This window comes from Opitutia bacterium ISCC 52, assembly GCA_014529675.2.
In the GTDB taxonomy this organism is placed as follows: domain Bacteria; phylum Verrucomicrobiota; class Verrucomicrobiia; order Opitutales; family UBA2995; genus UBA2995.
Genome location: CP076040.1, coordinates 1268774 through 1326444, shown reverse-complemented (window position 1 = coordinate 1326444; position 57671 = coordinate 1268774). Strand labels below are relative to the sequence as shown.

The following is a 57671-nucleotide window of genomic DNA, read 5'->3' as shown; positions in this document are numbered from 1 at the left end:
ACCCAAGTCCACCGGCACCAACGACCAACACCTTCGAATTCTTTAACTTCAACTGTGCCTCTTCCCCAAACTGTGGAAGACTCAAATGCCTCTGATAATGCTCAATTTCCTGAAGGGTTAGTTCGCTCATTGTATCAACCTCCTAAACATTAGAAACTCTAAGAGATTCGTAGCCATCATAAGAGGCATCCCAATCCTTCCAGACGGGCTCATAGTCATTTTGTCGAAGCATAGCAGCAACCTCAGCAGGACTCCGCTCATCCGAAATCTCAAACTGCTCCAGCGTCTGCGGGTCCACGGTATACCCGCCGGGGTTTGTTTTCGACCCGGCACTCATCGTCGTAATCCCTAAACGGATTGCATGATCACGGAAGGACTCTCTCTCGCGTGTCGACAGTGAAAGTTCTAATTCCTGACTTAACAATCGATAGGCACAAATCACTTGAACCAAATTGCGATCGCTCATTATGGACCGAGGCTGAAACTCACCTTCATGGGGTCGAATTCTGGGAAAGGAAATACTGTACCTGGATTTCCAATACTTCCGTTCCATATAAGAAAGATGAAGGGCAACAAAGAATGTGTCGGTTCGCCAATCTTCCAATCCATACAAGGCCCCTAGCCCAATCTTTTTTACTCCCGCCTTTCCAAGTCGATCGGGTGTACCCAAACGATAGTCAAAGTCACACTTCATGCCTTTCAGATGATAATCTGCGTAGGCCGAGCGATGATAAGTTTCCTGATACACCAAAACAGAACTAAGCCCATAGGGCACCAATGCTTCATAAGCATCCTGCTCCAGTGGCTGCACTTCCATCGAGATACTCGAAAAGAATTCACGAGCCAATTGAAACGCCCGTTGCAAATAGGGAACTCCTACTCGCTGATTCGCTTCGCCAGTCACCAATAAGATGTGATCAAAACCCATCGCTTTAATCGCGCGGTATTCTTCTAGAATTTCCGCTTCATTAAGGATCTTTCTCGGAATTCGGTTGGTCGCGCTAAATCCACAATACGTGCAAATGTTGCTGCATACATTCGACAAATACATGGGAGCATACAACTGCTGGACACGTCCAAAACGTTCCACCGTATGCTGATGACTACGCTGGGCCATTTCTTCCAGGAAAGGGGCAGCTGCCGGAGAGATAAGAGCCTTAAAGTCCTCCAACCCAAGGCGGCCTTTTTCTTTCCCTAATGCCAACTCCACATCCGCCTTCGTCTTATCCAAGATGCTCTCTGAGACATCATCCCAGCGATACTGATTAAACTGTTCTAAAAAGCTCATGTTCCTGGGTTCGGCAGCAAGCTACCTCCTACATTTGAAAGAATGGAATCGCCATATTCGATCCGCTACAGCCGCGATCCATACACTCGGTGACGCAAAAGTCGCGAACAAGTTTGCTCCTACAGATGCGGGTCGAAATTCAATTGTAGGAGCAAACTTGTTCGCGACCTCACCATCTCTAATCGGTCGGTTAAGTCTTAGTATATAGTTCCCCATTGCCCTAGTCCTTCGCACTCAAAAAAGCGGTTAACGGTGATGAAGCAACCGCTTCGGAAGACACTCTACCTTTACCTGCTTCATAGGCGAGGCGACCGGCTTCAACACCCAGCTTAAAAGCGGCACCCATAGCTGTGGGATCTTTGGCGGCGGCAATAGCTGTATTTACCAAAACTGCATCGGCGCCCATTTCCAAAGCTTCAGCCACATGGGAAGGCGATCCTAATCCCGCATCGATGACCACCGGCACTTCACATTGCTCAATAATGATCTCAATAAACCGTCGCGATTCCAGCCCTTGATTGGTACCGATAGGAGCACCTAGAGGCATGACTGCTGCGGCTCCCACATCTTCCAGCTGTTTACACAAGACAGGATCGGCATGAACGTATGGCAATACTGTGAATCCTCGTTTTACCAACTCACGTGTGGCATTGAGTGTCTCCACAGGGTCGGGCATCAAGTATTTCGGATCTGGATGAATTTCCAGTTTAAGCCAGTGGGTTCCTAACGCCTCTCGGGCCAGCTCAGCTGCAAATATCGCTTCCTTGGCATCACGCACACCCGACGTATTGGGCAGCAGTTGGTAACGATCTTGATCCAAATAATCCATGATCGCATCTTCCTCTCCCTGTACGCGCACTCGACGCATCGCCATGGTCACCAGTTCGGTGCCACTGGCAGCTAAGCTTTCCGCCATCGCTTGACCCGATGCATATTTTCCCGTTCCCAAAAACAGACGGGAATGAAAGGTTCGATTAGCAATAATGAGTGGTTCTGTCATGCGACATCCAAGGTTAAGATTCAGCCTTCATCCGGCCATTGCTCCAAATAGTTGTTTAAATTTTCAGCCACCGATCCTTCTCCGAATAAACCCGAAGAGACAGCAACACCCTCAGCATCCATGGAAGAGATCGTTGGCAAATCCTCTGGCAGCACCCCTCCAATTACCACTTTGGGCAGGTCGCCTAGAAATTGTAGTAATTCAGCAAACGCTTTCTTCTCCAATACTGGGGCAAGGTTCTTCTTGGTGCTGGTATGCCGGAAGGGTCCGACACCGACATAGTCCAAACTCTTACTGGCTAATGCTTCGCGAGCATCACCCAATGAGTTAACAGTTCCACCAATGACCAAGTCCGGGCCTGCAAGGTTACGCGCGGCTTTCCAATTAGTATCCGAGGTCCCGAGATGCACCCCACCCGCTCCTACCTTGAGAGCGACGTCCAAATAATCGTTAATGATCAACAAGGCTCCATGTTCTTCGCAGATGTTCAATGCCTCCAGAGCGACCTTTTCTACGTCACTTTCGGTGGCTTCCTTCATCCGCAGCTGGATCCACTTTGCTCCGGCCTCGCAGAGAGCGCTGACCTGATCGCAATGCGACATTTCTATCCCATCCAAAGTTATGCACTGGAGAAGAAACTGGCTCATGTATGCTCGATCAGGTTCAATGTCTCTTGGACTTGCAGGAAAGATGCTAACGGATAGCGAGAAGTCCAGATTGCTCCCAATAAGGCCACACCATCGAATCCCATTTCACCCACGTTGGAGATGTGTGCATCATCAACTCCTCCCAAAGCATACACCTTGGTGCGGTATGCATCTTTGCAATATTGTAAGGCAGCACTCAATTGAGAGTATTCCCATTGGGGGCCATAATTTTGTTTAGATATAGACTGAAAAACCGGGCTTAGGAACACGTAGTCCCAGCCACTCAAATCCTCATTCAGATCATCCAGGCAATGAATGGAGCGACTCATCATCTGCCCTGCTTCGCGTGAGCTTCGCCATTGCCCAGCTTTAGATAGTTGCACCGGATCGTCCTTAAAATGCCAGCCGCCCAACTTCATAGGATCAACGAGTGCATGGCACTGGTGAGGCACAACAAAGGGCCTCCACACGCGGGGAATCGCCTGCAAGTAATCAAAGACTTCCTGATCTGTCATGCCAGGCTTGCGAAGGTGATATCGCTTCATGCCAGCCTCAAAAAGCTTTATGACCCAATCCAGTTCATTGGGGTAATCAGCTTCCGGAGATATGACAATAGGATCCAACATTTAGCCGCCCTGCGTCGCTTGAATAATGGTCACCCGATCACTGTCGCTTAAAGCGCATTCAGACCAGGCAGTTCGAGTCACAACGCTCTCGTTGACCGCAACAGCAATGCCAGTTTTTTCAACCAACGCCATTGATTGCAACAGATCATGCAGGGAGGAAATATCCTCCAGCGATTGAATTTCATCGTTAACCGTAATGGTCATCGTAGTGCCCTCCTATGAATTGGAGATGTAAACCTCTCCTCCACTCTGCTTAAATTCTTCCGATTTCTCAGCCATTCCCTGAGCAAGCGCTTCGTCTTCGGAAACTCCCTGCTCTTCGGCGTACTTCCGAACATCTTCGGTAATTTTCATAGAACAGAAATTGGGGCCACACATGGAGCAAAAGTGCGATGACTTGGCACCTTCCTGCGGAAGCGTTTCGTCGTGAAACGAACGTGCCTTCTCAGGATCTAATGATAGATTAAACTGGTCTTCCCATCGGAACTCGAAGCGTGCTTTGGATAAGGCGTTGTCCCTGTATTGAGACGCCGGATGGCCCTTCGCCAAATCCGCGGCATGAGCAGCGATCTTGTAAGTAATCACACCTTCTCTGACGTCGTCTTTGTTCGGTAGACCGAGGTGCTCTTTCGGAGTTACATAACAAAGCATAGCTGTGCCATACCAACCAATCATGGCTGCCCCAATACCGCTTGTGATATGGTCATAACCTGGAGCCACATCGGTTGTCAGAGGCCCTAAAGTATAAAAGGGAGCCTCATCACACCACTCGAGCTGCTTCTCCATGTTTTCATGGATCATGTGGATCGGTACGTGCCCTGGTCCTTCATTCATTACCTGAACGCCATATTCCCAAGCCCGCCGTGTTAGATCACCTTGAGTTTTGAGCTCGGCGAACTGAGCCTCGTCATTGGCATCCGCAATGGAGCCAGGACGCAAGCCATCTCCGATAGAGAATGCCACATCGTAAGCAGCCATGATTTCGCAGATATCATCCCAGTGCGTATAGAGAAAATTCTCTTTGTGATGAGCCAGGCACCATTTGGCCATAATTGAACCACCCCGGCTAACGATGCCTGTCATACGTTTGGCCGTCATAGGAATGAATGGAAGCAACACACCAGCATGAATAGTGAAGTAATCGACACCTTGCTCAGCTTGCTCGATGAGGGTGTCAGCAAAGATTTCCCAAGTCAGGTCCTCTGCTTTTCCGTTTACTTTTTCGAGTGCTTGATAAATGGGTACGGTGCCCACTGGAACCGGACAGTTCCTCAAGATCCACTCACGTGTCTGATGAATATTTTTCCCAGTGGAAAGATCCATCAACGTGTCCCCACCCCACTTCACCGACCAACGCATTTTCTCCACTTCTTCCTCAATGGAGGAAGCCACTGCAGAGTTGCCAATGTTGGTATTAATTTTGACCAAGAAGTTGCGGCCAATGATCATTGGCTCTAACTCTAGGTGATTCACATTGGAAGGAATGATTGCACGTCCACGAGCTACTTCAGATCGTACGAACTCGGGGGTAATCTCCTCGGGAATCGAAGCGCCCCAAGGCTGCCCCGGATGCTGGATGTTCAAAGTGTTCCGTCCGGCGGACTCTGACATTTCCAGTCCTTCACGATAGGACTGCAACTTCATGTTCTCGCGAATGGCAATATACTCCATCTCAGGAGTGATGATGCCTTGTTTGGCATAGTAAAGCTGAGTTACGCCATGCCCAGGCTTTGCTTTGTAAACACGCGGGGAATCGCTCTCGAACTCGACAAACTGTCGTTTATCCTCCTTCAGTGCAGCAGAGGCTTTGTGCACATCCGAGAGGTAGCCATCGTCCTGAGGTTTTACCTTACGGCCTTCGTAGCTTTCTACATCGTCGCGCTCAAGTATCCAACCTTCACGAAGTTTTGGCAGGCCTTTGGTGCAATCGCCATGAAACTTATTATCTCCCCATGAACCGCTGGTGTCGTAGACTCGAATGGGATCGTTGCTTTGCAGTTCACCACTCGGCAATCGAGTATCCTGGAGGGCGATCTCTCGCATAGGAACCTGAACATCGGGGCGGCTACCTTGAACGTAAATACGTCTAGAATTTGGAAACAGACTGTGGTCGGTGGATTGGAGTTGATTGCTTTTTTCGGACATCGTAGATTGCGTGTTAGGACACGATCTCAACCCCCATTTAAAGTAATCCGGCTTAGAGCCTCTCTTCTGCACGGATTCCCTACGGCGGTCTTAATCGCATCAGGTTCAAAGGATTTAAAGGCCGTTCGCGCCTTTGTCTCAGCCCCCGCTGGAAGCTCTCCCATATGCTTTTCCACACCGTGATTTCAGCGTGTGAATCCTGCAATCAAAATCGATGTATGTTATACCCAAGTTGCTCACAAGTTACTCCCAACTACTATCTCTCGTTCAATTTCGATCTTTATCTTAGGCGCAGCCTCCCTCTTTATCCCTATTGTTATTGTGAATCCCTAAGACCATGAACCCAAAAGAAAACCATTTCGACGTTATTGTCCTTGGGGTAGGATCCATGGGCTCAGCTGCATGCTATCACTTGGCCAAGAGTGGAGCTAAAGTTGTTGGCGTAGAGCAGTTCGATGTTCCACATCGTCACGGATCCCATCATGGCAAGTCTCGGATGATTCGAAAGGCCTATAGCGAGCACCCCAATTACGTACCTTTGCTAGAACGCGCTTATGAGCTGTGGGAGGAACTTCAGGAGAAAGCTCAGGAACCTATTCTAAATAAAACAGGCGCGCTCTATCTCTGCGAATCAGATAACTCGGTAATAACAGGTTCAATGAAGTCCGCGAAAGAACATGGACTTCCCCACCGTCACCTAAATGGAGAAGCCATCAAATCCGACTATCCAGCCTTCCAAGTAAATGAAAGCTTTGAAGGTTTTTTCGAAACTGATGGCGGATACTTAAGACCGGAGGATGCGATCGTTGAGCATGCTTGGCAGGCTTCCGGTTTAGGCGCCATGATTCTGACGAATACACCCGCTCTCAATTGGAAGGCCACAAACGACGGTGTCGAAGTTCGCACCGCAGAAGGCACCCTTCACGCAGACCAACTCATTATTAGCACCGGTGCCTGGACGAATAAGATGCTAAAGAACCTTGGGGTAGAACTAACCGTTACTCGCCAAGTTCAAGCCTGGTTCGAACCTAAGATCGATCCCGAAGCATTCAGCCCCGACAACTTCCCTTGTTGGTTCATCGAAACGGACGCTCCTCACGGACATTATGGATTTCCCATCCTGCTTGGACAAAAAGGAGTCAAGATTGCCGAACACAGGCCCGGTGATACGGTTCCCCTAGAAGATATAAGCAGGGCCATTGCTAAACCCACGGACGTTGAACTCAAAGCACTTCAAAACACCTTAGCTCAATACATTCCTGATGCAGCCGGCCAACTTCTCAATTCTTGCACTTGCCTCTATACGAATAGCCCAGACCAACACTTCATTGTAGATAAAATCCCAGATAATGATAGAGTGACTATCGCAGCCGGCTTCAGCGGACATGGATACAAATTTAGCAGTGTCATGGGAGAAGTCCTTGCCAACTTAGCCACGAGCGGATCAACGCACCACCCGATTGGATTCTTGGGATTGGAGAGGTTTAGGTAGATCAATGACTCTCATATTTTGGATAGGAATTAGCGGAGTCATCCTCGCGCTACTATTGACCTTGATTGCAGGGATCGATGTCAGGAGCGACATTATGAGGCCGATTGGGATAATACTGATAAGCGGTATTCTGTCGATTCTGCCTAAGTTCTTTTTCCAGGGGATTCTGATGGATATCGTATCACTGATTATCTACCTGATGGCTGTGTATTACCTTCTAGGATTTTTTTATACTCTAGATCGAGATCATAAGAGAAAAGTGATGATCACTTTTTCTATTCTCAACATATTGTGGATCGCTTTTATTTACTCTCTGGCACTGTTCGTTGAGTAACCATTATTCGAACCGCGTTGTTTTGTTCCAACATTCGAAGTATTGGTTCTAAGCATACAAAAATGCAGAAAAACAGCCATACAGGTTGGCAATAGCTTAATCATTAACTTCCTCAATTCTCCTCTAAACAACTGAAAGACAAGGGAACACACCAGACTTTGGGATGGGGAAATGGCTAGGAGAAAAGAAAATCGCGCGCCTACTTTCCTCCTAATGGAATCCATTAAACTACACCCAGGCCAATCATTAAACCTTGTAACTTCGCTATTCTAAACGTTGGCTCAAAAACGGAATTAGAGGCTTGGCCTTTTCGCAATCAACTCGGCAAACCAGCATCGGATATCAGCCAAACCCGGTGTGTATTTGATTTTTCATTCAGACTGAAGGCGAGAATGCTTTAGACTCTAAGGAAAAGGTTAATCAGGTAATATGAGAAAAGCTGCAGTTATTGGTAACGCCGGAGGCGGAAAAACAGCGCTTTGCGAGACGCTACAACGTATCCACAATCTCCCTTACCATTCAATCGATCACATTCAATGGCGAGAAAACTGGACAAGGGTTCCTCGAGAGGAAGCGGTGGATACCATTACCGATATAATAGATGAAGATCAATGGATCATCGATGGCTGGGGGGCCATGGAAACCATTGAGGAACGCTTTAAACGCAGTGATACAATTGTATTAGTGGATCTCCCCCTCCACATCCATCTGTGGTGGGCTTTCAAAAGACAAATACTGGCTTGGATTCGTCCAGAGTTAGTTAAGATCCAAAAAAATTGTCCTCTTCGAGGCCAAACAATCAGCGTATTAAAAACGGTTTATCAGGTTAATGGGGACGCTCTCCCAAAACTCAGAAAACTCGTAAGCAAATACTCAGGTTCTACCCAGATCTATCACCTAAAAAGCAAAAGAGCGCTGAAGAAGTTTCTATTGGACCAGAAACTTAGCTGACTTACTAGTCAGTGGGAATAGATGGATTCCCATACGCTCTAAGTAATTTCTCCCAATCATTCTCGGTAAAACAGAACGCTTCATGTTTGCCTTTTAGCTTTTCGAGGGAGCGCTTCAACCGAGCGATCACCGCGGTTTTCCATCTGTCTCCTCCTTGAATCCGTCCGCGATCAAAATCAATCCAGTAGCAGGAAGAGTTAGTCAGTAGGATATTATTTGCGTTTAGGTCCGCATGAAATACCTGGCTCTCATGGAACTGCTTGATGGTCTCGCCCACAAGTTGCCACTCGTCGCTCGTAGCGGGCCTCTGCTTTAGGATTTCGGAAAACGACTCAGCTTCTTTAATTTCTTCGGTCACAATATCCGAGCGATAGCAAAGCCCGGTCCGCTTAATCTGCAAAGCAACGGGGCGAGGGGTCGGCAGTCCAAGCTCCGCCATCCGTTCTAACAGCTTCCACTCTCTGTACGACCGTGTCTTCGACAAACCAGTCCAAACGTATGCATCTTTAGACACATTTTGCATAAAACCTCCACGCCAATAGTGACGTAAAACCACCGACTGTTGTTCTAGATGGTAAAAATAGGTGGTTCCGCGTCCTTTCAACTCTCGGAATATCAACCCGGCTTTTTGAAGTGCCTCCGGATCAAACATGATATCCTTCAGCTCTTCACTCAAATCGGCATACCTCGGATGAAAGAAAACACTCTCAGTAGAATCAGCCATGACCTGGGTAGAAGACTATTGGAAAAAGCCCCGCTGTTTTTCAGAAATCGGCAGACCTATATTTTCCATTGCCAAGAGCATGTCTTCCCAAACCAAACGCTTGGTCTTCATCGTAGCGTAGCGCAACAAGTAGGACGGATGGTAGGTGACCAGTAGCGGTAAATCTTGGAATTCGAAAAACTGTCCCCGAATGGCTCCCATACGACGTGCTGGGTCAGGACCTAATAACCCATTCACCGCCGTCATTCCGAGCGCCACAATGATCTTTGGCTTTACCACCTCGATCTGCGCACGCAGGTATGGCAAACAGTAAGCCATTTCTTCAGGCGTAGGAGGACGATTCCCCACCGGGGTTGGCATCTCAGGTCGCCAGTTCATGATGTTCCCAATGTAGACCTGCTCACGACTGAGTCCCATCGCAGTAATGATTTTAGTAAGTAATGCCCCGGCCTTTCCGACAAACGGTTCTCCCTGCTTTTCTTCATCACCTCCGGGTGCTTCTCCGCAAAAAAAGATGTCTGCGTCGACACTACCAACTCCAAAAACAACTTGCGCACCGGGATTCAAATGCTCCTGACAAACAGGGTCATTCAACACTTGCTCCTTTAAAGCTTCCCATTGGGCTTGCTTATCTCCTTCGTGAAAATTCACTTCAGGCGGCGTGTCAGGTATGGCAGCAACGGGATTGCCATGTTGATTGAGGGCAGCTTTAGCCGTCGCTTTTTTAGCAGCCGTCTCCATCGGTCCTTTCTTGACCAAAGATTCTAATGACTCTCCCATCTGTGCCCGTTTTTTGGGTACCGCCTGTGTCGCAGATGATTCAGCGGTCGGGTTGCTTGGTGCTGCAGAAGCACTTCCAGTCCCCACGGATGCCCTTAACCCTGCCATCGTTGAGTCGCTCACATATATACCTTCAACACCTTCTTGTTTAAGGCGCTTTAGTTCGTTTACGACTGACTCGATCTTAGACCGCATTCCTTTTTCCCATCGTTAGTGACTCAACATACTTACCCAAAACATCAAATTCAAGATTCATGGGATCACCCACCTTCTTTTCTTTTAGGTTAGTAATATCCATCGTAGTCGGAATCAACCACACAGCAAGGCTCGTGGGATTCGCTTCAGCAACGGTCAGTGAAATACCATCCAGCGAGATAGAACCTTTCCAAACGACATATTTGGATTGTTCCTCAGGTATGGATACACGGAGGTAAAAATCATTTCCACGCTTTTCAATGACTTCGACATCACCGGTCGCATCAATGTGGCCCGTGACAAAGTGACCGCCCACTTTGCCATTAAAGGACAGACTTCGTTCCAAATTCACTAGGTTACCCTGAGCAAGGTTGGCCAGAGAGGTCAGACGTTTCGTCTCTTCAAGGACATCGAACTGAATCTCACCGGTTTCAGCGTTGAATTGAGTGACTGACAAACAGCAACCATTCACTGCTATGCTATCCCCATAAGCTATGCCTTCGAGGACCTTTTCGGCCTTTATCTTGAGTACATAGGCCTCCTCCTCCTGATCAAAACTCAGGATGGTACCAGTTTCTTCAACGATGCCCGTAAACATTTACTTCAATTGTGCCCGGATAAAAGAGGTTTCATTATTCCGCTCGACGAGCAATACGAACTCAGATTTTTCTTCGTCTTGCTCAACAAGATCAAGTAGACCAAGCACATCATCAAAAGAGGAAACCTCTTCCCCTTCGACTTGTTTAATCCAATCTCCCATTCGCAGACCAGCTGTTTCAACAGCGGAGCTTCGAGTCACAAAATTCACAATCGCCCCATTCATGTCTGACTTGGGCAGTCTTCGGCGGATACCATCCGTTAGGAGAAACTCACGAACCGTAAACCCGAGTTTCTGGAAGTAACGATAATCAGCCTCTCGGACCACTTTTGGACCATCACCAACAACCACATCGAATGACTTCCTTTCTTCTCCTCGAATCACCTCGGCAGTCATGGTCTCTCCAGGTGCTTTTTGGCGAATGAGTTTTTGGAAGTAAGGAGTTACCGAATAGTCAGGACGAAATCGAGGAAGGATCTCCCCGTCGACGGTGATCAGAATGTCATTGTTCTCCAAACCAGCACGACTCGATGGGCTATCGTCGAGTATCTCACTCAAAACAATGCCTGATTGGTTTTTGATCCCCAGGAATTCTGCCACATCAGGATCAATCGGCTGCATACCAGAAACTCCGATCCAGGGTCGTGGCCCTTCCACATTAGCGGGATCAATATCTTCCAAGTAGGCAAAGAAGTCATCACTACTGAGCGCAACCGATGTTTCTTCAGGATTGCTCAAAGTTACGGTGAGGGTTTCGCGCCCTACATTCATCGTGCGACGATAGGATTGCGGATCCGTTGCCCAAGCTACAAAGGCCCCTTCCACATTGAAAATGGGGCAACCGGGATTGGCGATGTCATCACGCATGATAACTTGGCGATCAGGCATCTTCTTCGTAAGAGCCACGCGAGCAGTCAGAACAAAAGGATCAAAACCCATATCCTTTCCGACGGCTCCAATACCGAATACCGGATCCCCCATACTAGCAATGCCTCGATCGAAAGCAGAGATGGGAGTAAATTCCTCAGGCAATCCATTTTCAAATGAAAGAATATGCCACCCGGATGGGTAGTCTGTTCCAAGATACTTTAAATCATACTCTTTGTCATTATGAGGTAGCGTATAACCGATAAAGCTTTTCATCTTATCCACAGGAACCCAAGTGGGAATCAGACTTTCAAGGACCACTATGGTGCCCTTCTCATCGACAACGAGCCCATAGGCGAACCCCTGCTGGCGATCAATTTCGCGCTCTACTACAAATTCAAGAGCCACGACAGATTTGGAACGCTCTAATACCAGCTCATGAAGATTTGCCGGATAGGGATCGGCATTTAGGCCCGAAACTCCCAACAGAGAAACAGCCAAGGTTAACAATAATCGTTTCATGGTTTTAAGATAAAGAGGGAGGTTCGATAATTTCGAGTCACTTCAACAAATAAGGGTTCCGAATCGTCCGTAAATTCCTCATGGCGTTGCTTAAGCTCATCCATGGTCCCCACCGGAGCGCGGTTGATTTTGGAAATGATGTCTCCTGAACGGATGCCAGCCTTGGCAGCGGGGAATGCGGTTTTGGATCCGAGAACGAGGAAACCATCATCGGACTCCAGTTTATTTTCCCGGGCATACGCACGGCTTACTTCACGCAGGCTGAGGCCCCATTTATCGAATGCCCACTCTTCCCCCACTCGGCTTTCGAGCTTTTCGGTGGTTACCTTCTTAGTAATGCTTTGTCCCTGTCGATTTAGGTCCAAAACGATCTCGGATCCAACAGAGTAGTTTGCAATCGTATTTTGAATGGGAGGAAGTTGCTCAGGAAAACGTCCGTCCACCAGATCTTCATCCAATGATAAAAGAATATCACCTGGCTGAATGCCTTGATTGGCTGCCGGCGATCCAGGATCTACGCTCTCAATAAGCACTCCTTGGTTGGCTTGCAGATTGTAGAAGTTTTCCAGGTCCTGCATCGGGCCGAGTGTAATCCCAGAGTAACTACGTACGATCTCCTCACTCTCCAACAAGCCAGAGAGAACAAACTGAGCGGTCTTGCCAGGAACAGCAAAACCCAGGTTGTTAGAGCCCAAATAGGCCCGTGTATTAATTCCGATGATTTTACCATCCTCACGAACGAGTGGCCCCCCACTGTTTCCTGGATTGATGGCCGCATCGGTTTGAAGCCAGGTATTGAAGTAGCCGGTCTCATATCCGCGAACCCCATCCGCACCTTCGAAGAATCGGTTAGTATTGGAAATGATACCACGACTCACGGTCCTGGTTAATCCGTTGGGAGTTCCTACTGCAAATACTGTTAGCCCGGGATAAACTTCATCGGAGTCACCAAACTCAGCGATGGTAAAACTCAGTCCTCGCTCCTCGAGTTCATCCAAGTCCAGCTTGAGCAGAGCCAGATCCGTCCAGTGGTCCCAGCCAATCAGCTCGGCACTCACACGCTCCAGATTAGACAACGTGATCCGAATCTCCTCGGCGAAGGTCGACACTACATGAGCGTTGGTGAGGATGTGGCCTTCCTCAGAGATAATCACACCTGAGCCCACGCCGCTCACATTCTGCTTGGATCCTCCACGATAGGTCACTTCTCGAACATCGATGCGAACGACCGCCTCCAGCAAACGCTTGAAACCCACCTCAGCGGATTCATCCGTACTGCTTACAGATTGGGTGGTTTCACAAGCCGTGAAAAACAGGGCAATAAATAGTATAACGGGTAGATAATAGATCCGTTTGGGAATCATAGTCTGGGTTATTGACTGGGAATCGGAAACTATCAAGCTAGATCCTTTTCTTTCCACGAGGACCGCCCAATTGGTCCATATTATCTGACTTTTTGATGAATTCCTTTGATTACAATCCAAGTAAAATAGAAGCGCGCTGGCAAAAGTTTTGGGCCAAAGACAAGACCTTCACGGCCGAAGACTTTTCGGAAAAGCCGAAATACTACATTTTGTCGATGTATCCGTACCCATCCGGGGACGGTCTTCACATCGGTCATGCGATCAATTACGCGGCACCTGATATTCTGGCCCGCTATAAGAAATCAAATGGCTTTAACACGCTGCAGCCGATGGGATGGGATGCCTTCGGACTGCCGACTGAACAATTTGCTATCAAAACCGGCACTCACCCACGGATCGTAACCGAGCAGCGCGTGGAGATTTTTCGCCCACAATTACAAAAGCTGGGATTTGCAATCGATTGGGGCCGCGAGATCAACACGACGGATCCGGGCTACATGAAGTGGACCCAGTGGATCTTCCTCCAGCTGTTCAAACGTGGATTGGCCTATGTATCTGAACAACCTGTGTGGTGGTGCCCGGAACTAGGAACCGTTTTGGCCAATGAAGAGGTTGTGGATGGCAAATCAGAACGCGGAAACTTTCCGGTCGAGCGTCGCAAACTCCGCCAATGGGTTTTGAAAATTACGGCTTATGCGGAGAAACTTCTGGAAGGCCACAAGAACCTGCAATGGCCGGATTCTTCGATCCGTCTGCAAAAGAACTGGATAGGACGTTCCACAGGAGCCGAAGTCGAATTCGCGATCGATGGTCACGATGACAAACTACGCATTTATACCACTCGTCCGGATACGCTGCACGGAGCCACTTATATGGTGTTATCTCCAGAACACCCACTCGTCGATCAACTGACTTCCGAAGACCGGAAATCCGCAGTTGAGCAATACAGAGTAAACTCAGCTAAAAAGAGTGACCTCGAACGGACAGACCTGGCCAAAGACAAAACGGGAGAATTTACAGGAAGCTATGCCATCAACCCGGTTAATGGAGCCAAGGTCCCCATATGGGTGGCAGACTATGTTTTGATGAGCTATGGCACCGGCGCCATCATGGCTGTTCCTGGCCACGATGAACGAGATTTCGAATTCGCGGAAGCGATGGATATTCCAATCCTCCAGGTGATTGAGGACGATGCGGCAAAAGCGAAAGGCGAGGAAACTATTCTTCCGTTCTGCGGCAAAGGAACGATGGTCAACTCCGGGGAATACACCGGCCAATCTTCCGACGAAGGAAAAGCAAAGATCATCGCAGACCTCGAAGGGAAGTCACTGGGTTCGGCGAGTGTTCAATACAAGCTGCGTGATTGGCTTTTCTCACGACAGCGCTACTGGGGAGAACCTTTTCCAGTAAGCTGGGTATCCAAAGAAGACTACGAAAAAGCGACCGCAGCTGAGAACAACCCATTTAGCGAATTTCTACCTGAAGAGCCTGTCACTTTTGAGGTGGACGGTGAAGTGAGTTACGCCCTGCCTGTTCCAGCAAACCAACTGCCACTTGAGCTTCCCGACGTGGAATCTTACGAACCCATTGGCACAGGAGAAAGCCCACTCGCCGGTGTGCCTGAATGGCTAGAAATTTGGTTGAATATTGAAACCAGCGAAACCCTGCCCCGCTCCAACGAAAAGCCAGCTGGCGATCAGTGGGTAACGGGTACCCGAGAGACCAATACGATGCCACAATGGGCTGGGTCATGTTGGTATTACCTTCGTTATTGCGACCCCAAAAACACCGACGCGGTCATCGATCCAAAACTGGCAGAGTACTGGGGTGTTCCAGATTTTTACATCGGCGGAGCCGAGCACGTGAACCTACACCTGCTTTACGCACGATTCTGGCACCAGGTGTTATTTGATGAAGGTGTGACTCCGAACCCCGAACCATTTCCATCCTTGATTCACCAGGGAATGATACTCGGTGAGATGGAGTTCACTTTGTTCCAGGACAATGAAGGAAACGCCGTTTCTTCAGACGCCGCCAAGGACCGAGAAGACCTAACACCGAAGGCCCTGGAGGAATCAGAAGTTGAGAAGGCAGGTGACAGCTGGGTGCTGAAGTTAGATCACTCAATCAAAGTGGATGCCCGTTCTCATAAAATGAGCAAAAGCCGGGGCAATGTGGTTAATCCCGATAAATTAATCAAGAGCTACGGCGCAGATGCCACCCGCTTGTTCTTAATGTTCCTGGGTCCGATTGAAGATATGAAGCCATGGAATACCCAGGGCATCGAAGGCGTATCACGATTCCTGAGACGCCTCTGGAAAGAAGTCGTCAACGAGGACGGCTCTCTAAATGCAAAACTTACCGACGGCCCAGAGACGAATAAGGCGCTGGATAAGTTACTCCACGAATCGATCAAGAAGGTAACAGACGACATTGATCGCCTCAGTTTCAACACCGTGGTTTCTCAATTGATGATTCTCCTTAATCAACTCGTTAAAGAATCTTCCTACTCTAAGCAAACCGTTAAGAACTTCCTTCAACTGCTTAACCCGCTTGCTCCTCACATTTCCGAGGAACTTTGGAATCGTCTGGGAGGGAGTGGTTCAATCAGTGATGCCTCTTGGCCCGTATTCGATGAATCCAAACTTGTTTCCGACGAGGTAAAAATCGTCCTTCAAGTAAACGGCAAGCACCGGGGTGAAATCATGGTGTCAGCCGACATATCCAAAGAGGATGTCGAAGCCCTCGGGTTGAGTCAGGAACGTGTGCAAAACAGTATTGAAGGGAAAACGGTTAGAAAAGTCATCTACGTTCCCGGACGAATCCTAAACGTTGTAGCGAACTAAACTTATGCTAACACAAGAAGGTTGTAACAAACGCCGAGAAAGACTCTGGGCTTCCCTACCCGACTCGGTCGAATGGGTGCTCATATCCAATCCTCGGCATGTTAAGTATTTCTCCAACATCTGGGTTAATCCAGTCAGCTTCTCAGCCAGTCAAACCGTATGGCTGCATTTGGAACGCTCCGGAAAAGCTACTGCACTCGCCGACAATTTCACACTCAAGTCTTTGAGTGGTGAAGCCTATGTAGACGAAACCGTATCAGAAATCTGGTACGATGGGGAAAACTCGGTGGAAAACCGAGACTCCAAACAGGCGATCGCCCTGAAGAAACATTTTGGAACCTTGGATCTAAGAAACGGGGCCGTGGAAGAAGACTCGCTTGCCATAACCGCCCTGGAAACCATTGAAGGAAAACCAGAGCTGAACATCAAACTGGGCGATGTCATCAAATTTCTTCGACGCAAGAAAGAGGCAGACGAAGTCGAGCATCTGATGACCTGCATGCAAGCGTGCGAAGCCGGCCACCTGGCAGCACTTGAGTATGTTCGCCCGAGAGTAACGGATATGGATGTCTATCGAGCGGTTCATGCCGCTGTCCTAGAAGAAGCTGGACGACCTTGCGTGGTGTACGGTGATTTCCGAGCTAACAATGCCGAACTACCCAAAGCAGGTGGTCTACCCATCGGGTACACTCTGCAGGAAGGTGACTTATACATTCTAGACTACTCAGTGATCCTGGACGGTTACCGAAGTGACTTTACCAACACTATTGCAGTAGGAGAACCCTCTGCAGATCAGCAAGCGCTCATGAATGCTTGCCTCGCAAGTCTGGAAGCTGGTGAGGAAGCTTTGAAAACTGACATCTCCTGCAAAACCATTTTCGATCTCTGCTCTGATACCATGGTAGCGAAAGGTTTCGAACCTCTACCAAGTCATGCCGGACACGGACTCGGGCTAGAACACCCTGAACCCCCTGCCATTGTGGCAAACAGCACAGATACTTTGCTCTTAGGAGATGTCGTAACCCTAGAACCAGGAAACTACATCCCAGGCATCGGTGGCGTACGCATCGAGCGAAACTACCTTATTACAGAATCAGGATCCGAAAATTTAAGCCATCATAAGATCGCACTCCGCTAGGCGATAAATAGGAATCGGCAGCAAGCTGCTCTCCTACATCAAACGATCGACGAAAACTGTAGGAAGGTAGCTTGCTGCCGATTTAGTAAATTTAACCGAGGAATGGTTGATTTCGACTTCAATACCATCGATAGAATTTATCTGGGCAAGTTTCAGAAAATTGATCTGAATAAACGACCAGAACACCTAGTTAACCCAAAGAATAAACACTTTTTCGAACGCGGTGGGTATTCCAAGCTCGATAATCTCGACTTCGCCAAGACCGCCCGCTCGTTCGGTATCGATGCGATTGAATACGTGAATCAGATGTTCAAAACCAAAGCCAAAGACCAGGCCTACTTGAAAGAGATGATTAAGCGGGCTGACGGCGAAGGCGTAAAAAGCCTACTCGTCATGGTAGATGGCGAAGGACTGCTCGGTGATCCCGATAACGCCAAGCGCAATCAAACCGTTGAAAATCATCTCAAATGGCTGGATGCGGCCAAAACCCTGGGGTGTCACTCCATCCGCGTGAACGCAGGAAGCAAGGGCAGTTATAAAGAACAACAGAAACTCGCGGCCAATGGTTTGCACAAACTCAGTGAGGCTGGAGGAAAGCGTGGAATTAACGTCATCGTAGAAAATCACGGAGGCCTTTCTTCCAACGGAAAATGGCTAAGCGGAGTCATGGAGATGGTCGACCACGACCGCTGTGGAACTTTGCCCGATTTTGGAAACTTTACCATCAATCGCCAAACCGGCGAACACTACGATATCTACCAAGGTATGGAAGACCTAATGCCTCACGCCAAGGCGGTAAGCGCCAAGGCAAACGATTGGGCAAAAGATCCTAATCCAAATGTATCCCGCGGTAAACACGGAGAACACGAAGTGGTCATCGATTTCAAACGCTGCCTCGAGATCGTATTGAAGTATGGCTATCACGGCTACATTGGCATCGAGTACGAAGGCAGCTATCAGACACCCATGCAAGGTGTCGCCATGACCAAAGCGGTTATGGATCGATTACTTGTGGAGCTGGCATAAGCCAGTTTCCATCCAGAACCCTCAACTCAACTCCCCATGACACTCGCATTCCTTCAAGGCCTCGGGCCGATGGAAATCCTCATTGTATTGTTTCTTTTCGGTTTCATTCCTTTATGGATAAGTGCACTCATTAGTGTAGCTAGGAGAACAGATTTACCATCCAATTTAAAAATACTGTGGATCGTTTTTCTGATAATCTTTTCGTTCGCTACTCCTATCGTTTATTGGATTGTCCGATTGGCTAATCGTAAGAAGGGAATTCCAGACATTAAGACCTTCGAGCAGAATTAAGTTTTGAAGGGGGAGAGGAGATCACTACGGTGCTCTTCATGTCTATTCCTCCAATCGTAAATTTAGATGATGTCCGAGAATCTGAAAATTTCTGGGGCGAGAACCAGAAGTACAAACGCCTTCGACGACATGTATCGGTAGCCTTGGGTTCTGGGAAAGAAGGTAATCCCATTCATCCCTTTGATGTAGAAATGACGAGGATTCTGCCTCGGCATCACAATTGTCCTCAACACGCCCATCCGCATATGGATGAATTTTTCATTGTCGTGGAAGGCGAAGGCATTATGTGTCGAGGCGACGAAGAATTCCCCATCAAAAAAGGTGACTGCTTTTACCAGCCGAAAGGCACCTATCATCGCCTGTTTAACACCAGCGAAACGGACCACCTGGTGTTCTTCGTCATTGCCAACGAAGTGGAAGATCCGGGTGTCGATATTTTGAGATACTGAGAAGCGGAATAGTCGGAGACGATTGCGTCCTCGCAATGCCGCCACATATCTATAAATCAGCTTTCTGCGTCCGGTTCTTTGGCCAAGCAAACGTCACAGACGCCTTCCCCTTCTTTATAACGGAAGGTCCGTTCAGGATTGGTTTTGTCGGTAGCCCCACAGCTCGCACAGGTGTGAAATGCTTCTGCAGCAGCAGCCTGAGTGTCTTTTTGGTGATCAATTCTACGCTTTCGATAATAGAGAGTTCGGTAGAGATCCCGACCAAAAAAAAGCATGTAATTTCCAAGAGATGCGAATATGACTAAGCGCACAGACCAAGGGCCGTTCAGGAAATTAATCAAAGGAATTCCCAAACTGATCAGGGCAATCCATTTTACTTTCACCGGAAGGAGAAAATAAAGCCTGAACTCAAAATTTGGGTACAAGGTTGCGAACGCGAGTAGCACCGATAATTCAATATAAAAATTGGTATACCAATTGAATGGACTGACAAATGAGATGAGAATGGTGAACAACAACCCCATCCAAATAAAAAGATTGTATCTAAAGGCGCCCCACTGAGCGATGAGTCCCTGGGAGGTAAACCAAAAGACATACCAGCCCAAAAGCAAAAAGATCGGACCCCATCCTAACTCGGGAACAAATAGAAAGGTAAATAACCTCCACACCTCCCCCTGAAGCACTTTGTAAGGTATGAGAAGTAGGGTCTCAGCAGGATAAACCTTACTATAAACTAATAGCCAGACCGCGATCTGACCAAAAATGATAATAATGGGGAGATTACTTAGAGTTAAGCCACCCAGTCGTTTTTCCAACTTATCGATCCAGTCCATTCAGTAGTAAATAAAGAGACCTAAACAAAGGAGCGGTTCCTTACCTGTCCAGATTTAAGCGATGTGGAACTTAGACCCCTCCCATCTTAGATTTTTCTGGGCACCTTATTGAGGCACTGTAGTCCTATTCACTATGTGAATAGAAGGACTAGCAAGTTGCTGGGAAAAAACAGGAAAACTATTCTATTTTGCACGAATGTGCTCGAAGATTCGTCTGCATGCCTCAGGAGATTTGCCTGAGGATTACTTTGATATGCTTGGCGATGGTTTTGACGGCCGAACTTGCAGGTACCTTTGGGTCGAATACGATTTTGTTAAGAAGGAAGTGCTGTCCGGGAAGTCAAATCGAGAGGTACTTGAGTGGTATTTTGAAAAGGGACGTCGACTGACCGATGAGGAGATTCTGATCTACAATAGTTTTATGAGCAAGCGGGGCTGGCGTGACGATGAGACGGAGGAATTTATACCGGCGCTCATGGAGTCATACGGAGTAAATCCAGATCCAAGGTTGTTGACGGATTTCGACATCATCGAAATGGATGAGGGGCGCTACCATCCTGAGCAATGGCGCGAAGCCTGGTCTTAGATTTCGGCTTTGAACGGATGGGGTTGGGAGGATTTGGAAATAAAGAAAAACTCCGAAGCCCAAATGCCTGCTCTAGCCAATAGATAGTCGGCCAAACCCATCCTCGGGAAAATTTGTCGAGTATTCCTTCATCGTGGCAGCAGTCACGCACCGAAGTGCGCTCCCTCACCACTCAGTCGTCAAGCTCAACAACTTTATCCCGTCAAATCCGAAATCTTATCGTGGGCGTTCGGGAAGTCGCAGGTGTGCGCTATACAAATTGATTGGTATAGTGAGACTATGATCGTCTCAAACAACTTCAATAGACCTAGTTCAACCCCAGAACCTTACGGCCTTCGTCACTGATCATATGGGGGGTCCAGACAGGGTCCCATACGATATCTACCTGGGCAGAACGGACGGATGGAAGGCTTTCAATTTTTTGCTGGGCATCGGCGGCGATGCTCGGACCCATACCACATCCTTGTGCAGTGAGGGTCATTTTAACAAATACGTCGTGCACGCCTGCTGCTACTTCGCCACCTCTCAAATCGTAAATGAGTCCCAGATCGACAATATTGACTGGAATCTCAGGGTCGAAGCAGGTCTTTAGTGATTCCCATACCTGGTCTTCAGAGAACTCGCCAGGAACTACCGTTGTTTCTTTTTCCTCTTCCGCGAATGCTGCCTGCCCCTCCTCACCTAAGGCATCCAGATCAGCTGAACCGATCCGATACAGTCCACCATTGGCCTGCACAGTAACAGTGCCGCCTAGTGCCTGTGTAACTTGGACTTCTAAGCCTTCTTTAAGAGATAACACGTCTCCAGCTGGAATAAGTGTGGCCTTGGTATCGCGAGTGAGTGTAAAGGTCTGCGCCATGATTTACCCACCCTTTTCATGGGGGAGGAAAGCGCAAGAGAAATGGCACTGGGATGAGCCCTCTACTTCAAAAACTGAAAATTGATCTCTGGCAGTAGATAGATCCCACGGGGATCATTGAAGGACTTGAGCAAATCTAACTCCCTCTGAAAGGTCCGCAGCAGACGCGTGGCAGGATCCACTGACACATCCAACTCCTGGCCTTCCAGGAGAGCTTGAAGCATTTCGTCGAGATTGTTTCCACGGGGATGATCAACCACTTTGTATTCCGACAGTCCGGCTAACTCCGCAGCATGCTCGATGGCATCATCGAGTCCGCCAATTTCATCTACCAGCCCTTTGTCCAAGGCATCTTTCCCCAGCCAGGTACGGCCCTGAGCCACGGTGTCTAGATACTCGACATCCATGTTACGAGAATCGGCAATCTTTTCGAGAAATTGATCATAATACCATGAGGTCGACTCTTCGAGTTGCTCAATTTCAACCTCGGTTTGTGGACGGGTGGTGGTCCAACTACCGGCATAGTCATGGGTGCCGGCATAGTCCCAAGTGATACCAAGGTTATTGGCAATCTCCTGAACATTAAAAATCAATCCATAAACACCGATAGAACCGGTAATGGTATTTTCCTGCGCAAATATACGGTTTGTATAAGTGGATACCCAATAACCACCACTGGCTGCCACATATCCCATTGAGGCTACCACAGGTTTATTTTCTTTAAGCAGGCGAATTTCACGCTGAATTATTTCAGATGCCTGGGCTCCTCCACCTGGAGAATTCACGCGGAGAACTACCGCTTTTACGTCGTCGTCGAGACGTATGCTTCTGAGTCGACGGGCAATCCGATCTCCCCCCGCTTGGGCCGAATCCCCTTCTCCACCAACGATAACCCCTTCGACATAAACAACAGCAATTTCGTCGTTCGCGTCTCGGTCACCATGAATGGGTTTCGCTTCAATGTAGGAAGCAATATCGACCTGACTGAAAGTGCGTTCATCGGAGTCGTCTCCAGCTAAACGTTTTAATTCGTCCAAAATCTCATCAAAATATACCAGCTCGTCAACGAGACCTGCTGCTTTGGCAGATTCAGCATCAAACGATCGATTCGCACCGACGAGCTCATCCAAGGTTTCAGGATTTATGCCACGTGATTCTGCAACATCACTCGCCATGGAATCCCACAGACCTTCGATCAATACCATGGTCTGTTCCCGATTGGCTTCACTCATATGATCTTGAACATACGGCTCAATCCCGGCTTTAAACGTACCCACACGAACCGGTTGAGCCCCGATACCCCATTTCTCAAAGGCGTTCGCATAAAACATCATCTCAATACCCAAGCCATTGAAGTGCATTTCGCCGAAAGGATTCATGGACACTTTGTTGGCACATGAGAGAACGTAATAATCGCGCTGCATGGCATTTACAACGTAGGCATGAATCGGTTTCCCGGTAGTTTTAAAGTCTTCGAGTGCTTCGCGCAGCTCTTTGACCGCTGCGTAGCCAGAGCCATAATTGACCGATTGTAGATTTCCGGTCAGGTAGATACCCTTGATCGCATTATCCGTTTTGGCATACTTGATGGCATTGAGCAGGTTCCTTAAACCCAGTTGTGGAACTGCACTTCCTGCGATAGCATCCTGTAACGCCTGATCAAAGGTAACCGAAGGGGGCTTATCGTTGATGCTCATCGAGAGATCCACGACCAGCACCGCTTCGTCCGGAATGTCAGCTACCGGCTGCTGAAAGCTAAGCCCCACGATCAGGAGCAATAAGAACCCTCCAAATCCGAGAATGAAAAGAGCGAGCAGCGTTCCGAGGAAACTGCTAAAGGTGTTTTGAATAAATCGCCACATATAGGATAGATGAGATAACGGTTTAGCTTTGGAGTTCCATACACCAAACTCAATTTATTATTTGATCAGGGACTCCTGGAACACAACTGATTTTATTGAGGCTAAGTTTCGGTATAGCGTGTCCCGGGGAACAAGAGGAAACCTACAAATCCATTGAATTAACACAAATATTACCTGTCTACGGGGCCTCATTTGATTTCAGATGTGCGATCACGATTGGTTGAAAGAAAATGTGATCGGCCATTACACCTTCGATCAGCCACGACCGATTGAGGAGAGGCTCATGTTTACAGAATATGCCACACCCCATTCGTGATTGAGAACAATTCCTTCGACGATGTGTCTCTACATTCGGTCGACCATCGGAACCAGCAGAACAAACAGCTAATAACCCTGCGGGAAATCCGCTTTTTGGACTCTGGAATTAGATCATCATAGCCTTGTAATTCCGCGTAAAACCTGAAATCCTCTATCGAAATCCCACAACCTTAACCTAATTCTTCGTAACCGTTTAGCGTAACCTTCGTCAGCGTCACGACCTGTCATTTTAACCCAAGTTACCAATGAATAAAAACACCATCATCCTTGTTATCGCTGTCATTTTTGCTCTGGCAGGCTGGATATTATTTTTGCAAAAACCTTCGGGTTCTAACTCCGAAGCCGGTGAGGCTGTCGTTGAGAACAGCTCCGCTGCTTCCGACATGGCTAATACAGCAGAATCAGAAAAGACAGCTGCTGAACTCGCAGCCCTGGAAGCTGAAAAAGCAGAAGCCATCCGCATGGCCGAGCTACAAATCCAACAAGCCAAGGATGAGCAAAAGCGGAAGATTGCCGAGGTCACGGCTCGTCTGGAAGCTGAAGAAGCCGCCCGTGCGGAAGCCGAACGCCTGGCGGCTGAAACCAAATCCCGTCTGGATGCGTTAGCGGCATCCTTGGAAGCTGCAGAAAAGCGTCAGGCTGAAATTTCAGCACAAAGCCAATCCGCCTCAGCAACACGCGATAAAGAGCTAGCCGCTGCGGAAGCCGCAGTAAGAAAAGCGAAAGAAGAGGCGGATGCGCTCAAGCGTCAGCAGGAAGAGCTCGAGAGAAAACGTAGAGAAGCAATCGCTCAGCAGGAACGCGTTGAAGCGGAACTCCGTGCCGAGCTGGATAAGTATAAAGAAATCGAGGAGTGGGATTACAGCTATGCTGTTCGTGGCGACCAATACAAACGCCAAGCTCATGCGATCATTAAGGCCAAACTGAAAGCAAATCCAAATAATTAGATTGGTTATCAATTTCTAACAAAAGGGCTTCCCATCAGGGAGGCCCTTTTGCATTCATAATGTATTGATCTGGAACCAGCTTGCAATTGAACCCCACCTAACCTGCTCCCAACCATGACTCTGGAAGAACTCAAATCCAATGTAAGAACTGTCGTCGACTGGCCAGAACCCGGCGTACGATTTCGCGACGTAACTCCGCTTTTTGAAACACCTGAATGCTTCAGCACTATTGTGGATGCCTTTTGCGACCATTACCAAGCTTTAGGCGTAGATCGAATTGCAGGAGTGGATGCTCGAGGATTCGTCATTGGCGGAGCCGTAGCCAACAAAATGAACCTCCCTTTTATCCTGGTTCGGAAAAAAGGAAAACTTCCTTTCGAAACCGTCACCGAAAATTACTCTCTTGAATACGGCAAAGCGACCATCGAGGTACACACCGACTCAGCAACCAAAGGCGAACGCATTGCCATAGTAGATGACCTCATTGCCACTGGGGGAACACTCCTGGCTGCAAGTAACTTGTTTAGGCGTCTCAATGCAACCGTAGTGGAAGTCAGCGCGGTGATCGACTTACCAGAACTTGGTGGATCCAAATTGCTCGCGGAATCCGGATTGAAAGTAATGAGCCTCATTGAGTTTTCAGAAACAGAGTAACAGCCTTTTCTTTGACTGACACGGCCCATCAAGCTGCCAACTATTCATTACTAGCGAGCTCCTACTCATTCTGGGAGTACTTACTGCTGGGAAGGCAACTGCAGCGATGCCGCCAGACGAATATCGGCGAGTTTGCATCAGCAAGTAAGGCCTTACTTCTTGGGGACGGAAATGGACGCTTCTCAACACACCTGCTAACGCAATTTCCAGAGATTCAAATTACGTCCATTGACTCCAGTAGCTCAATGCTCAAGCAGGCCAAGAAGCGGAGAGGAAATGCCAGAACTAAAGAAGACCGCATTCACAACATTCAGCAAAATATCTTAGAGTGCTCTGTTAATCACGCGAGCTTTGATGTCGTGGTTGCACAATTCTTCTTCGATGGTTTCGAGCAAGCACAGCTTGAACTCATTGCGGAGAAAATAAGCGGAGGCCTAAAACCCAACGGGAAGCTCCTCGTTTCAGAGTTTCACATTCCAACGGATACTCGGATTGGAAATTGGAGAGCACGAGTCACTCTCAGACTACTATACTCAATATTTGGTCTGCTGACTGGTTTGAAACCCCGAAGACTAGCAGACTATCAAACTGTCTTATCCAATTCGGGATTTAAAATGGAAAAATCTGTGTTCCTGTCACAGAAAACGCTGGTCTCTCAAGTCTTTAGAAAAACAAGCCCTATCCACTAACGGGATATATCACTCTGACATAGCACATTGAACTGATTTGATTGCAGTACATTGGCAGCCATATCCAGGTCCTCAAGATGCATGACCACCGCAGATCGGTCAGCTGGACGAGAAATGAACGGATAAAGATAGTGAACGTTGATCTCCGCAGCTAGAATACTAGAGAGCATCGCGGGCACCTCTTCCGCTGAGATTAGCTCAACTGCCAAAACGACTGTCTGGGTAAAGGAATAACCTTCGAGAAAGAGCACGGAGCTAGCCTGATCAGGATCATCCACAACAATACGGACGATGCTACTATCGGTTGTATCCAAGACCGTCATCGCCATGAGGTGAATTGAATTCTTTGCCAGCAAGCGGGTAAACTCGCTGAGCCTACCTACCTTGTTTTCAAGAAAAACAGAGAATTGAACGACCGGATCATCACCGAGACCTTCCATCACATTGTCAGACATAAGAGAACATCGTCAGTCCATTCTTAGAAAATCGCAAAGCCAAATTGCGGGATCTGCAGAAATATAGACCTAAGATCAGACATCTTGCGTTCGCTACTTGAAACTTTGTTCTTTCCAACACATGTTCTACCCTCATTTTGCTAAAAACTCCGGAAAGCTCCGTGAATACCTATACTATAGAAAGTCTCCAAGCACGCTTGGCCGCACCCATGGCCAATTTGACCGCCTTCCTGAATGGTCAGGTAGAGGACTTTGAGCCACAGATACGTTTCCTGGTCGATTACTGCCTTAAAAACAGTGGTAAGCGCATTCGACCTTCGCTGGTCTTTCTCTCTGGCGATGGAGAAGATCCAAAAGTGCTAGAAAAGTTAGTTCAGGTATCGGCCGTTGTGGAGATGGTCCATATTGCCACCTTGGTTCACGATGATATTCTGGACGGCGCAGACAAACGCCGAGGACAACCTACGATAAGCTCCAAATACGGACAGCACACAGCGGTGCTGCTAGGGGATGCCTTATTTTCGCACGCCCTCCACATGGCCTCCCAATTCGAAACCGTGGAAGTCTGTCGCTTTGTATCCAGATCCACACGACGAGTTTGCTCAGGAGAGATCCTTCAAACGTTTCGACGTGGCGACTGGAAGCTCGAGCTCGACGAATATTTGGAGATGCTTGATATGAAAACGGGAGAGCTTTTCTCAATCTCTACCTATTTGGGAGGATTACTGTCTGGTTATTCCAAAGCACATTGCGATACCTTAAGAAAGTTTGGATCAGAACTGGGTATCGCTTACCAAGCCTATGATGATCTAACCGATTTCATAGGGGACGAATCAAAGATTGGGAAAACGCTAGGCACTGATTTAGTAACCGGCAAAGCCACCTTGCCCTTGATTCAGCTTTTCCAAATAAGAAACCAAAGCCTTACCGATCAACTGACGGAAGCATTGAGCACAGGGAATGGAACTGAAGTAAGAAGAATTCTTGAATCAAACGGCATCTATGAGGCAGGCATCACCTTTGTTTCGGACCTTTGGAATAAAGCCGTGAACACCCTGGACGAACTGCCAGACACCCTTCCTGCCAAACAAAATTTGACCACGATCAGTCAGTTGCTTCGAGAAAAGCTCGATGAGCTGGAACAATCCCATTTGCCAGCGTAAACGACTCAGCCAATAAGCTGGGCAAGCTCCTCATCGGAACAGTTCATTCGCTTCTTAATTTCCACGGCCATATCCTCCACTAAAGGAGCGGTGAAACTACGTTTAAATTCCGGAGCGTCGAAGTGCACACGGTGCGCATGTAGAGCCTGCCGATAAAACCCAAGGATTCCAGCCATACCTGACGTATAACCCTGCTCAATAAATTCCAGGTAGAGCCGGTCATCCGGACCATAGATCTTATCCCCTACAATAGGATACCCCAGATGCTGCGCGTGAATCCGGATCTGGTGCTTCCTCCCCGTTTTAGGAACAACTCTCACTAATGTGTGACCATTGCGTACGAGCAGCGGCTCAAACCGGGTCTCGGCACGCTTTGAAGTCCGAGACTTCCTCACAGCCTGCTTAATGTAGACTTCAGATTCCAAATCCTTGGCCAAATGATTGTTCACATCGATGGGCTCTTCCAGCTCCCCTTCAAGCAAGGCTAAATACTCCTTGGTTACTTGCAGATTCTGAAAAGCCATCTGTGAGTGCCGAGCACGAAGCTTGTCCTTCGCCAGCAAGCAAATGCCACTGGTTTCCCGATCCAGGCGATGAACCAAATGGACAAGCTCCTGCTGTAAATATTCGCGGCTAGCTCCAATCAAACTGGACCAAGGCCCTTGCTTAGAGGGATGACAGACAATCAACCCGGGTTTGTTGATTGCCAGGATGCCCTCATCTTCCTCAACAATCCACGAAGGGAATTTATTTGGGTCAATAAGTTCTGGCTTATCACCGGAACCATCTGAAGCAGGTTTAGTCATAGATTAAGGACAGCAATTGGATCAAAAAAACTTAAAAGCAGAAGAAGCAGACCTTCAAAAGTTCGAGAAAGGTTGCAAATTCAGAACAACACGTCTAACGTTTAAAATTCAGAAATGACTTATTATTTCAGCCCGTCTTCCCATTTTCATCGTCCCCTTCCTCTCATGCCAAGCTGTGTCGTTTCTATACCAAACAGCATTGGGATGTCTCACTTTTCGCTAACCTCCAAATAAAAGGAAATAACTATGCCAAATCCTGACGTTATCATCACTGGTCGCCATATCAATCTCACTGATTCCCTGAAACACATCGTGCACGAAAAGGCCGAAAAGCTTTTTAATCACGATGATCAAATCATTCGATTTCGGGTCGAGCTCGAGTACAACCAGAACGTCACCAACCTCAAAGAATACATCGCCAAAGGTCACATCGAGATGCGCGGACCCGGCTTAAATGTTAACGCGGAAACCGAAGACCTCTACAAATCGGTCGATGAAATGGTCAATAAGCTGGACCGTATGCTTCGTCGCAAACACCGGCTCAGCAAGGTCAAACGCAAGGATACCCACAGTGTGGAAATCCCGGCCGATATACCCAAGGTCGCAAGCGCTTGAGGCTAAATAACCCTTAACTTTTAAAACCCCGGTGAAAGCCGGGGTTTTTTGTTTACTAGGAACGCCGAGTCCTGGCTCCGCTCTGCTAGAAATAGGCGAGTGTTAAAGAGGAAGAGAAGGAGTTATTCCTAAAGCTCAATCCGAGTCTAGATGACTGTCGACTCATGAAACGTTTCTACGACATGAAAGAATCTGAAATGCAAAAGGGAGGGACAAACTATTGGCTATCGAAACTGTCCGATCTCTTGACCAGATGGACAATGATGAAAGGCAGAGCCATCAAAAGGATTGAGCAATGCAAGGCAAGTGGAGGGAGCGGCCCCGCGGCAATTCAGCAATCAACCAAGGCAGAAACCGCCCATCAAATTAGCCTGCAAGTCAAACAACTCGAGGATCTGATGCTTGAACATAAAGAAAGGTTCTTCTTCAACATGCAGTGGGATCCCCCGGAAAAAGCAGCCGAATATAGATCGATGAAGGAGAAACTCGAAATCCATAAGAGAAGGCTTGCGGGCATATAGGTAGGGGGCATTCAAAAGCTAGGGAAGCAAGCCGCTAAGACCGCGCCGTAACAAAAGAACTTTTTTCGCGGAAATAGCCGTTTCCCAAAAATCCAACTTACCAAAAATATTATGAAAGGAAGACCGCCCACACCCAGTTCGGTTAGAAACCTAACCGGAATCGCCAAGCGTAAGAAAGACACGCCCGCCAAGAAAAAGCCGAAGACAAGTTCTCTTAGCACGTTGCCGAAACCGCCGAAGACGCTTGAGAAGCCCGGCGCGGAATTCTGGAAGACGATCGGCAAGGCGTGCCTCAACATCGGAGCCCTAACCGAAACCGACTTGACCGCACTTGAATTGATGTGCCGTTGTTGGGATCGATTAGAAAACGCATGCGAGCAATTAGGAAACAAGCTCTTGGAGTCCGGCCAGTTCGGAGACAAGAAGCACGTTTTGCTTTTGATTGTTCAGCAAGAGGAGGATCGGATTTCCAAGTATCTTGTTCAATTCGGCTGCACCCCCGTTGCACGCGAACGAATAACGAGCGAAGGACTGGGAGCGGATGATCCGTTCGGGGAATTCTTCGACTCATAAGAAACCATTTTGGACCCAATAACTAAATACGCCGAAGGCATCGCCGAGGAAAAGATCCTCGCGTGCAAGTATCATCGGCAAGCTTGCGAGCGACACCTTCGCGACCTTTCGCGGAGCAAGTTCGTTTGGGACACCGACGCGGGGGATCGGGTGATCAACTTCATCGAGAAGCTCCGACATCACAAGGGGAGACAGTTCGCCGGGAAGCCTTTCGTCTTGGAACCTTGGCAAACCTTCTTAATTGGCAGCGTCTTCGGTTGGCAAAAGAAAACAGGTGGCAGGCGTTACAAAGAATCCTATACCGAGATTCCCAGGAAGAACGGAAAGACCGCCGTGGGCGCAGGCGTCGGAATCTTCGGCCTGACTGCCGACCAAGAACCGGGCGCGGAAATCTACTCCATCGCTTCCAAACGAGACCAAGCCGCTATTTGTTGGGACGCTTCCAAGCGAATGATCGAGGTGACGCCCGGATTGAAAGAGCGCATCAAGACCGGCAAGGCGTCGGTCTGGTATAATCCACTCGGCAATAAGTTTGTCCCGTTGTCGAAAGACACAAAGAAGATGGATGGACTCAATCCGCACATCGTGATCGGAGACGAGACTCACGCCTGGGAGGATCGAATGCTTTACGACCAGATTGACGATGCGTTTGGCTCAAGAGAGCAGCATAGTGGTTAAGCGCTGATTGGTACATCCCATTTCCTCTAGTATTTATATCTTTGTATTCTTCATTCGCTTCAAGTTTCTCTCTGAGAAGCTTGAATTCCAAGAATGACCTTACTGAATAAAGGTTAGATTTAGCAATTCTGCTTAAAGTTGATTTAATAGCATCTCTGCTATACTTCTTTCTACTGGATTCACTATCGACTTCTCCTAGTAGCCATTTCTCAAACTGATACTGCAAATCCTTGTTTTCATACAATTTTGCCAATGATTCGGATCTTAAGACAATGGGATCTCGAAGTTCATCATCAACGGGTTTCTTCAATCTAAACCCAGCATAGAGCTCAAGTAATCTGACTACGCTTTTCGTTTGATTCTCTAAGTTTGCAGAAACAGAATTTGGATGAAGCTTCCCTAATATTTTTTTGAAAACCGCCCGATACTTTCTCTCCTCGTAAGTCCAATCTGATTCCAACAGTGCATCAAATTGGTCTCCATTCCTCCAAATTTACTTAAGGTATTCCTCAAGATCATTTATCAGTAAAACAAACCGCTTATTATTACTGTTTTGGAAATAAACTGAACTTTCCGTAGTAGAAAAATTTCCACTCTTATCTGCGGATTCAATATACCTTTTTAAACCCTTCACAGCCTAGGTAATACCGCTTTAGCCACTTCACTTACCAGAGGAACTGGAACTGCATTTCCGAATTGCTTATAAGCAGCGACCTTAGACCGGTGGTATTCAAATTCTTCGGGAAACCCTTGTAATCTTGCACATTCTCTCTGGGTGAGCATTCGTGGAATCCGATCAGGGTGGTTCTCCTGAGGAATTAGGCACTCTTTGCCATCTTTATAATATCGAGCAACAAGAGTTGTTGATGGTTTACTCAAATCTTTCGGATAAGCAGTGAACCCTGCACCTCGGTCCACGTTGCGTTTACTTCGACGAATGTGGCCGTCCCACATTTTTTTGCTGAGAGTGTACTTCGAATCGTAATGAAGGTCTTCAAGAATCGTTCCTAATGCCAATGGTTCTCCTTGAAGCGTCGGCATTTCCCAATTTGCTGGTGGTTTTTCCCTGAATGCAACAATGATGCAACGAACACGACTTTGAGGAACAAGGACATTTGTGTTATAAACAGAACTAAAAAAGTGGTAACCCAAATCATTCTCAATTCTATCTTTAATGGTAGCAAATGTATGGCCACCATCATGCCTTAATAAGTTACCAACATTCTCGAGCAGCAGAATTTTAGGCTTATGGATCTTAGCCATAGAGATGACATCAAAGAACAGCTGTCCTTGCGTCTCGCATGAGAAACCATGCTCTTGCCCCAAAGAGGATCTTGCGGAAACACCAGCTCTGCTAAACGGCTGGCATGGAAAGCCTCCAGCAAGAATATCAACTGGGTTTTCAATAAGTTTTTTTTCACTAAGCTTAGTAATATCTCCAAATGGCACTTCACCATAATTCTGAAAATAAGTCTCCTTCGCATGGCGATCCCACTCCGAGGAAAACAAACATTTTCCGCCAAGCCCTTGAAGAGCTATTCGAAATCCTCCAATCCCTGCGAACAAGTCAATAAAAGTAAATTTGGGCTTTGCGACCGGGGGAAACGGAAGATCAGAAAAATCGATATGAATTGGCCTAGGGTGTTTTCGCTCCTTAGGCATATTGAATCCGAATGTTATTACCTTCAATTCGCAGTGACTCCTGACTACCGACAACCATTTATCACGGTACGACATATCAAGGAGAACGGGAGTTTCTTTCGGATTTTGCAGCCAGTGCGAAACAATAGCGGGAAGTTCTTCGCGCACGTGGATATCAAACTCTGTTGCGGACTCAGTGGCCAGGATAAGGGAAAGGGCTTCTTTAAAGTTAATAATGAGTGAGCCTTTGCTTGGAGCCTGAAAAGTCACCTTGCCATTAACGCGCATGGTTTTAGCGTAAGGAGTTCCCTCAGATATTTTATTTTTAGCAGTTGAATGAGCAATCATGAGATCGGGATTTAGTTTGAGGAATCTTTGCTAGAGTATGTGGCCTGATCTTCGGCGGCTATGAACAGGGATGGCTGACGGCTTTCATCACAAAACCGGTTCGCCTTATCGAGGAACCATTCTTTGAGCGTCTTGTTCTCTTTCCCCAGGGCGGTGTATAACTCGTCCTTAAACTCGGGTGTCACATCAATTACTATTCTACCTGAAGATCCTCGTGCCATAATCGATGTAACGTCACATACGTCACGTCACGTAGTCAAGCGCGATTAAGTGTAAATTTGTTCACCTGATTTCTTCTACACCATAGAGACGCACCAAGTTCGCCTGATCCACACCACAATCCATCAGAAAAGCCCGCCGTTGCGGATACATCGAATCCAACATATCCCGAACGAAGCCGGGCTCGGCATGGTGAATTGCCCTGTGCCACAAAGGGTTGAGCGGCAGGATATTTTCCACGCAATCCAGGCTTCGGTTAAAACTGTCCTGTAATCCAAGCGGAATAAAATGATGAGCCTCCAGATAAGGATTTCCCGTAACTCTTGAAATAAACGGAGTCGGTTCGCCTGAGTATTCGCAGATAAATCCTGATTGCTCGAGGGCCAGCCTGGAAACTCTGGGGTCCCTCGGAATCCTCCGGCCTGAAAATTCAACAAACGACGGAACGGCATCTAACCCGGGCTTCTCAATTTCTTCCTGAAAGTAAGCATCCGAAGAATCGTTTGTACCGATACTCCGCCATTCGTTTTCCGGCAGGCTACCAATAACCAGTTCTGCCCCTCGCCGAAACACAAACCATACTTCACCGGCCTCGTAATCAAACCCGTATTCACTTTTCCGGTATACGCGAAGTTCGTTGCCCTTGGACTTCGGGAAATTGATCGTCAGCTCGCCAACCCCTTCAGTTCCATTTCTCGCCCGAACGTTAATCACAAGCGGATTTCCCTTCGATCCGGTTCGGGGTATTTTATCTTCGCCAAAATGATCTACAACCAACGCTGCCTCACTGTCATTTTCAGTAATGGTTATCTGCCCTTTCTTTCGCTCATCCTTCGTGACTATCGAATAAGCCCCGTTGTCTGCATTGAAATATAATTTTTGAAGTTTTTCGAATTTCATGAATTAATCCATCGCCTATTTATTGTATAGAAAAGAGAAATATCCCAGTTCAGGTTTTTCAATTGTTCCCGCAACAAGACCACGATCCAGATAGCAGTTGAAGTGCTCGCAGGACGTTTCTGAAACAAGCGCACAACAGTGGCAGGCGGCAATATTCAACCCCCCAATACCCTGTCCTTCCGCCGAAGCGCGAAGCATGACGAGATTCTTTTCGCGATGGATAAAGGCAGTGAAACGCAAGGTTCCACTCGGGAACTGGTATTCCGCCTCCAGCGTTCCGCGGTCGATCCTGACAATTGAGCGCGCCTTTGTCCCCGACCATCCCGGATGCGCAATACGAATCGCACCTACCCGAAGCGGCGAATGAACGACAGGCTCTCCTTGTTTCTTCGGCTTGTCCAAGAACTTCGGCGACACGACGCCATGCTCTTCCACATAGGCAATCAGCTCATCCTGCGTCACCGCCACCTCCTCGGTTTTGCTCGGGCTGTTATAGCGAGTGTCCCAGACGTCGTTCTTGCCAAGATTCAGTTTTAGCTCATTGGAAAAAATTTGGACACTGGCTGCCAGATCGCCATTGCCAATGACTAGACCTTCAGTGGGATTGGTCAAAAGACCTTCATGGATCAAGGGATGGGCACCTGCTCTACTACCCTCCATCCGGTTCTCTAAGCCGGCGGAAAAACTTTGATCACATGCGAGCAAAATAAACGCCACGCAGAAAATATAGCTTCTAGTGAGGACCTTCATATTTTTGTCATTATTAATCTCTCTCCTTTAATCTCTCTTACATTCGGATATTGCCGAGTAGGCCGCTTCAATCGGAGGATCCCCAATCGATCAATTCTCTGGGAACATCCTTTAGTATCTGATCCAGGATTTTTTGTAGTTTTTTGCGGGCCTTTTCCCCTTCATGTCCCGTTACCGGATGTTCCTCTAACCAGTCATTCGGTACGTTGTAGAGTGAGCCATCCGAATAGAGCTTCCATTCGGCGTCCCGGGCAAAACAGCGAAAGGGGGCTGTGGTGGGTCCATGAACAGAATAGGATTGGAAGAGCCAAGGGCGAGCATTGCCGGTGTTACCTTTCAGCAAGGGAAGAATGCTTTTCCCATCCATTTGATTGGGCATTTTTGAACCGGTTAATTCTGCGATCGTCGGGTAAAAATCTGCAAATCCTACCATGGAGTGCACAAGCGATTTCGGTTTTATGGTTCCCAGCCAATTGGCAATGAAAGGCACCCGGTTTCCATCATCGATCATTTTGCCTTTTCCACCGCGAATTTCTCCTCGCCCTGGAAAAGGCGATGTTATCCGCACCGAGGTTCCGTTGTCTCCGGTAAATAGTATCAGAGTGTCCTGGCGGAGGTTTTCCTTCTCGAGCTTGGCCGTGATTTTCCCGACCATTTTATCCATGAAGTGGACCATGTCCCGGTAGTGCTCTCCGTTGCCTCTTTTTGGATCCTTCTTTTCCCAGTCCGGACTATCCGGGGTTGGATCAAAGGGGCTGTGAACCAGCATCATGGGGTAGTAAACGAGGAAAGGTTCGTTTTTCTTTCGCTCAATGAAATCGCATAAAAAGTCCGTTACTAAATCGGGCCCATATTTTTCGTCCGTATCAGCCAATAGGGTACCGTTTTCGAAGAGTTTGGGCGACTTGTAGCGGGAACCTTTCCTGGTGAATGGTTCTGGTAACGGTTCGGGGATCCCACCATCGGCACCTGGAAGTATCGGTTCAGAAAAGTGCCACAAACAGTATTCATCGAATCCGGCTCTTTCCGGACCTTTCAGATCGCCGGATGAGAGCTGCCATTTGCCGGCTATCGCAGTTGCATATCCGTTTTGCTTCGCCACTTGCGCAAACGTGGCATCTTCGAAGGGGTAAGTGGCAAAACCATCATGATTTCGGAAATTGTATTTCCCGCTCATGATTTTCACCCGTGAAGGTGTGCAGATGGGTTGCGAGTAAGCCTGTGTGAAGCGTGCTCCTCCCGCTGCCAGTGCATCCAGATGGGGTGTTTGGTAGAATTCACTCCCATAGCTACTTAAACATTCAAAGCCTATGTCATCGGCCAGGATGACAATGATATTGGGCTTATTCTCCGCAGTCAGGTTCAGGGACATCAACCCGCCCAGGGCAATCAGAAGGTGTATTAATCGTATAACCATTTCGAATTAGAGTTGATCTGAAGACAGTTTCGCAAAAAGGATCATTATTCATTTTGTAGGTGAATCATCAAGGATCTTCAACACCGACCTGGTGCCTCGCTCGGTCTGTAGCAATAGACTCTGCTGTGTAACTATTTTTTGATTACGAACTAGCCTCGTTTGCTGTGTTGACCTGGCATTTACGGAATGACTGGCAGGACCACATGGGACGGTAGCTCCGCCGAGTGGTAAACCGTCTGCTCGGCCACGATCATTTCCTGACTCGTTCCTAATGGCTTGCCTGTATTCAAATTCCTGGCGAACTGGGGAAAGTGGCTGCTGGTCGCGTGCACGAGAATGCGGTGCCCCTCCATGTTATCTTTTTGACTCCCCAATATGCCACAAGGTCAGTAGACGGGGTCATACCCTTCTCTAGGTATGACCTCTATCTGATGTCCATTCTATTAAGAGTCAAGACATGATCCCATATGCTCCGCTTTAGGCCCCTTCGGAGTGATTTTTATAAAGTCGGAATAGACTCCAATGTTTTTTTGAATTTGGCATTAGGCCGAGATCGACTTAGAACCGCCCATATTTCTCGTGTGTATTGTTGAGGATACGTTCGGGGAGGTAGCGGACCATGCGTTCAACGTAAATAGCAGTGTCCTTTTGCGTTGGGTTGCTAATTCCGGCTCTCTGGACATCGGTCACCAAAGAGACAGCGGCGGGACCAAGACGTTCGACTGAGTTGAGGGCTGCAAGACGAGTAAATACATTGTCTACTTTGAGCAGTTCCCGAATCGTGGCTAACGCTGTATCCGTTTCCCCCATACGAGCGAGCGCTTCGGCGGCAGCGAGCTGTACGTCTGAACTTGTGTCCCGAGTTGCAGCTAGCAATTCGTCCCGAGCCGGGAGTGCGGTCGCGCCAAGCGAAAGAAGACCGGTGGCAGCCCACCAGCGTATTGCAGCATCCTTATCGCTCAATAATGAGACCAATTCATCGAGATTCGCAGGATCCCTAGCATTAGCCAAATCAGCAGCGAGCATAAGGCGGTAAAGTGGATTAAGGCGTGGGTCATTCCCGATTAGCATCGGCGATTGGTTTTGGGATCGGCGGTGTAATTCATTCTCGGGCAACAAACCGAGATCATTGGCTAAAACCATCTGGTTGCGGAGCTCCGTTCGCAGACGCTTAAGGTTGCTTTTGTAACGCGGGTTCGTAGCCAGATTGTAGACTTGCCATGGGTCGTTGGTAACATCGTAGAGTTCTTCCGTCTCTTTCTCGCTATCGAAAAATCGCGCCGGGGGACCGCTCAATTTGCCTTCCTGATGGTGTCTGTCCCAAGATTGCATACTAGACATCCGCCAATTGTAACTCATGAACTGGCCGTGTGGCAGGTGAGGCCGAAAGTTTCTTATGTACTGAAAACGGTGATCGCGCACGTATCGAATGGTATCCGTGATCTCGCTTTGACGATCCTTGCCTCCGAAGATGAACTCGCGTGGAGGCGCCGCGTCCGAACCAAGAAAGGCATAACCCTGAAATTGGGGTGGCTGAGGAATACCTGCGAGGCTCAGTACGGTTGGCGCGAAGTCTACGAAACTGACCAGACGATCGTCGCTTTCGCCGGGTGCCGCAGGCGCAAGGTGTCGCCACTTGGGCGGGAAGCGAATGATTAACGGAACGCGAAGGCTAGGTCCCCAAGCCCACATCTTGATACCGGGCATGCCCGTTCCGTGGTCGGAGAAAAAGAAAACGATCGTGTCGTCAGCCAGACCGTCAGCCTTGAGCTCCGCTAATATATCCCCTACTTGGTAATCCATGGCGGTCACATTTTCATAGTGACGAGCCCAATCCCGGCGAAACTCTGGTGTGTCCGGATGGATCGGTGGAATCGTGAGCTGGCTAGGATCGCGTCTTTGCTCGGGTGTCAGTCGGCGGGTGTTTTCAAGATAGGAAGCCGTATCGGCAAAGATGCGGCTTTGATGAGTCACCTTTAAGTTGAATACAGAGAAAAAGGGTTGGTTCGGAGCGCGATTGCGCCAGTGAGCCTGGTCGCTCGAATCGTCCCATGTCCCCGAGGGAACAACGAACTGATAATCTTCCTTGTAATTGTTCGAAGTATAGTATCCAGCCTCGCGGAGCAAGGTCGGGAAGCAGCGCACGGTCGGCGGAAGAGGCATCGTTGTTCGCATTTGGTGCGTGCCTAAGGTGAGCGGATATATGCCGGTAATAAGGCACGAGCGACTGGGAGAGCAGGCGCCTGTATACGCGAAGGCTTGAGTGTATCGCACGCTCTCTGTCGCGAACTGATCGAGAACCGGGGTAACGGCGTAGGTGTCGCCATAACTTCCAAGATGGGGATTGGAATCCTCGCAGGTTATCCAAAGGATGTTGGGCCGGTCCTGTTCAGCGTTTAGTATAGAGCTAATGGCTACAAAAAACTGAACCGCGTAAAGTAGGTAACGCATAGTTGATTCAATTCCAAGAACGCCTAGAAAGTCAATTCTGTTTGGATACACTGGCAGTCATGTTCGGGCGACTGAGCCAGTCGCCAGCGCATTCAGTTGATGAGCGATAATAGGTTAAGGCATTTTGGCATTCGACAACATTGGGTCAACCGCCCAGTTTAGACGTCATGAGGAAACGATTGCGCTGGAAGCCCGTGAAACACATGCTCACGATCATTGCCGTTTGGGGGCTCGCGATTCTACCGCAGGCGCATGCCGAGGGCGCCAAGCCCAATATACTTTTTATCTACACGGATGACCAAGCCCGATGGTCGGTCGGCGTCTACGGAAATCGAGAATGCGTGACGCCGAACATGGATCGGCTCGCCAGAGAAGGGATGCTGTTCACTGAGGCCTACACCAAGCCCGTGTGTTCCCCGTCGCGGGCCACTTTATTGACAGGTCGTTACAGTCATCGGGTGGGTGTCCATGATTTCATTCAGCGAGATATCCTCAATGGTCTTTCGCAGGACACAACCACGATCGCCGAGGTGTTGCGCGACGCCGGATACGAGACTGGTTTGATCGGCAAGTGGCACCTGGGGCATAAGCAAGAGCACTTTCCAACCAACCACGGTTTCAACTATTTTATGGGGTTTCATGACGGTGGCATCAGCCCGCTCAATCCGACTATGTACAAGGACGGGGAGCAGAGAGAATTCGAGGGATACTGCGCCAATCTCATCGCCGACGACGCGATCGACTTCATCAATGAAAACCAAAACAGGCCATTCGCCCTTTTCTATTTTACCCGAGCCCCGCACAAGGCCTACCTACCCGTGCCCGAGGAGGACATGGCGAACTATGAGGATAAACCTCTCACCTTACCAAAGGTCGACGGATTGCCGCCCGAACGCCTGGAGCAGATTACGCGTGAGTACTACGCCAGCGTAACGCAAGTCGATCGCAACATTGGCCGATTGTTGGAGACGTTGGAACAACTCGATTTGCAAGCTAAGACGATGGTGGTGTTCACCAGCGATAACGGCTACAATGTCGGACACCACGGCGGCTTGGAAGGCAAGGGCAATGGAATGCAGATCGCGAATCCTCTACGGCGGCCAAACATGTGGGATACCTCAATCATGGTTCCTCTGATCGTGCGTTGGCCGTCCGTGGTTCAGCCAGGCACGGTTTGCAATCGACTGGTATCGCTCATGGACTTCTTCCCTACGTTTCTGCATATGCTCGAACTTGAACGCAGGGAGTTGCCACTCGACGGACTAAGTCTGCTGCCGCTGTTGCAAGGGCGGGAAGCAGTTCCTTGGCGGGATGCCTTGTACGATGCCTATGATATGCACGCTTACACACGCTATCGGGGAAGCGAGGATTCCATGCGTATGATTCGCACCCATGACTGGAAGCTGGTCCTGCACTTGAAGAAGCCAAATGCTCATGAGTTATACGATCTGCTCCATGATCCGGATGAGCTGAGGAATGTTTTTGGCTCACCCGAAACGAAAGAGATTCAACAGGATCTCGATCGCCGTTTACGTGCATGGATGAAGCAGAATGACGCTGAGAAGATACATCAATTTACTGAATGGAAACTCGGAACAAATCCGTAGTTACAATTAAACTACAGGAAAGAAATAGGTGACCCCTTCTGCATTCTTTCAGGACCGTTGCCATAAGTCTCTGTCAAGGGGGTCAATGTCCCCCGTTTGAACCGGTTCGGCCTGAATGGGAGAAAACCCCTTATGCCAGAACAGGCGATCAGAGTGGCGGGAAACCTCGCTGTGATAAGAGGCGTGTCTGTTATCGATCTCCCGTTGGCCGAAAACGCCTGCTCAATTGTTGAGTGGCACTTGGAAAACATGCTGGAGATTATGACCACGGAAGAGCATCGGGAAAAAACCGATAAGGCCGAAAGGCTTGTGGAAATAATTGAAGCGAACAGCAACAAGATGAGCAAACGGACCGCCAGAAAACAGATCAACCTGAACGACCAAAAGTTCATGTCGCTAATGAAGCACCCGCTTCTCGTTGATTACTGCATATGGAATGAGGGGAAGAAGCTGTGGTTATCCCATCACACCCTCAGGCCAAACGATAGAGAGGAGGCTAGTTAACCTAACGAGATGTCTGGAACAAACGCTTAGTCTAGATGACTAAGACCACCCATAAGGGGTACAGCTCTTGGAAACGCTCGCAGAGCGATCCTCAGGCAAATGCAGAGAAGAGATATGGGAGCGGTCTGTGGGAGGGCCGCTCTTTCTTTTCCACAGGACGGTATTTTGCATTATTGTCACATGCAGAGTGCTACAGTCCTTGACAATGAATGGCTTATACAAGGACTGTAAGGGATGAATCTAGATTTAGGTAATCCCGATGGAACAGGAGCTTTCACAATAACGGCCATAGGCCAGAGAAATGACACAATGACAGTGTTCATGGAGGGCAAGGTAGAAGGTTATGGCTTTGTTACTCTAACGCATGAGTATAAACACGCGTCCCGTGGGGATTGCGGGGAGCGTTCAGGTGGAACGGTGATTGGAACTGCTGAAGCTATTTTGGAGGAGGGTAACACTGTGAGTACACCGCACATGGGGACTTTCTCTCGTAATGGTAGCAAAATGAAAGTCTTTTTTGTGGATTACGTGACCAATGGGGATCAGAATTTCGTCCGTTTTGAGGTCGATCTGATAGCAAAGCAGTCATCCGTCTCATTCTGGTCGCTAAAGTAAGGAATAACTCGTCGATATAAGCGGTGAGACAAAATAGTGCTGTTGTTTTCATAACCATATTATTAGGAAACCCCGCCCACTAAGAGAAATATTTTTTTTAAAGAAGGGTAGACAGGACGTAGCCATTATGTCAAAAGCTGGTATGCTTCCTAAGCCCTTAGTTTTATCACTGGTTAGTTGCCTGCTACTTAATTTTTGTTTGGCTGAAGAAAAGGATCAGCCGCCATCAGAGGAGAGAGTAGCTTTATTTAGAGAGGCAGCTCAGGCAGGCCACGTTGATTCAATGTGGGCGATGGGTACTATTTACCGAGATGGCTGGGGGGCGGAGAAAGACAGTGTGCAAGCAGTTCTTTGGTTCAACCTAGCCGCAAGGGAAGGAGACGGTAGTTCTGCTTTCTATTTATCACAAATGCACTTTAACGGCGAGGGGATAGAGAAAGACAGAGTTGCTGCCCGAGTTTGGGCCATAGTAGCTTTTGCAAAACACATTGAAGGTGCGGAGCAAATATTGACAAAACTGAAGGAGGAACTCACGGAAGAGCAGATGGAACAGTCTGTACAGATACTGGGGGAAATTATTAAGAAGCACCCAAATATGCTGGGAGGGTGAACCTTAGGCAGCATAATGAATGCATGTGAGGGACGGTTCTTTAGGAGGGGCCGCTCCCCTCTATTTGTCGGTATTACTTAGTGCCTTTGATGCCAATTGCCATTTAGCTCCCAATCTCCACCAGAAACACTACCATCATGCTTCCAAGACTCTACAGTTTGGATGTCAAAAAATGGGATAGCTACTCACTCTTTCAAATCTACAACAACTAATAATTAGCGTCATAATTAAAAATGTCCCATTTCATTTTCCATGATCCATCACCTTGCTTCTGACTAAGTATCATCCATTTGTAAGTCTTCTCAGACTCTTTTCCGTCTGTTGATCTGATTTTATCCATTCCAGTACCTCTAATCACAGCCCAGTCTCCAAAATTAATAACTTCTGATACAGGCTCCTTCATCTCTATAATCTCGTATTCTCTGTTATTAAAAAATTCTTTATAACTCTCAAAGACGGCATCTCTTCCTTCTAAAACAGGAGTTTCTGGAATCATATAAATTGTATCTTCACTATATAATTCTGAACAGTCTTCCGCATTTCCTTCCACAAAGGCTTCAACAAATGCATTGAGGACTTGCTCCTGCTCATTAAAATACGGTCCTCCTTTGAGAATAACTCCCTGTTTGACACCATAAGCCTGATTACCATCAGATTTGGGAGCCATAAGAGATAAAACTGCGGCAACAAAAACTCCTCCGAGCAAAGCTCCGAAGAAGACACTTTTTAGATCAATGTTCATTCAGAAGAATTACCATCTGAAGCCTCCTCATAGAAGATTAATTTTCTGCCCTAGGGGATGGGTTTCCAAGGGCAATCACGGCGTTCATGTGCTATAATGGTACCTTGATATTGGAAGCCACAGGGTTGAAGGAGAGTATCGCTGATGCGGTGCATGAGTACGCGAGCAAGAAGCAGGAGGAGCGTGTTAAGAGTTTGAGCAGGATGAACCCTGAGAAGGTTGGGTTAATCCTCTACCTGTTTTGTCTAGGCGTGAGTCAGAGCCAAATGGTAAAGCGACACAAAATCTGCCACAAAACCATCAAGAAAACCTTGATGGAGTACGCTGATCATTTGGGTAAATGGGCCGAAGTTGGGGCGAGGCTTTCCAAGGAGCTATTCCTTAATTTGCACAGCCTTGAGGAGGACATCATTGAGGATGTCAGGGAGCGTATGGAGAGCGGAAAATTGAAGCCCAACTTCCGCGATGTGTATTACGTATCGACGGCAAAAGAGAAGAGCTGGCAACAAGCTCACCGAATTGAGGAGCGGAGGAAAGAGACAACGTTCACTAGGAATGTTGTTAGCCAAGAAGACTATGAGAAGACGCTAGCTAAGGTGCGAGAACGGATGGGACAAATGGTGGGCTAATGGCTATCAGTCCCACGGCATTTTGTTCTTTGAGCTTGGGGGTCTTTGGGTTCCCCCACGTCCTCGCATCTCCTTTTTATCCCATTCACCAAACAATTCGGCCAACAAGCCAATAACCACCATAACACTGTCTTATCAGCTGGGTGGTGAATCATCTTTAAGTTCACGGAGCTCTTTCTCAAGCTTTTTGATCTTAAGCTCACGCTCCAAATCAGCAATTTCATCGATGTCTTTTTTCTTGGACTGATAATCGGCTTTTGTGAACGCACGTTTTTCTGGCTCAACCTCACCAAGATCCGCTAACTCAGCGAGTAGCTTTTCTCTCGTTAGTTTCTTCTTAAGAGGAAGGCTGGATTGATCATATTGATCCTTTGCATATTTTTGAACTTCCGGAAGTTTGTTACTAGTGACTTTATATAGTTTTTTAAAATAATCTATTAGTAGTGTTGTTAAGGATACAATAGCATACCAAGAAAAAAGCCCTACAGACAGCGCTCCAGCGGCGGCAACTTGCTTAATTCCGGATAATTGGGTATCGCTAGTCTCGGGAAAATCATCCGCCATCTGACCTGACTCAGAGTAAGAATTAAAAATGAAAAAGAAAACAAGAGCTAGAAGGGTCAGGATAGCTAGACTAACATTTTTGAAAACTACATTTGAAACTTTGAAGTAAAGATCTAATTTGAGCCATTTTATCAAAAAAAACGCTGCAAATGACCAAATTATTACTGCAGCTCCAAAAGCGAGGATGATTGGTAGAACCACATCTAAAGGTTTCTGTGCCAGTCTTGCGTACAGAAGAAATGTCCCGAACGGTAGAAGAGTGTATGCCGCCACGTACAGCTTAACTTTATTTAGATTTCTTTTCTCAGTTTCCATACTTTCAGGTTAACATTAGCTATATGAATTTGATAAACTATTCTACATAGGGCCGAAAGAAACAGCAAGAGTTATCTTAATCCTGTAAAGCCAGTTTAGAATGCTCTATGCGGAAAAATCTCAATGTCCATTGAGTAGTGTCTTGCCATCTTCCTGAGTCTCTCCAAGTGCTTCTCATCACCCTTGTCTTTAAGCACCAGAACAATGCCAGCCTTCTTGCCTGTCTGCATAGCGTAATTAAGACTCTGTCCAATGGCCTCTGCCCATTTGTCCGCAAAGTCCACTTCAATGGCGTGTGTGTCCGTTAGGATGTCGCAGCGAGTGCCATCAGGCATAGTCACTTCAGTCCTGCCTCCTAGCTTTTTGGCATATAGCTCTTGGTAAAAGCTTTCTGAATACGCTTTAGGGGAGTTGGGAACAGAGGTTCTTGGCGTGGTTCCCTGATTGTGGTAGTGATACGTTCCTGCCTTCCGATCCCAATGTCCCCCTTTTGAATCGGTGCGGCCCGAATGGGAGAAGACCGCTTGCGAGAGACTGAGAAGGAGTAGGATGAAGGAGAATAATCTCATAGGTGAAAAGAGAGCTTAATGGGGCGTAGCTGTGATGTCAAAAGAAGATATGATCCGCGCTATGTTTTCCACTGCCTCCCGATTTGTAAGTTGCCTCGCGGCTATTGTCGTTTGTTCGGTTTCATTCTCGGGTTGGGCTGAAAAGTTTGAAGAGACGAAAGCGTTGGCAGAGCAAGAGTTAGGAGCTTATGCAGCTCAAGTCTGATATTTATGTCGGATGTGTAATTCTGCAATTTATTTTTTTGCTTCGATGGACTTTCTTTAAAATTGAATTGGCAGCAGGTTGATTGGTAGAGGTAGTGAATGGACAACGAAGAAAGTGAAGTGCTCGAGGGGCTACGATCCCCGATGGAGGTAACCGTCTCCGGAAACCTAGCCATGTATCGAGGATGCTAGCCGTCCAAGAAGACGAGGTCCGAGGGGTCAACAAGATCGCCCTGGACGGCATCGTCGAATCGATCGTCGATCGGGTAAAGGACGACCGTGGATACGTGAGTAATGAGCAGGCTGAAGCGTGTTTGTTTGACGGCTGCTGTGATACAGGAATGAACACCTGGTTTCCGGATGATAAACCGCAGTGAATAGGGGTAGATTCTTTAGGGGCTGTTTATGCGGATTTTATGCGGGATAAGCCAAAAAACAAAAAATCCCCATTTCAAAGGGGTTTCAGGACATAAAATGGCACACCCCGCAGGAGTCGAACCTGCAACCTCCTGATCCGTAGTCAGGTGCTCTATCCAATTGAGCTAGGGATGCACTAGTAAGCCGACTAGTTCTGTAAAGCTTTCGGAAGCTGTCAAGGCCTCTTTCGAGAGTTTTTTTTAGGGATTCCGGGAAACTTATAGGACCGAAAATTTGGAAAACTAGCTGAATCCTATTTCAGGCTCCAGGCTACGACATTGTCGTAGTAAATGGACTGCCCGGTCACAGTGAAACCAAACTGAGTTTTAGTGGGATGAGCGAAGCCTTCAGACTGGTGCCCAAGCAGGAATTTCCCGTCCAAATGGACTTCCATGCGATCACCCTTAATCAGCACATCCATGTGATACCACTGCTCATCTTTGAACTCGAAGTCGATCTCGGAGTGCTTGGTCTCCAGTAGCTTTTCTAATTCTGGAGAGGAATCACCTGCCAACCGTTGACTTCGGATCTTCAGGTTCATGGTCCCCGTTTTATCATCCTGCACAATCACTCGGCCCTTGTTCAGAGTCAGCCTACAAATGTGACCCGCATGCACGCTTTTGTCATTTTTATCATCGACCACAAAATTAAAGCGCTCCCCTCCTGCGTATTTGAAATCAAAAGAAATCCAAACGTCCTTAAAATCGAATATCGCACGGGTAACTGCACCATGTCCGGCATCCTTCAGCTGCGTGGCTCTCATGGCCGACCCCTCTATAAAAAACGAATTAGGATGGCTGGTCCACCCGTGTCCCAGTTCGGATCTGGAGAAGTCATCCTCAAAGAGTAGTAGGCCCTTGTCTGCCTTGATGGGCTCGTAAGCGCTGGCTAGCTGCCAATGACAAACCAGAATAAAACCTATAATCGAAGAAGTGGTCTTAGCTAGTCGCATGATCTGATTGAATCGAAAATTGATGGAGTAACGTATTTCCATCTTTCCAGGAACCATCCACTTGAGTGCCCACAGACACTTCGTGTTCTCCTCGGAAATTTCGCTGGAGCAGACTATTTAAAACATCGACCGCCGTTGCACCCATCAAATCTCGATGTTGATGAATCCCTGAAACGCCTTCGACATCATCCGTGACATTCAGACTGACGTACCCTATATCATCTGGAATTTTAAGGCCTAGATCAGTTGTAGCTTCAAAGAAACAATCGCAGCGACTGATCACTGCTTCAGGTTTAAAAAGCTGAAGCCAGGACTTCACCATATTCGTGTGTTCATCTTTCTCGGTTCCTTTCAATTGCAGCGTAGGAATGGTCTCTTCCCGCGTATTGGCGGAAAACTGGGCCAAGCTGTGAGCAGACTCCCACTGATGCCCCCATCGATTTGATAAATCTTCGCGCACAACAAGCCCAATTCGCTGATACCCTCTCTCACGAATCTTTTGCCAGGCCAACAATAGGTCGGAGTAATGATTCTGAATAATATGGTGAAAGTGCGTATAGTTAAAGGGCTTCTCGACAGTCACCACCGAGTACTGATTCCAATCAAATTCAAGGCGATCTTCCGGATCTTCAAAGGGGGCCAAGATAAGACCACGAATTCCACGGGCCTGAAGTATCTGATCAAATCGAGAAGGAGAGAGATTTTCAGACTTCGACCACATATGATGGATGGTGAAGCCCAACTCAAGAGCACGAGCCTTGGCACCTTCTATGACCTCCTGAGCACTGGGCAATTGACTCCAGCCATCTTCGCTTGACCAGTTCGATACCAAGCCAATCACCGAAAAGTCTTTTGTGACACGCAAGCGACTCCTATGGGCGGCCAGAGCAGATAAAGCAGGGTCGGGCGCATAGCCCATTTCATCGGCCAAAGCCTTTACTCTGTCGATCGTGTCGGTGGGCAGAGACCGGTGGTTTTTCAGTGCCATGGAAACTGCGGCGACGCTCAAATCAGCCTTTTCCGCAATATCCTTTAGTCGCACTCTTTGGGGAGAGTTCTTCACAGAGTAGTTCGTAATGTTCTCCAGCAGTGTGAAGATAGTACAAGCTGAAACAACTAAATTACTTAATTGTTAAAGTAGCACAGGCATCTTGCTAGGACCTTATACACATCTTTTCCGAATCTTTGATCCGAACAACTCAATGAGCGTGTTCTATACAATATAGGTTTTGGGTAGGGACGGATCGCCGAGCCGTCCGAAGCTCTTTCACCAACGGCGGGCTCGGCGATCCCGCCCTACCTAAGAAAGAAAAATCCCTCGAAGACATCCAAACGACCAAGACAGGCATCGATGCAAGCATCGAGCCCTACGATTAAAACTTCATCCCATTCCTAAAAAAACAGCGGCGAGAAGCAGGCAATTACGACTAGAAGAAAGCCGATCAGCACAACCATGAAGCGACGGTATTTTTTTGTCTCCTCATCGCTCATGGTTAAGTCTTCGGACAGGTTCTTCACTTGAAGTAAGTTGGTATAGTCTTGCTCGGTTCTTCCGCCGTAATTGCTAACCAAATACATGGTCAATGCACAGAGTGCTGTGATTACAGGAGAGAGATTGAGCTTGTTCTGATAAAAGGCAGGCAGGCTATTCTTTACTCCTTCAAGACCTGGCAGACTTAGAACGCAGAAAGCAGCGAAGCCTAGAACACAACCAAGCACCAAAGTATAGAAGGCAGCCTTCTCAGTAGATTTTTTATAAAACAACCCAAAGAGCACGGTAACGAACACCCCCGGAGCCAGAAAGGCCCAGACCGCCAACAGGTAATTAAAGAGCCCTTTGAAATTACGAATATAGGGCGCGATAAACATACAGGCGATCAACAGAACGATCATGATGATTCGCCCTTTCTTTAACAGCTCCTGTTCAGTCGCATTTTTCTTGATCTTGGCAAAAAAGTCGTAGGCCAAGAGAGAGCCACAGGCACAAAGCCCAGAATCAACACTGGACATGATCGCAGCGAGTAAACCCGCTAAGCAAAGTCCAAGAAAACCAATCGGCATCACACTCGTAAGCAGGCTCACATAAGCATTGTCGATGACTCCGGTATTTTGACCTTGAAAGTATTGAGCCGCCACGACTCCCGGAGCAGCAATTACAAATAGCGCCAGGGTCTTCAGAATCCCTGCAAACAGCGCACCCATCTTCGCATGATAAAGACTACCTGCGGATAAAGCTCTCTGAATGTAGTCATGATCTGTGCAGTGGCCGTGCACTCCTAAAATCAATCCACCGGTAAGCATCGGTAACCAACCAAAGTCGTGATCCCAAGGCCGGTACAAAGACCACATGGGTCGGCCATCTCCGTCGATGGCTGCTACCAACGTATCCCAGCCACCGATCGCATTAATTCCGAAAATCAAAAGGAAAGCTCCTCCCGAAACAAGGACTGCTGTTTGAACAAAATCGCAATAGATGACGGCCTTAAGCCCTCCCATTAAGGTGTAAGTTCCTGCAGCAATCCCAATTAAGAAAATGGACAACCAATAAAGCTTCTCTGCATGTTCGCCCGTATCCCACCCGAGAAGATTCGTTAGCACCAATGCGCCCGCATATAAAGCGGCAGCAATGTTACCCAGAATAATCATCATCAGGTTCATGAACGAAACAATGGTTCGGCAACGGCCACTGTAACGTTTCTCAAAAAACTCGGGCGAAGTTGACAAACGCAGCCCCATGTAGGTGCGTATGAAAAAGACGGAAAGAAAGATAAAACAGGTCGCCCCAACAATCTGAAAACCACCGGCAATGATCCCGACAGAAAAGGCCAAACCAGCTTGCCCAACAAATTGCTGACTGGAAATATTGGTAGCGAATAAGGAGGCACCAATGAAAGGCCACTTCATCGAATTATTAGCCAGGAAGAATTCCCTACCCCCTTTAGCCTGCCTTCGCGATATCCACAAACCAAGCGAGATGATCCCGATAAAGTACAAGAGGATAATCAGGAAATCGATAATATGGATTTTCATAGGCCTTTGGGATAGCAGAAGAGAATTGCCAGCATGTGATGGCTAGCGAACCGGCGTCAAGGTAGCAGACTTCAGGAACATAAGGCAATCGGCAGCAATGGACTCAGGTTGATAACAAGCGTGTAGGTCCCGGCGGTCTCAAACTTGATTTCACCTAGCTCAAAATCCTTGAACAGCCACAGGTTATTATGCCTCTCCCCTTCATCCATTTCCTGACGTTGCACCTGTAAAATATTGCCCGTCCAATCGGCTGTCCCAACGACCTTATGTTGGAGTGTCTGGCCTGCGACATCGACGAAAAGCTCGCTACCTGCCTGGTCAGTCTGAGTTGCGTATTTCAAATCCAGCCGATAGCTACCTGGAGTTTTTATTCTGACCTCCCAGCTAATCCTGTCGGCAGTGCTTTTGATATCCTGAAGGAAGTTTCCTTTACGAGTAGCCCAACCAAAATTGTAGCTCGCAGTATTGCTGTGCAAATTAGCAAAGTAGGTGCCCAGCTCGACTGGTTCGTTTGCCAGCTGCCGATATATATTATCTATTTCCGGCTCTCCATCTATTTCAACAACTACCACTGACGCCACGGGATCAGAAGGACTGCTTGGCAGCGTGATCAATTTGTCTTTCCCATCCGCAGTTACCGAAAGTGGCGTTTTGCTAGAATCTGCGAGTAGATAGGATCTGGAGACTTCGTTTAAAAGACCAGGTACTCTCAACTGACCATCCGCCGGCCAATCATAAACGTGCAGATAAATGGTCGAACCGTTGGTGGTAGATTTTCCCCACTCCAATTGAAGGAATTGTCCTTTCCGAGTACCGTAAATACTCACGCCGCTCACTGACATCCACTCCCCGACCCGCGCCAGGGCATCGTACTCCGTTTGCGACAGCTCACCGTCGGGACGAGGCCCCACATTCATCAAAAAGTTGCCGCCCTTAGACGCAATATCGACCAGCATGCGAATAAGCTCTTTATTCGATTTGGCACTGACGTTTTCACCCTTGTACCAATAGCCACGGTTGTTGGTTATAGTAATGTTGGATTCCCAATTCCCCGGCAGCCCCGCAACGGGCACCTGCTGCTCAGGCGTGTAAAAGCCACCATACTTTCCGGTTCCTCGATCATTAAAAATGAGGTCCGGTTGTAGCTTCTTCATTAGACGCAAGAGATCTTCCACATCTTTCTCCACCTGTGGATGCGAAAACTCACCCCCTTCTGCAAACGGCCAGGAAATATCGAACCAGAGCATATCGATCTTACCATAGTTGGTCAGTAGCTCCTCGATTTGACCTCTTTCAAAGTCTACGTAGCGCTTCCAGGATTCTGGGTCCGAATCAATACGGCTTGGATCAAAGTCCCAATAGTCACGTGAAAAATAACGGGCGTCCTCATGATACCAATCTATATGAGAGTAATACAAACCAATAGCCAATCCTTCTGCGCGAAAGGCATCCACTACTGCCTTGGTAAGGTCGGCCTTCGGGTCGGAGCTGTAAGGCACCTCGGGATTGGTACTTTTTAAATCCGATAACTGTGTGTCGTAGTTATTAAAGCCATCATGATGCTTGGTCACAAAGACCACGTATTTCATACCAGCCTCTTTGGCAGCACGTGCCCACTTCTTAGGATCAAACTCGCTTGGATTAAAGGTCTTGTAGAGATCGAAACGAGTTTCGCCAATCTCGCGAGGCTCCTCATTAACCATCTTCCAGATGTAACCAATCTCGGTTTGAGACCAGGCGCCCCAGTGAATAAACATTCCAAACCGCCAGTCATTCCATTCCTCCATACGTTCAGGCATAACGTATAAATCCTCCTCTTGCTGCTCTACCTGTTTTTGACAGCCACTGCTCATAGCGAGCACTATTAAGAAGGAAGAAAAAAGAAGAAGAATACGGTTCATGATAGAGTAGATAGGAGTCATCAGATTAACCTGATTTCTTGGACACAGAAATATCACTGGAAGATGATTTCAAACCCGTAATATTTGATGGATCCAAATGCCTTTTCTGAAGCGCTTCAAAACGAACATCGATCGGGTACTTCTCTGTAGGCCATTCCAGCCCGACATCGCGCACTTTCACTCCAAGAAGACGCTTCATCAGATCCAAGGTTAATTCGTTCTGGATAGCTGCGTATTCGTCAACTCCATACAAATTATTCAGTTCATCAGGATCCTCAGATAGATCATATAACTCGCATTGATCATCGTGATAGATGCTCAGTTTCCAGTCACCTTTTCGAATCATGGCGCCTGGACCGAAGCTGGTTGGAATTTGAGGCGCTTTGATCACATGCCCAGGAATCGGCTCTTTGACGGTAGGTGCCCCACCCCCTGCCTCAGAAAGAATGGACTCTTTTCCATTCGTGTTTCCTGCGTTAAACGCCTCCACCCAGGATTGACCCACCATCGTAGGTGGTGCCTCCACTCCAAGCATTTCTAAAAGCGTAGGCACTAAGTCTACTTCTTCTGCAAGCCCATCGAAGCGGGAACCAGCCCACCGACCATCAGGGTGGCGTATGATAACTGGAATCTTTGTCAGGCAATCGTAGAAGGCGGGCAGCTTGTGAGTCATTCCAAAGTCACCAAGCAACTCCCCATGATCGGAAAAGAACATGACCACCGTGTTATCGGCCAAGCCTTTCGTCTCTAAAAACTCAGTCAACTTCCCCACGCAGTCATCCACATAGCGAATCTGCCCCATGTAGGTAGCAATCGCTTGGCGCATATCGTCCTCACTACAATCTTCCATTTGCGAGTGTCTGCGCCACACTTCGTTTCGCTGAGGTTGTCCTTCTTTATCGAAATTGAGAAACGACTCCGGCAATTCGATATCAGCCGGATCGAACATATTCTTGTAAAGCGTGGGACAGGTAAATGCAGGGTGTGGATCCTGATAGTTGATCCAACTTATAAATGGCTTATCCACTTCGCCCATAAACTCGATCGCTTCGTCTGTCAGACGACCGGTAACATTGTATTCATGATTCTGATCTAACTCGAAAGAACTGAAAGCCTGCTTGTAGTCTGGGTGATTGTCATAGTTCCCCAGACACACTTCGCTACAGGTATCCCAAATTTCACCCAATTTGTCATAAGTAAACAAATGGTTCTTACCGAACATACCGGTCGTATATCCTTCACCTTTAAGCGTCGAAACGAGATTTGGCACGTGTGGCTCAATCGTCGACCAATAGTTACGACAACCATGCTCTCCTACATAGGTACTAGTAGCAAAACTGACCCGACTAGGGGCACATAAAGGTGACTGACAATAACAGTTATCAAATTGGACACCTTCGCTGGCTAATCGGTCGATGTGCGAAGTTCCAATAGATGGATGACCAAAGCTACTCAGGTAGTCTGAGCGCAATTGGTCGGGGGTGATAATAAGTAAATTGTATTTATTCAAAGCAGAACACTGAGGAGTATATAATGAGTACCGTCAGCTACCAAGCCCTAGGAGAACCTTTTACTTTTTACGCGTTTGGGCTTATTTAAACATTTAAGCTTCCCACTCTTTTGAGCGCTTAGAGCAAAGCGTATCCAGCACCTGATTACGCCAGATCCCTCCATATCAAGGAAATTAATGGCAAATGTAAGCCCCACATTGGGACCATTCAAAAATTCTACTTCAAACACCAAAACCTACATTAAATACCTCGGACGCCTCTTTATTTCTCATATATTTCCCAGCATTTAAGGAAACTTAACTGTTTAAGTAGTTGACTGATTTACCTCATCAGACCAGCTACCTACCATAGTATACCATTAGTCAAGCCCCCAAGTTGGATTATCCTCCAGCTTGTCTCATCCCAGACTATCAAATCTCAGAATCTTCTCACTTAAACTAAACGAACATGATGAAAAACTACTATAAACTGCTGTGCCTTGGTGCCAGCACCCTAGCGCTCAGCTGGGTTTCCGGCTTCGCCCAAGAGGACGATATATATCAACTTAACCCATTCTCTGTTGAAGAAGAAGAAGGCGGTTATGCATCCACGGTAACCATCTCCGGCACAGGTATGCGGACATCGCTGATGAACGTGCCTATGTCGATCAACGTTATCACTTCGGAATTTCTCGAAGATAGCTTGATCGGTGATTTCACCGAGGCTTTGGATTACAATACATCCATTACACAAACGACGCGGAACAATTTAGGCGCCACTCGCCCATCTTCATTTTCCATCCGCGGTTTCCGTAACCGGAACCTGTTGGTTGATGGTGTTACCGGTGGACTTTACATTCCTCCCCACCTCATCGACCGGATAGAGGTAGTAAAAGGTCCCAATACTTTGTATGGCCAATCGGATCCAGGAGGACTCATTAATGTCATCACCAAAAAGCCGAAAGCAGAAGCTGGTGGTTACATTACCTTAAGTGCGGGTAGTAACAGTCGTGTAGGAGTGAAACTGGATTACACGATCCGTGCAATGAACGACAAATTAGGTTTGCGTGTTCTTACTGAATACAAAGACCACGATGGTTGGCGCTGGGTGGATGGCCAAGAAACCAATTTCCTCGGAGTATCAGGCACTTACGACTTTACCGATAAAACCCAAGGTTCATTCATGTTCGGAGATAACCATCAGAAAGGATTTCCTACTCAACGGGCTACCTGGTCATTTGAAAGAACCCCTACCGACTTGAATGGAGACGGAGACACCGATGACAACGTAGATGGAGTCAATGAATCGAACACTCGCTACAACAACTCTTTCATTCCTGAAGAATACGTAACGTCCACACCTGGGAATATTTTCGATTCCGATAACAACTTCCTCACAATGGGCCTTCGCCACTCATTCAGTGAAACACACAACCTACAATACACATATACCTTCCACGATACACACCAGGTTGTTAGTTTCCGTGAATTCAATACCTTCAGTCCGAATTCTGCTGACCCAGGCAATAAGATATCTGACGCCAATAACACCATAAACCAAAGCAGATCCAGCGACGAAGTTCATACGATCAATGACATCATCGATTTCGAAACCGGAGCGGTGAGACACCAGCTTCTAATTGGTTATCGCAAAGCCGAAACAACAGCAGGAGGAGAAGGCAGCTACCGCTTACGTGGAGCTAGAGCGAACGAACAGGCAATCCTTGAAGATATCCAGGCAAGAACCGGCAAAGTATTCCGCCAATTTCTATACCAAGATGATATTCTCAACGGTGTGAAAATCTGGGAAGACGATGTGCCTAGCCCTGCAGAATTGAGAGCCTTTGGTATTCGTACCAACAACAATGACCGCACCTATACGGACATCGATACCTTCTATGCTACAGACAATATGTATTTCATGGAAGACCGCCTCAATATCCTGGCAGGTATTCGTCGTACTGAGTTCGACCAAAGATCCACCTTACTGGGAGGTCTTCCAAACGCTTCACTCGAAGGCAGTGACACGAACTTTCAATTAGGCGGTGTCTATCGCATAAATGAAACGGTAAGCTTCTTTGCCAATATGGCTGATGCATTCGAACCACAAAGTGGATCAAACCCTGATACAGGTGAACTTATTGGCGCGCAAACCAGTGATGCCATTGAAGTCGGATTCAAATTCATTGACCTGGCTGACGGGAGACTCAGTGGATCTATTGCGGCATTCAACATTCAAAAAGACAACGTTGTTCGACGGGACTTCAATCCAGTCACTTTTATGTCCGATCAATCCGTGACCTCTGACGAAAGTGAAGGCATCGAGCTGGAAATGTTCTACAATCCAACGGAAAACTGGAACATTGTAGCCTCCTATAGCTGGATCGATGCAGTAGTAGTAGGCGATGTAGCAACCGGCCTCCGCCTGGAAGGTGCGACACCACACCGATTCTCACTATTCACAAACTATACGGTTGAAGATGGACCCATGGAAGGGCTCCGCTTCGGTGGTGGTGTGGTTCACGCAGATGGCCCTATCCAGCAATTCGGTAATATCGCCAACCGCTTTGTAACGGAAGACGGTTACACCGAAGTTAACTTGTTTGCACGATACCCAACTATGATCGGTGACCAACCCGTTACTTTCGGCCTCAACATCGACAACGCAACCGACGTATTTTACGTCCGTTCGCGTGCGGCAACCAACGAAGCTCGCACATTTCTGTTATCAGCCTCTTTCGATTTGTAATCTAGTATATATTGTAGTTCGGAAAGCCCTCCCCGCGGAGTACCGGGGAGGGCTTTTTATGTACTTTTATTGATAATGTGCTTCCTCAATCCTCACCAAGTCGCCTAAACTTATGAATATGAAAAGTACTTTTCCCCCACATTCAATCTCGGTGGTTTTATGTATCTTCACCGGTCTCGCATTAGCTTGGGGACCATCAGTCAAAGCAAAAGACTCGCAGCCCAATATTCTTTTCATTATGTCCGATGACCATACCTATCAGGCCATTGGCAGCTATGGGAGTCACCTGAAAGAATATTGCCCCACCCCAAATATCGATCAACTGGCCAACGAAGGCATATTACTCAAGAATGTTTATTGTACCAACTCCATTTGCACGCCCAGCCGCGCGTCTATCCTAAGCGGTCAATACAGTCACGTAAACGGACTGATGACCCTCGTGGATACTTGGGATCGCGACCACCAACCCAACCTAGCAGCGGAATTGCAACAGGCGGGTTACGAAACAGCCATCATAGGAAAATGGCACCTACACTCTGAACCGATCGGCTTTGACTACTACAAAGTCCTCCCCGGTCAAGGCCTCTACTTTAACCCTCTTCTCAAAGAGAAAGGAAAACCTTGGAAAGACCACAATGAGGGCGGTGAGCCCTACGAAGGCCATTCCAGTGATGTAATCGGCAATGAAACACTGAAGTGGCTCAAGGAACAACGGGACGACGACAAACCCTTTTTCCTCATGTGTCACTTCAAGGCGCCCCATGGCATCTGGGAAAATGCGCCCCGATTTAACGACCTCTATGCAGATGACGAGATCCCTGAACCCCACAGCCTGTTTGAAGATAAAAGTGATCGTTCCGACGGTTCACGAAATTACGGTAGCACTTTGGGTCCAACCAATCAGATACGAAACCGGGTAGCTCGCATGCAAAACGACTTTTGGCCAGGTGGTCCGTTGGACATCACGGGCATGACCAAGAAAGAACAAACTCGCGCAGCCTACCAAAGGTATTTGAAAGACTATCTTCGATGCGTCGCCGGAGTTGATGAAAATGTAGGTCGGGTTCTGGCCTACCTTAAATCGGAAGGCTTGGAGGATGATACCCTGATCATATACACCGGCGACCAGGGCATGATGCTTGGTGAACACGATCACGTGGATAAGCGTTGGGCATTTGAAGAATCCATGCGCATGCCATTTATCGCCCGCTACCCAAAAGAAATCGAAGCCAATAGTATCAACAAAGACATCATCAACAATGTCGACTTTGCCCCGACCATTCTAGATTTCGCCGGAGTAAAAGCTCCCGCAGCCATGCAAGGTCGTTCTTTCCGTCAAAACCTGAGAGGGCAAACACCCGATGATTGGCGGCAATCCACTTACTATCGCTATTGGATGCATCGTGCTCATCACGACATACCAGCGCATTACGCCCTGCGCACCCAACGATATAAACTCATCTTTTATTACGGATTGGCACTCCATCCACGCATGGACGAAATCTGGGCCTATGGACCCGGTGAAGAAATTAACGAAGCCAACCTGCACCAGGTTTCCTCTTGGGGAGCCACCAAACCGGCTTCTACTCCAGCTAGGCTGGAGCTGTTCGACATGGAAAAAGATCCTTACGAACAACAAAACGTTTACAACGATCCAGCCTACGCCAAAGTTGCGGAAGATCTAAAACAACAACTGCTCTCCATCAAACAGGAAGTGAAAGATTTAGATGCCCAATACCCTGAACTCCTGAAAAGACGTTCCCAGATCTGGTAAACCATTTCAAAATTCGCACAACATGAAATACACTAAACTTATCGTTCTCTTTCCGCTCATAACTGGGCTTCTATCGATTTTCGTTGGTTGCTCCGAAAGCAATAGTTCTCCTTCCAGCAAACCTAACATCCTGTTTATCCTGGTCGATGATTTAGGTAAAGAATGGGTATCAACCTACGGTGGTGAAAATATCGAAACACCCCATATCGACCAACTGGCCGCTGGAGGCATGCAGTTCTCGAATGCCTATGTCATGCCTCAGTGCACCCCTACCAGACTTTCATTTCTTACCGGACAATATCCCTATCGTCATGGCTGGGTGAACCATTGGGACGTTCCTCGCTGGGGAGGGGGTGCCCATTACGACTGGAATCGCAATCCCTGCATTTCCATGGTCATGAAAGATGCGGGCTACAAGTCGGCCATTGCTGG

At 47.8% G+C, this 57671-nt stretch carries 57 protein-coding genes, 1 tRNA gene and 1 riboswitch (2 of these 59 running past the window's edge); of the genes, 26 read left to right on the top strand and 32 right to left on the bottom strand.

Annotated elements, in window-relative coordinates; translation table 11 throughout:
• From GA003_05795 to thiC, 7 genes are all read right to left on the bottom strand, one after another.
• Positions 1-130: the 5' portion of a HesA/MoeB/ThiF family protein gene (locus GA003_05795; GenBank protein QXD29483.1), read on the bottom strand. 983 nt of this gene lie to the left of the window's left edge; 130 of the gene's 1113 nt are visible here — the first part of the coding sequence; the start codon lies at positions 128-130; its stop codon lies beyond the left edge, outside the window.
• 12 nt (positions 131-142) lie between these two features.
• Positions 143-1288 carry a 2-iminoacetate synthase ThiH gene (gene thiH, locus GA003_05790; protein QXD29482.1) on the bottom strand — a complete coding sequence of 382 codons (1146 nt, stop codon included), beginning with the start codon at positions 1286-1288 and terminating at the stop codon, positions 143-145.
• A 220-nt stretch (positions 1289-1508) separates the two neighbouring features.
• Positions 1509-2288, bottom strand: a complete 780-nt coding sequence (locus GA003_05785) for a thiazole synthase (protein QXD29481.1) — start codon at positions 2286-2288, stop codon at positions 1509-1511.
• Between the two features lie 20 nt (positions 2289-2308).
• Positions 2309-2935: a thiamine phosphate synthase gene (gene thiE, locus GA003_05780; GenBank protein ID QXD29480.1), complete on the bottom strand. Its 627-nt coding sequence runs from the start codon at positions 2933-2935 to the stop codon at positions 2309-2311.
• On the bottom strand, positions 2932-3561 hold the full coding sequence (locus GA003_05775) for a thiamine phosphate synthase (GenBank protein ID QXD29479.1): 630 nt from the start codon (positions 3559-3561) through the stop codon (positions 2932-2934). The genes thiE and GA003_05775 overlap by 4 nt, the downstream gene beginning before the upstream one ends.
• A complete protein-coding gene (gene thiS, locus GA003_05770; GenBank protein QXD29478.1) occupies positions 3562-3765 on the bottom strand; it encodes a sulfur carrier protein ThiS in 204 nt (67 codons plus the stop codon).
• A 12-nt stretch (positions 3766-3777) separates the two neighbouring features.
• Positions 3778-5706: a phosphomethylpyrimidine synthase ThiC gene (thiC, locus tag GA003_05765; GenBank protein QXD29477.1), complete on the bottom strand. Its 1929-nt coding sequence runs from the start codon at positions 5704-5706 to the stop codon at positions 3778-3780.
• 59 nt (positions 5707-5765) lie between these two features.
• A riboswitch (TPP riboswitch) is annotated at positions 5766-5878 on the bottom strand.
• Between the two features lie 165 nt (positions 5879-6043).
• Between thiC and solA the strand changes: the two genes are divergently transcribed.
• The 3 genes from solA to GA003_05750 all read left to right on the top strand — a co-directional run bounded on the left by solA (position 6044) and on the right by GA003_05750 (position 8483).
• Positions 6044-7198 (top strand): N-methyl-L-tryptophan oxidase, encoded by a 1155-nt coding sequence (solA, locus tag GA003_05760; GenBank protein QXD29476.1) that lies wholly within the window; start codon positions 6044-6046, stop codon positions 7196-7198.
• A 4-nt stretch (positions 7199-7202) separates the two neighbouring features.
• A complete protein-coding gene (locus GA003_05755; protein ID QXD29475.1) occupies positions 7203-7532 on the top strand; it encodes a hypothetical protein in 330 nt (109 codons plus the stop codon).
• A gap of 429 nt (positions 7533-7961) precedes the next feature.
• Positions 7962-8483: a flagellar protein FlaR gene (locus GA003_05750; protein ID QXD29474.1), complete on the top strand. Its 522-nt coding sequence runs from the start codon at positions 7962-7964 to the stop codon at positions 8481-8483.
• A 4-nt stretch (positions 8484-8487) separates the two neighbouring features.
• Here GA003_05750 and GA003_05745 read toward each other — a convergent pair whose 3' ends face one another.
• From GA003_05745 to GA003_05725, 5 genes are read right to left on the bottom strand one after another with little or no spacing between them, the layout of a single operon-like run.
• The gene (locus GA003_05745) at positions 8488-9207 is read right to left on the bottom strand and encodes a 3-deoxy-D-manno-octulosonic acid kinase (GenBank protein ID QXD29473.1); all 720 of its coding nucleotides are present in this window, start codon (positions 9205-9207) and stop codon (positions 8488-8490) included.
• A gap of 15 nt (positions 9208-9222) precedes the next feature.
• Positions 9223-10182 carry a uracil-DNA glycosylase gene (locus GA003_05740; protein ID QXD29472.1) on the bottom strand — a complete coding sequence of 320 codons (960 nt, stop codon included), beginning with the start codon at positions 10180-10182 and terminating at the stop codon, positions 9223-9225.
• Positions 10172-10780, bottom strand: coding sequence for a riboflavin synthase (locus GA003_05735; GenBank protein ID QXD29471.1), 609 nt, complete (start codon positions 10778-10780; stop codon positions 10172-10174). The genes GA003_05740 and GA003_05735 overlap by 11 nt, the downstream gene beginning before the upstream one ends.
• Positions 10781-12169: a PDZ domain-containing protein gene (locus GA003_05730; GenBank protein ID QXD29470.1), complete on the bottom strand. Its 1389-nt coding sequence runs from the start codon at positions 12167-12169 to the stop codon at positions 10781-10783.
• On the bottom strand, positions 12166-13533 hold the full coding sequence (locus GA003_05725; protein QXD29469.1) for a trypsin-like peptidase domain-containing protein: 1368 nt from the start codon (positions 13531-13533) through the stop codon (positions 12166-12168). Before GA003_05725 ends, GA003_05730 begins: the two co-directional genes overlap by 4 nt.
• Positions 13534-13628: 95 nt before the next feature.
• Between GA003_05725 and leuS the strand changes: the two genes are divergently transcribed.
• The 5 genes from leuS to GA003_05700 all read left to right on the top strand — a co-directional run bounded on the left by leuS (position 13629) and on the right by GA003_05700 (position 19283).
• Complete coding sequence (gene leuS, locus GA003_05720) at positions 13629-16379, top strand: leucine--tRNA ligase (protein QXD29468.1); 2751 nt, start codon at positions 13629-13631, stop codon at positions 16377-16379.
• A 4-nt stretch (positions 16380-16383) separates the two neighbouring features.
• The gene (locus GA003_05715; GenBank protein QXD29467.1) at positions 16384-17517 is read left to right on the top strand and encodes a Xaa-Pro peptidase family protein; all 1134 of its coding nucleotides are present in this window, start codon (positions 16384-16386) and stop codon (positions 17515-17517) included.
• A gap of 102 nt (positions 17518-17619) precedes the next feature.
• Complete coding sequence (locus GA003_05710; protein ID QXD29466.1) at positions 17620-18543, top strand: sugar phosphate isomerase/epimerase; 924 nt, start codon at positions 17620-17622, stop codon at positions 18541-18543.
• Positions 18544-18579: 36 nt separating this feature from the next.
• Complete coding sequence (locus GA003_05705) at positions 18580-18834, top strand: PLDc N-terminal domain-containing protein (protein ID QXD29465.1); 255 nt, start codon at positions 18580-18582, stop codon at positions 18832-18834.
• A 38-nt stretch (positions 18835-18872) separates the two neighbouring features.
• Positions 18873-19283, top strand: coding sequence for a cupin domain-containing protein (locus GA003_05700; protein QXD29464.1), 411 nt, complete (start codon positions 18873-18875; stop codon positions 19281-19283).
• A gap of 56 nt (positions 19284-19339) precedes the next feature.
• On the opposite strand, the gene GA003_05695 is transcribed toward GA003_05700, so the two are convergent.
• Positions 19340-20116 (bottom strand): hypothetical protein, encoded by a 777-nt coding sequence (locus tag GA003_05695; protein ID QXD29463.1) that lies wholly within the window; start codon positions 20114-20116, stop codon positions 19340-19342.
• A gap of 196 nt (positions 20117-20312) precedes the next feature.
• Here GA003_05695 and GA003_05690 point away from each other — a divergent pair, with 196 nt between their 5' ends.
• Complete coding sequence (locus GA003_05690) at positions 20313-20702, top strand: DUF5069 domain-containing protein (GenBank protein ID QXD30350.1); 390 nt, start codon at positions 20313-20315, stop codon at positions 20700-20702.
• Between the two features lie 307 nt (positions 20703-21009).
• On the opposite strand, the gene GA003_05685 is transcribed toward GA003_05690, so the two are convergent.
• The gene (locus GA003_05685; GenBank protein QXD29462.1) at positions 21010-21561 is read right to left on the bottom strand and encodes a DUF59 domain-containing protein; all 552 of its coding nucleotides are present in this window, start codon (positions 21559-21561) and stop codon (positions 21010-21012) included.
• Between the two features lie 62 nt (positions 21562-21623).
• The gene (gene sppA / locus GA003_05680; GenBank protein ID QXD29461.1) at positions 21624-23423 is read right to left on the bottom strand and encodes a signal peptide peptidase SppA; all 1800 of its coding nucleotides are present in this window, start codon (positions 23421-23423) and stop codon (positions 21624-21626) included.
• A gap of 563 nt (positions 23424-23986) precedes the next feature.
• On the opposite strand from sppA, the gene GA003_05675 reads away from it, so the two are divergent.
• The 3 genes from GA003_05675 (at position 23987) to GA003_05665 (ending at position 26031) form a co-directional block, all read left to right on the top strand.
• Positions 23987-24688, top strand: a complete 702-nt coding sequence (locus GA003_05675; protein QXD29460.1) for a hypothetical protein — start codon at positions 23987-23989, stop codon at positions 24686-24688.
• Positions 24689-24802: 114 nt separating this feature from the next.
• Positions 24803-25342: an adenine phosphoribosyltransferase gene (locus tag GA003_05670; protein ID QXD29459.1), complete on the top strand. Its 540-nt coding sequence runs from the start codon at positions 24803-24805 to the stop codon at positions 25340-25342.
• Positions 25343-25353: 11 nt separating this feature from the next.
• Positions 25354-26031 (top strand): class I SAM-dependent methyltransferase, encoded by a 678-nt coding sequence (locus GA003_05665; GenBank protein ID QXD29458.1) that lies wholly within the window; start codon positions 25354-25356, stop codon positions 26029-26031.
• On the opposite strand, the gene GA003_05660 is transcribed toward GA003_05665, so the two are convergent.
• Positions 26028-26471: an acetolactate synthase gene (locus GA003_05660; protein ID QXD30349.1), complete on the bottom strand. Its 444-nt coding sequence runs from the start codon at positions 26469-26471 to the stop codon at positions 26028-26030. The two genes, GA003_05665 and GA003_05660, sit on opposite strands and share 4 nt — an antisense overlap.
• Before the next feature lie 176 nt (positions 26472-26647).
• Between GA003_05660 and GA003_05655 the strand changes: the two genes are divergently transcribed.
• Positions 26648-27649: a polyprenyl synthetase family protein gene (locus GA003_05655; GenBank protein ID QXD29457.1), complete on the top strand. Its 1002-nt coding sequence runs from the start codon at positions 26648-26650 to the stop codon at positions 27647-27649.
• Positions 27650-27654: 5 nt separating this feature from the next.
• On the opposite strand, the gene GA003_05650 is transcribed toward GA003_05655, so the two are convergent.
• Positions 27655-28455: an RluA family pseudouridine synthase gene (locus GA003_05650; protein QXD29456.1), complete on the bottom strand. Its 801-nt coding sequence runs from the start codon at positions 28453-28455 to the stop codon at positions 27655-27657.
• A 246-nt stretch (positions 28456-28701) separates the two neighbouring features.
• Between GA003_05650 and raiA the strand changes: the two genes are divergently transcribed.
• The 4 genes from raiA to GA003_05630 all read left to right on the top strand — a co-directional run bounded on the left by raiA (position 28702) and on the right by GA003_05630 (position 30842).
• The gene (gene raiA, locus GA003_05645; GenBank protein QXD29455.1) at positions 28702-29070 is read left to right on the top strand and encodes a ribosome-associated translation inhibitor RaiA; all 369 of its coding nucleotides are present in this window, start codon (positions 28702-28704) and stop codon (positions 29068-29070) included.
• A 164-nt stretch (positions 29071-29234) separates the two neighbouring features.
• The gene (locus GA003_05640) at positions 29235-29591 is read left to right on the top strand and encodes a hypothetical protein (GenBank protein ID QXD29454.1); all 357 of its coding nucleotides are present in this window, start codon (positions 29235-29237) and stop codon (positions 29589-29591) included.
• A 111-nt stretch (positions 29592-29702) separates the two neighbouring features.
• Positions 29703-30164 (top strand): P27 family phage terminase small subunit, encoded by a 462-nt coding sequence (locus tag GA003_05635; GenBank protein QXD29453.1) that lies wholly within the window; start codon positions 29703-29705, stop codon positions 30162-30164.
• 9 nt (positions 30165-30173) lie between these two features.
• Entirely contained in the window at positions 30174-30842 is a 669-nt protein-coding gene (locus GA003_05630) for a hypothetical protein (GenBank protein QXD29452.1), read from the top strand.
• A 630-nt stretch (positions 30843-31472) separates the two neighbouring features.
• Here GA003_05630 and GA003_05625 read toward each other — a convergent pair.
• The 6 genes from GA003_05625 to GA003_05600 all read right to left on the bottom strand — a co-directional run bounded on the left by GA003_05625 (position 31473) and on the right by GA003_05600 (position 38568).
• Positions 31473-32831, bottom strand: a complete 1359-nt coding sequence (locus GA003_05625) for a DNA cytosine methyltransferase (GenBank protein ID QXD29451.1) — start codon at positions 32829-32831, stop codon at positions 31473-31475.
• A gap of 11 nt (positions 32832-32842) precedes the next feature.
• A complete protein-coding gene (locus GA003_05620; GenBank protein ID QXD29450.1) occupies positions 32843-33052 on the bottom strand; it encodes a hypothetical protein in 210 nt (69 codons plus the stop codon).
• 61 nt (positions 33053-33113) lie between these two features.
• Positions 33114-33950 carry a hypothetical protein gene (locus tag GA003_05615; GenBank protein ID QXD29449.1) on the bottom strand — a complete coding sequence of 279 codons (837 nt, stop codon included), beginning with the start codon at positions 33948-33950 and terminating at the stop codon, positions 33114-33116.
• Positions 33951-33965: 15 nt separating this feature from the next.
• On the bottom strand, positions 33966-34700 hold the full coding sequence (locus GA003_05610) for a hypothetical protein (GenBank protein ID QXD29448.1): 735 nt from the start codon (positions 34698-34700) through the stop codon (positions 33966-33968).
• A 67-nt stretch (positions 34701-34767) separates the two neighbouring features.
• Positions 34768-36117: a sulfatase-like hydrolase/transferase gene (locus tag GA003_05605; protein ID QXD29447.1), complete on the bottom strand. Its 1350-nt coding sequence runs from the start codon at positions 36115-36117 to the stop codon at positions 34768-34770.
• A gap of 558 nt (positions 36118-36675) precedes the next feature.
• Positions 36676-38568 (bottom strand): sulfatase-like hydrolase/transferase, encoded by a 1893-nt coding sequence (locus GA003_05600; protein ID QXD29446.1) that lies wholly within the window; start codon positions 38566-38568, stop codon positions 36676-36678.
• Positions 38569-38735: 167 nt separating this feature from the next.
• Between GA003_05600 and GA003_05595 the strand changes: the two genes are divergently transcribed.
• The 4 genes from GA003_05595 to GA003_05580 all read left to right on the top strand — a co-directional run bounded on the left by GA003_05595 (position 38736) and on the right by GA003_05580 (position 41904).
• Positions 38736-40175 carry a sulfatase-like hydrolase/transferase gene (locus GA003_05595; GenBank protein QXD29445.1) on the top strand — a complete coding sequence of 480 codons (1440 nt, stop codon included), beginning with the start codon at positions 38736-38738 and terminating at the stop codon, positions 40173-40175.
• A gap of 132 nt (positions 40176-40307) precedes the next feature.
• Positions 40308-40679 (top strand): hypothetical protein, encoded by a 372-nt coding sequence (locus GA003_05590; protein QXD29444.1) that lies wholly within the window; start codon positions 40308-40310, stop codon positions 40677-40679.
• Between the two features lie 234 nt (positions 40680-40913).
• The gene (locus tag GA003_05585) at positions 40914-41294 is read left to right on the top strand and encodes a hypothetical protein (protein ID QXD29443.1); all 381 of its coding nucleotides are present in this window, start codon (positions 40914-40916) and stop codon (positions 41292-41294) included.
• A 127-nt stretch (positions 41295-41421) separates the two neighbouring features.
• A complete protein-coding gene (locus GA003_05580; protein ID QXD29442.1) occupies positions 41422-41904 on the top strand; it encodes a sel1 repeat family protein in 483 nt (160 codons plus the stop codon).
• A gap of 208 nt (positions 41905-42112) precedes the next feature.
• On the opposite strand, the gene GA003_05575 is transcribed toward GA003_05580, so the two are convergent.
• The gene (locus tag GA003_05575) at positions 42113-42646 is read right to left on the bottom strand and encodes a DUF4440 domain-containing protein (protein ID QXD29441.1); all 534 of its coding nucleotides are present in this window, start codon (positions 42644-42646) and stop codon (positions 42113-42115) included.
• Between the two features lie 86 nt (positions 42647-42732).
• Here GA003_05575 and GA003_05570 point away from each other — a divergent pair, with 86 nt between their 5' ends.
• The gene (locus GA003_05570; protein QXD29440.1) at positions 42733-43275 is read left to right on the top strand and encodes a hypothetical protein; all 543 of its coding nucleotides are present in this window, start codon (positions 42733-42735) and stop codon (positions 43273-43275) included.
• 135 nt (positions 43276-43410) lie between these two features.
• Here the strand turns inward: GA003_05570 and GA003_05565 are convergent, their stop codons facing one another.
• Positions 43411-44154: a hypothetical protein gene (locus GA003_05565; protein QXD29439.1), complete on the bottom strand. Its 744-nt coding sequence runs from the start codon at positions 44152-44154 to the stop codon at positions 43411-43413.
• Between the two features lie 95 nt (positions 44155-44249).
• The gene (locus GA003_05560) at positions 44250-44723 is read right to left on the bottom strand and encodes a YHYH domain-containing protein (GenBank protein QXD29438.1); all 474 of its coding nucleotides are present in this window, start codon (positions 44721-44723) and stop codon (positions 44250-44252) included.
• Positions 44724-45112: 389 nt separating this feature from the next.
• Here GA003_05560 and GA003_05555 point away from each other — a divergent pair, with 389 nt between their 5' ends.
• A complete protein-coding gene (locus GA003_05555; GenBank protein QXD29437.1) occupies positions 45113-45304 on the top strand; it encodes a hypothetical protein in 192 nt (63 codons plus the stop codon).
• 98 nt (positions 45305-45402) lie between these two features.
• Here the strand turns inward: GA003_05555 and GA003_05550 are convergent.
• From GA003_05550 to GA003_05525, 6 genes are all read right to left on the bottom strand, one after another.
• A tRNA-Arg gene (locus tag GA003_05550) sits at positions 45403-45479 on the bottom strand.
• A 118-nt stretch (positions 45480-45597) separates the two neighbouring features.
• Complete coding sequence (locus GA003_05545) at positions 45598-46296, bottom strand: DUF1080 domain-containing protein (GenBank protein ID QXD29436.1); 699 nt, start codon at positions 46294-46296, stop codon at positions 45598-45600.
• Positions 46283-47359 carry a LacI family transcriptional regulator gene (locus GA003_05540; GenBank protein QXD29435.1) on the bottom strand — a complete coding sequence of 359 codons (1077 nt, stop codon included), beginning with the start codon at positions 47357-47359 and terminating at the stop codon, positions 46283-46285. Before GA003_05540 ends, GA003_05545 begins: the two co-directional genes overlap by 14 nt.
• 329 nt (positions 47360-47688) lie before the next feature.
• Positions 47689-49326: a sodium/solute symporter gene (locus GA003_05535; GenBank protein QXD29434.1), complete on the bottom strand. Its 1638-nt coding sequence runs from the start codon at positions 49324-49326 to the stop codon at positions 47689-47691.
• 71 nt (positions 49327-49397) lie between these two features.
• Positions 49398-51248: an alpha-L-fucosidase gene (locus tag GA003_05530; GenBank protein QXD29433.1), complete on the bottom strand. Its 1851-nt coding sequence runs from the start codon at positions 51246-51248 to the stop codon at positions 49398-49400.
• Between the two features lie 4 nt (positions 51249-51252).
• The gene (locus GA003_05525; protein QXD29432.1) at positions 51253-52737 is read right to left on the bottom strand and encodes a sulfatase-like hydrolase/transferase; all 1485 of its coding nucleotides are present in this window, start codon (positions 52735-52737) and stop codon (positions 51253-51255) included.
• A 448-nt stretch (positions 52738-53185) separates the two neighbouring features.
• On the opposite strand from GA003_05525, the gene GA003_05520 reads away from it, so the two are divergent.
• From GA003_05520 to GA003_05510, 3 genes are all read left to right on the top strand, one after another.
• A complete protein-coding gene (locus GA003_05520; GenBank protein ID QXD29431.1) occupies positions 53186-55465 on the top strand; it encodes a TonB-dependent receptor in 2280 nt (759 codons plus the stop codon).
• Between the two features lie 118 nt (positions 55466-55583).
• Entirely contained in the window at positions 55584-57239 is a 1656-nt protein-coding gene (locus GA003_05515; protein QXD29430.1) for a sulfatase, read from the top strand.
• A gap of 22 nt (positions 57240-57261) precedes the next feature.
• Positions 57262-57671, top strand: the 5' end (the start) of a protein-coding gene (locus tag GA003_05510; GenBank protein QXD29429.1) for a sulfatase-like hydrolase/transferase. Its footprint extends 1039 nt past the window's final position; only the first 410 of its 1449 coding nucleotides appear in the window; its start codon is at positions 57262-57264; the stop codon falls past the right edge of the window.

Bases quoted from the DNA above. Each gene is read 5' to 3' on its own strand.
- GA003_05690 (QXD30350.1), top strand. From the start codon at position 20,313: ATGTGCTCGAAGATTCGTCTGCATGCCTCAGGAGATTTGCCTGAGGAT.
- GA003_05685 (QXD29462.1), bottom strand. From the start codon at position 21,561: ATGGCGCAGACCTTTACACTCACTCGCGATACCAAGGCCACACTTATT.
- GA003_05725 (QXD29469.1), bottom strand. From the start codon at position 13,533: ATGATTCCCAAACGGATCTATTATCTACCCGTTATACTATTTATTGCC.
- GA003_05640 (QXD29454.1), top strand. From the start codon at position 29,235: ATGAAACGTTTCTACGACATGAAAGAATCTGAAATGCAAAAGGGAGGG.
- GA003_05580 (QXD29442.1), top strand. From the start codon at position 41,422: ATGTCAAAAGCTGGTATGCTTCCTAAGCCCTTAGTTTTATCACTGGTT.
- leuS (QXD29468.1), top strand. From the start codon at position 13,629: ATGAATTCCTTTGATTACAATCCAAGTAAAATAGAAGCGCGCTGGCAA.
- GA003_05730 (QXD29470.1), bottom strand. From the start codon at position 12,169: ATGAAACGATTATTGTTAACCTTGGCTGTTTCTCTGTTGGGAGTTTCG.
- GA003_05545 (QXD29436.1), bottom strand. From the start codon at position 46,296: ATGCGACTAGCTAAGACCACTTCTTCGATTATAGGTTTTATTCTGGTT.
- GA003_05605 (QXD29447.1), bottom strand. From the start codon at position 36,117: ATGGTTATACGATTAATACACCTTCTGATTGCCCTGGGCGGGTTGATG.
- GA003_05745 (QXD29473.1), bottom strand. From the start codon at position 9,207: ATGGCTGATTCTACTGAGAGTGTTTTCTTTCATCCGAGGTATGCCGAT.
- raiA (QXD29455.1), top strand. From the start codon at position 28,702: ATGCCAAATCCTGACGTTATCATCACTGGTCGCCATATCAATCTCACT.
- GA003_05535 (QXD29434.1), bottom strand. From the start codon at position 49,326: ATGAAAATCCATATTATCGATTTCCTGATTATCCTCTTGTACTTTATC.
- thiS (QXD29478.1), bottom strand. From the start codon at position 3,765: ATGACCATTACGGTTAACGATGAAATTCAATCGCTGGAGGATATTTCC.
- thiH (QXD29482.1), bottom strand. From the start codon at position 1,288: ATGAGCTTTTTAGAACAGTTTAATCAGTATCGCTGGGATGATGTCTCA.
- GA003_05775 (QXD29479.1), bottom strand. From the start codon at position 3,561: ATGTTGGATCCTATTGTCATATCTCCGGAAGCTGATTACCCCAATGAA.
- GA003_05740 (QXD29472.1), bottom strand. From the start codon at position 10,182: ATGCGGTCTAAGATCGAGTCAGTCGTAAACGAACTAAAGCGCCTTAAA.
- GA003_05585 (QXD29443.1), top strand. From the start codon at position 40,914: ATGAATCTAGATTTAGGTAATCCCGATGGAACAGGAGCTTTCACAATA.
- GA003_05735 (QXD29471.1), bottom strand. From the start codon at position 10,780: ATGTTTACGGGCATCGTTGAAGAAACTGGTACCATCCTGAGTTTTGAT.
- GA003_05595 (QXD29445.1), top strand. From the start codon at position 38,736: ATGAGGAAACGATTGCGCTGGAAGCCCGTGAAACACATGCTCACGATC.
- GA003_05705 (QXD29465.1), top strand. From the start codon at position 18,580: ATGACACTCGCATTCCTTCAAGGCCTCGGGCCGATGGAAATCCTCATT.
- GA003_05620 (QXD29450.1), bottom strand. From the start codon at position 33,052: ATGGCACGAGGATCTTCAGGTAGAATAGTAATTGATGTGACACCCGAG.
- thiC (QXD29477.1), bottom strand. From the start codon at position 5,706: ATGTCCGAAAAAAGCAATCAACTCCAATCCACCGACCACAGTCTGTTT.
- GA003_05700 (QXD29464.1), top strand. From the start codon at position 18,873: ATGTCTATTCCTCCAATCGTAAATTTAGATGATGTCCGAGAATCTGAA.
- GA003_05670 (QXD29459.1), top strand. From the start codon at position 24,803: ATGACTCTGGAAGAACTCAAATCCAATGTAAGAACTGTCGTCGACTGG.
- GA003_05715 (QXD29467.1), top strand. From the start codon at position 16,384: ATGCTAACACAAGAAGGTTGTAACAAACGCCGAGAAAGACTCTGGGCT.
- GA003_05590 (QXD29444.1), top strand. From the start codon at position 40,308: ATGCCAGAACAGGCGATCAGAGTGGCGGGAAACCTCGCTGTGATAAGA.
- sppA (QXD29461.1), bottom strand. From the start codon at position 23,423: ATGTGGCGATTTATTCAAAACACCTTTAGCAGTTTCCTCGGAACGCTG.
- GA003_05625 (QXD29451.1), bottom strand. From the start codon at position 32,831: ATGATTGCTCATTCAACTGCTAAAAATAAAATATCTGAGGGAACTCCT.
- GA003_05650 (QXD29456.1), bottom strand. From the start codon at position 28,455: ATGACTAAACCTGCTTCAGATGGTTCCGGTGATAAGCCAGAACTTATT.
- GA003_05560 (QXD29438.1), bottom strand. From the start codon at position 44,723: ATGAGATTATTCTCCTTCATCCTACTCCTTCTCAGTCTCTCGCAAGCG.
- GA003_05610 (QXD29448.1), bottom strand. From the start codon at position 34,700: ATGAAGGTCCTCACTAGAAGCTATATTTTCTGCGTGGCGTTTATTTTG.
- GA003_05515 (QXD29430.1), top strand. From the start codon at position 55,584: ATGAAAAGTACTTTTCCCCCACATTCAATCTCGGTGGTTTTATGTATC.
- GA003_05570 (QXD29440.1), top strand. From the start codon at position 42,733: ATGTGCTATAATGGTACCTTGATATTGGAAGCCACAGGGTTGAAGGAG.
- GA003_05710 (QXD29466.1), top strand. From the start codon at position 17,620: ATGGTTGATTTCGACTTCAATACCATCGATAGAATTTATCTGGGCAAG.
- GA003_05600 (QXD29446.1), bottom strand. From the start codon at position 38,568: ATGCGTTACCTACTTTACGCGGTTCAGTTTTTTGTAGCCATTAGCTCT.
- GA003_05675 (QXD29460.1), top strand. From the start codon at position 23,987: ATGAATAAAAACACCATCATCCTTGTTATCGCTGTCATTTTTGCTCTG.
- GA003_05520 (QXD29431.1), top strand. From the start codon at position 53,186: ATGATGAAAAACTACTATAAACTGCTGTGCCTTGGTGCCAGCACCCTA.
- GA003_05615 (QXD29449.1), bottom strand. From the start codon at position 33,950: ATGAAATTCGAAAAACTTCAAAAATTATATTTCAATGCAGACAACGGG.
- GA003_05785 (QXD29481.1), bottom strand. From the start codon at position 2,288: ATGACAGAACCACTCATTATTGCTAATCGAACCTTTCATTCCCGTCTG.
- GA003_05565 (QXD29439.1), bottom strand. From the start codon at position 44,154: ATGGAAACTGAGAAAAGAAATCTAAATAAAGTTAAGCTGTACGTGGCG.
- GA003_05555 (QXD29437.1), top strand. From the start codon at position 45,113: ATGCTAGCCGTCCAAGAAGACGAGGTCCGAGGGGTCAACAAGATCGCC.
- GA003_05660 (QXD30349.1), bottom strand. From the start codon at position 26,471: ATGGAAGGTCTCGGTGATGATCCGGTCGTTCAATTCTCTGTTTTTCTT.
- solA (QXD29476.1), top strand. From the start codon at position 6,044: ATGAACCCAAAAGAAAACCATTTCGACGTTATTGTCCTTGGGGTAGGA.
- thiE (QXD29480.1), bottom strand. From the start codon at position 2,935: ATGAGCCAGTTTCTTCTCCAGTGCATAACTTTGGATGGGATAGAAATG.
- GA003_05635 (QXD29453.1), top strand. From the start codon at position 29,703: ATGAAAGGAAGACCGCCCACACCCAGTTCGGTTAGAAACCTAACCGGA.
- GA003_05695 (QXD29463.1), bottom strand. From the start codon at position 20,116: ATGGACTGGATCGATAAGTTGGAAAAACGACTGGGTGGCTTAACTCTA.
- GA003_05750 (QXD29474.1), top strand. From the start codon at position 7,962: ATGAGAAAAGCTGCAGTTATTGGTAACGCCGGAGGCGGAAAAACAGCG.
- GA003_05755 (QXD29475.1), top strand. From the start codon at position 7,203: ATGACTCTCATATTTTGGATAGGAATTAGCGGAGTCATCCTCGCGCTA.
- GA003_05575 (QXD29441.1), bottom strand. From the start codon at position 42,646: ATGAACATTGATCTAAAAAGTGTCTTCTTCGGAGCTTTGCTCGGAGGA.
- GA003_05530 (QXD29433.1), bottom strand. From the start codon at position 51,248: ATGACTCCTATCTACTCTATCATGAACCGTATTCTTCTTCTTTTTTCT.